General features: G+C 67.3%; 44 protein-coding genes and 2 pseudogenes. 19 read left to right on the forward strand and 27 right to left on the reverse strand.

Features of this window, described 5'->3' with window-relative positions:
• The 3 genes and pseudogenes from K8556_RS02330 to K8556_RS02340 all read left to right on the forward strand — a co-directional run.
• Nucleotides 1-646: pseudogene (locus K8556_RS02330) on the forward strand (ISNCY family transposase); the annotation flags it as partial.
• Between the two features lie 6 nt (nt 647-652).
• Nucleotides 653-1,330 carry an IS630 family transposase gene (locus K8556_RS02335; RefSeq protein WP_223738398.1) on the forward strand — a complete coding sequence of 226 codons (678 nt, stop codon included), beginning with the start codon at nt 653-655 and terminating at the stop codon, nt 1,328-1,330.
• A gap of 77 nt (nt 1,331-1,407) precedes the next feature.
• A pseudogene (locus K8556_RS02340) lies at nt 1,408-2,526 on the forward strand (IS701 family transposase); the annotation flags it as partial.
• A gap of 1,086 nt (nt 2,527-3,612) precedes the next feature.
• On the opposite strand, the gene K8556_RS02345 reads toward K8556_RS02340, so the two are convergent.
• The 13 genes from K8556_RS02345 to K8556_RS02405 all read right to left on the reverse strand — a co-directional run bounded on the left by K8556_RS02345 (nt 3,613) and on the right by K8556_RS02405 (nt 19,572).
• Entirely contained in the window at nt 3,613-6,774 is a 3,162-nt protein-coding gene (locus K8556_RS02345) for an efflux RND transporter permease subunit (RefSeq protein WP_223738399.1), read from the reverse strand.
• 9 nt (nt 6,775-6,783) lie between these two features.
• Nucleotides 6,784-8,082: an efflux RND transporter periplasmic adaptor subunit gene (locus K8556_RS02350; protein ID WP_223738400.1), complete on the reverse strand. Its 1,299-nt coding sequence runs from the start codon at nt 8,080-8,082 to the stop codon at nt 6,784-6,786.
• Entirely contained in the window at nt 8,079-9,215 is a 1,137-nt protein-coding gene (locus K8556_RS02355; RefSeq protein ID WP_370639877.1) for a TolC family protein, read from the reverse strand. Before K8556_RS02355 ends, K8556_RS02350 begins: the two co-directional genes overlap by 4 nt.
• Before the next feature lie 438 nt (nt 9,216-9,653).
• Entirely contained in the window at nt 9,654-9,983 is a 330-nt protein-coding gene (locus K8556_RS02360; RefSeq protein ID WP_223738401.1) for a hypothetical protein, read from the reverse strand.
• 79 nt (nt 9,984-10,062) lie between these two features.
• Nucleotides 10,063-10,446: a DUF3703 domain-containing protein gene (locus tag K8556_RS02365; protein ID WP_223738402.1), complete on the reverse strand. Its 384-nt coding sequence runs from the start codon at nt 10,444-10,446 to the stop codon at nt 10,063-10,065.
• A gap of 22 nt (nt 10,447-10,468) precedes the next feature.
• On the reverse strand, nt 10,469-11,119 hold the full coding sequence (locus K8556_RS02370) for a cation diffusion facilitator family transporter (protein ID WP_223738403.1): 651 nt from the start codon (nt 11,117-11,119) through the stop codon (nt 10,469-10,471).
• On the reverse strand, nt 11,112-12,047 hold the full coding sequence (locus tag K8556_RS02375; RefSeq protein WP_223738404.1) for a cation diffusion facilitator family transporter: 936 nt from the start codon (nt 12,045-12,047) through the stop codon (nt 11,112-11,114). Before K8556_RS02375 ends, K8556_RS02370 begins: the two co-directional genes overlap by 8 nt.
• Before the next feature lie 220 nt (nt 12,048-12,267).
• Nucleotides 12,268-13,083, reverse strand: a complete 816-nt coding sequence (locus K8556_RS02380; RefSeq protein WP_223738405.1) for a hypothetical protein — start codon at nt 13,081-13,083, stop codon at nt 12,268-12,270.
• A 51-nt stretch (nt 13,084-13,134) separates the two neighbouring features.
• Nucleotides 13,135-13,677, reverse strand: coding sequence for an RNA polymerase sigma factor (locus K8556_RS02385; protein ID WP_223738406.1), 543 nt, complete (start codon nt 13,675-13,677; stop codon nt 13,135-13,137).
• Nucleotides 13,678-13,689: 12 nt separating this feature from the next.
• Complete coding sequence (locus K8556_RS02390; RefSeq protein WP_223738407.1) at nt 13,690-16,827, reverse strand: efflux RND transporter permease subunit; 3,138 nt, start codon at nt 16,825-16,827, stop codon at nt 13,690-13,692.
• Nucleotides 16,828-16,831: 4 nt separating this feature from the next.
• Nucleotides 16,832-18,397, reverse strand: coding sequence for an efflux RND transporter periplasmic adaptor subunit (locus K8556_RS02395; RefSeq protein WP_223738805.1), 1,566 nt, complete (start codon nt 18,395-18,397; stop codon nt 16,832-16,834).
• A 3-nt stretch (nt 18,398-18,400) separates the two neighbouring features.
• Entirely contained in the window at nt 18,401-18,679 is a 279-nt protein-coding gene (locus tag K8556_RS02400) for a hypothetical protein (protein ID WP_223738408.1), read from the reverse strand.
• Nucleotides 18,680-19,173: 494 nt separating this feature from the next.
• On the reverse strand, nt 19,174-19,572 hold the full coding sequence (locus K8556_RS02405; protein WP_223738409.1) for a TlpA disulfide reductase family protein: 399 nt from the start codon (nt 19,570-19,572) through the stop codon (nt 19,174-19,176).
• A 482-nt stretch (nt 19,573-20,054) separates the two neighbouring features.
• On the opposite strand from K8556_RS02405, the gene K8556_RS02410 reads away from it, so the two are divergent.
• Genes K8556_RS02410 through arsN2 form a run of 5 tightly spaced genes read left to right on the forward strand, consistent with a single transcriptional unit; the run spans nt 20,055 to nt 22,996 of the window.
• Nucleotides 20,055-20,420, forward strand: a complete 366-nt coding sequence (locus tag K8556_RS02410) for a helix-turn-helix transcriptional regulator (protein WP_141642832.1) — start codon at nt 20,055-20,057, stop codon at nt 20,418-20,420.
• Nucleotides 20,421-20,436: 16 nt separating this feature from the next.
• Nucleotides 20,437-21,570 carry an ACR3 family arsenite efflux transporter gene (gene arsB, locus K8556_RS02415; protein ID WP_223738410.1) on the forward strand — a complete coding sequence of 378 codons (1,134 nt, stop codon included), beginning with the start codon at nt 20,437-20,439 and terminating at the stop codon, nt 21,568-21,570.
• Between the two features lie 50 nt (nt 21,571-21,620).
• Complete coding sequence (locus tag K8556_RS02420) at nt 21,621-22,106, forward strand: arsenate reductase ArsC (RefSeq protein WP_370639883.1); 486 nt, start codon at nt 21,621-21,623, stop codon at nt 22,104-22,106.
• A gap of 24 nt (nt 22,107-22,130) precedes the next feature.
• A complete protein-coding gene (locus K8556_RS02425; RefSeq protein WP_223738412.1) occupies nt 22,131-22,532 on the forward strand; it encodes a low molecular weight phosphatase family protein in 402 nt (133 codons plus the stop codon).
• Nucleotides 22,532-22,996 carry an arsenic resistance N-acetyltransferase ArsN2 gene (gene arsN2 / locus K8556_RS39665; RefSeq protein ID WP_223738806.1) on the forward strand — a complete coding sequence of 155 codons (465 nt, stop codon included), beginning with the start codon at nt 22,532-22,534 and terminating at the stop codon, nt 22,994-22,996. The genes K8556_RS02425 and arsN2 overlap by 1 nt, the downstream gene beginning before the upstream one ends.
• 137 nt (nt 22,997-23,133) lie before the next feature.
• On the opposite strand, the gene K8556_RS39670 is transcribed toward arsN2, so the two are convergent.
• Complete coding sequence (locus K8556_RS39670) at nt 23,134-24,195, reverse strand: DMT family transporter (RefSeq protein WP_223738413.1); 1,062 nt, start codon at nt 24,193-24,195, stop codon at nt 23,134-23,136.
• A 92-nt stretch (nt 24,196-24,287) separates the two neighbouring features.
• Between K8556_RS39670 and K8556_RS02440 the strand changes: the two genes are divergently transcribed.
• The 5 genes from K8556_RS02440 (at nt 24,288) to K8556_RS02460 (ending at nt 31,729) form a co-directional block, all read left to right on the forward strand.
• The gene (locus K8556_RS02440) at nt 24,288-24,680 is read left to right on the forward strand and encodes a BlaI/MecI/CopY family transcriptional regulator (protein WP_223738414.1); all 393 of its coding nucleotides are present in this window, start codon (nt 24,288-24,290) and stop codon (nt 24,678-24,680) included.
• A gap of 35 nt (nt 24,681-24,715) precedes the next feature.
• The gene (locus tag K8556_RS02445) at nt 24,716-25,663 is read left to right on the forward strand and encodes a M56 family metallopeptidase (protein ID WP_223738415.1); all 948 of its coding nucleotides are present in this window, start codon (nt 24,716-24,718) and stop codon (nt 25,661-25,663) included.
• A gap of 72 nt (nt 25,664-25,735) precedes the next feature.
• Nucleotides 25,736-26,962 carry a TolC family protein gene (locus K8556_RS02450; RefSeq protein ID WP_223738807.1) on the forward strand — a complete coding sequence of 409 codons (1,227 nt, stop codon included), beginning with the start codon at nt 25,736-25,738 and terminating at the stop codon, nt 26,960-26,962.
• Complete coding sequence (locus K8556_RS02455; RefSeq protein WP_223738416.1) at nt 26,959-28,569, forward strand: efflux RND transporter periplasmic adaptor subunit; 1,611 nt, start codon at nt 26,959-26,961, stop codon at nt 28,567-28,569. Before K8556_RS02450 ends, K8556_RS02455 begins: the two co-directional genes overlap by 4 nt.
• Nucleotides 28,570-28,582: 13 nt before the next feature.
• On the forward strand, nt 28,583-31,729 hold the full coding sequence (locus K8556_RS02460) for an efflux RND transporter permease subunit (RefSeq protein WP_223738417.1): 3,147 nt from the start codon (nt 28,583-28,585) through the stop codon (nt 31,727-31,729).
• Nucleotides 31,730-32,072: 343 nt separating this feature from the next.
• On the opposite strand, the gene K8556_RS02465 is transcribed toward K8556_RS02460, so the two are convergent.
• Genes K8556_RS02465 through K8556_RS02475 form a run of 3 tightly spaced genes read right to left on the reverse strand, consistent with a single transcriptional unit; the run spans nt 32,073 to nt 35,634 of the window.
• Nucleotides 32,073-32,498 carry a DUF5666 domain-containing protein gene (locus tag K8556_RS02465; protein ID WP_223738418.1) on the reverse strand — a complete coding sequence of 142 codons (426 nt, stop codon included), beginning with the start codon at nt 32,496-32,498 and terminating at the stop codon, nt 32,073-32,075.
• Nucleotides 32,499-32,526: 28 nt separating this feature from the next.
• A complete protein-coding gene (locus K8556_RS02470; RefSeq protein ID WP_223738808.1) occupies nt 32,527-33,123 on the reverse strand; it encodes a c-type cytochrome in 597 nt (198 codons plus the stop codon).
• 42 nt (nt 33,124-33,165) lie between these two features.
• Nucleotides 33,166-35,634 carry a heavy metal translocating P-type ATPase gene (locus tag K8556_RS02475; RefSeq protein ID WP_223738419.1) on the reverse strand — a complete coding sequence of 823 codons (2,469 nt, stop codon included), beginning with the start codon at nt 35,632-35,634 and terminating at the stop codon, nt 33,166-33,168.
• Nucleotides 35,635-35,921: 287 nt separating this feature from the next.
• Here K8556_RS02475 and K8556_RS02480 point away from each other — a divergent pair, with 287 nt between their 5' ends.
• Nucleotides 35,922-37,196 (forward strand): type II restriction endonuclease, encoded by a 1,275-nt coding sequence (locus K8556_RS02480; RefSeq protein WP_223738420.1) that lies wholly within the window; start codon nt 35,922-35,924, stop codon nt 37,194-37,196.
• A 58-nt stretch (nt 37,197-37,254) separates the two neighbouring features.
• Here the strand turns inward: K8556_RS02480 and K8556_RS02485 are convergent, their stop codons facing one another.
• The 9 genes from K8556_RS02485 to K8556_RS02525 form a co-directional block, all read right to left on the reverse strand.
• Nucleotides 37,255-37,488 (reverse strand): hypothetical protein, encoded by a 234-nt coding sequence (locus K8556_RS02485; protein ID WP_223738421.1) that lies wholly within the window; start codon nt 37,486-37,488, stop codon nt 37,255-37,257.
• A 294-nt stretch (nt 37,489-37,782) separates the two neighbouring features.
• Nucleotides 37,783-38,367 carry a DUF305 domain-containing protein gene (locus K8556_RS02490; protein WP_223738422.1) on the reverse strand — a complete coding sequence of 195 codons (585 nt, stop codon included), beginning with the start codon at nt 38,365-38,367 and terminating at the stop codon, nt 37,783-37,785.
• 218 nt (nt 38,368-38,585) lie between these two features.
• Nucleotides 38,586-39,620: a YncE family protein gene (locus tag K8556_RS02495; protein WP_223738423.1), complete on the reverse strand. Its 1,035-nt coding sequence runs from the start codon at nt 39,618-39,620 to the stop codon at nt 38,586-38,588.
• 150 nt (nt 39,621-39,770) lie between these two features.
• Nucleotides 39,771-41,171: a sigma-54 dependent transcriptional regulator gene (locus K8556_RS02500; protein WP_223738424.1), complete on the reverse strand. Its 1,401-nt coding sequence runs from the start codon at nt 41,169-41,171 to the stop codon at nt 39,771-39,773.
• Nucleotides 41,168-42,595 carry a HAMP domain-containing sensor histidine kinase gene (locus tag K8556_RS02505; RefSeq protein ID WP_223738425.1) on the reverse strand — a complete coding sequence of 476 codons (1,428 nt, stop codon included), beginning with the start codon at nt 42,593-42,595 and terminating at the stop codon, nt 41,168-41,170. Before K8556_RS02505 ends, K8556_RS02500 begins: the two co-directional genes overlap by 4 nt.
• A 157-nt stretch (nt 42,596-42,752) precedes the next feature.
• Nucleotides 42,753-46,052, reverse strand: coding sequence for an efflux RND transporter permease subunit (locus K8556_RS02510; protein ID WP_223738426.1), 3,300 nt, complete (start codon nt 46,050-46,052; stop codon nt 42,753-42,755).
• A gap of 3 nt (nt 46,053-46,055) precedes the next feature.
• Nucleotides 46,056-47,471: an efflux RND transporter periplasmic adaptor subunit gene (locus K8556_RS02515; protein WP_223738427.1), complete on the reverse strand. Its 1,416-nt coding sequence runs from the start codon at nt 47,469-47,471 to the stop codon at nt 46,056-46,058.
• A gap of 13 nt (nt 47,472-47,484) precedes the next feature.
• Entirely contained in the window at nt 47,485-48,903 is a 1,419-nt protein-coding gene (locus tag K8556_RS02520) for a TolC family protein (RefSeq protein WP_223738428.1), read from the reverse strand.
• A 343-nt stretch (nt 48,904-49,246) separates the two neighbouring features.
• Nucleotides 49,247-49,699, reverse strand: a complete 453-nt coding sequence (locus K8556_RS02525; protein WP_223784988.1) for a cupredoxin domain-containing protein — start codon at nt 49,697-49,699, stop codon at nt 49,247-49,249.
• Nucleotides 49,700-50,075: 376 nt separating this feature from the next.
• Here K8556_RS02525 and K8556_RS39675 point away from each other — a divergent pair, with 376 nt between their 5' ends.
• From K8556_RS39675 to K8556_RS02550, 5 genes are all read left to right on the forward strand, one after another.
• Nucleotides 50,076-50,414, forward strand: coding sequence for a heavy metal-binding domain-containing protein (locus tag K8556_RS39675; protein WP_370639878.1), 339 nt, complete (start codon nt 50,076-50,078; stop codon nt 50,412-50,414).
• A 29-nt stretch (nt 50,415-50,443) separates the two neighbouring features.
• Nucleotides 50,444-51,937 carry a TolC family protein gene (locus tag K8556_RS02535; protein WP_223738429.1) on the forward strand — a complete coding sequence of 498 codons (1,494 nt, stop codon included), beginning with the start codon at nt 50,444-50,446 and terminating at the stop codon, nt 51,935-51,937.
• A gap of 112 nt (nt 51,938-52,049) precedes the next feature.
• Nucleotides 52,050-53,420 (forward strand): multicopper oxidase domain-containing protein, encoded by a 1,371-nt coding sequence (locus K8556_RS02540; protein ID WP_141648416.1) that lies wholly within the window; start codon nt 52,050-52,052, stop codon nt 53,418-53,420.
• 508 nt (nt 53,421-53,928) lie between these two features.
• The gene (locus tag K8556_RS02545; protein ID WP_223738430.1) at nt 53,929-54,543 is read left to right on the forward strand and encodes an RDD family protein; all 615 of its coding nucleotides are present in this window, start codon (nt 53,929-53,931) and stop codon (nt 54,541-54,543) included.
• A gap of 52 nt (nt 54,544-54,595) precedes the next feature.
• Complete coding sequence (locus K8556_RS02550; protein WP_223738431.1) at nt 54,596-56,470, forward strand: HEAT repeat domain-containing protein; 1,875 nt, start codon at nt 54,596-54,598, stop codon at nt 56,468-56,470.
• 64 nt (nt 56,471-56,534) lie between these two features.
• On the opposite strand, the gene K8556_RS02555 is transcribed toward K8556_RS02550, so the two are convergent.
• Nucleotides 56,535-56,843: a cell wall protein gene (locus K8556_RS02555; RefSeq protein ID WP_223738432.1), complete on the reverse strand. Its 309-nt coding sequence runs from the start codon at nt 56,841-56,843 to the stop codon at nt 56,535-56,537.
• Nucleotides 56,844-57,671 lie beyond the last annotated feature (828 nt).

Below are 57,671 nucleotides of genomic sequence, written 5' to 3' on the forward strand. Positions count from 1 at the left end.
GCCTGGAGCGGGTGGAAAAAGGGGGGCCTGCGTCCCGGAGTTGAGCCGCCTGCGGGCGGTGCTGCGCAAAGCACGCCACGCCACCGCCTCCATGTGGCCCGCCCTCGCACGTGCCTACCGGTGGGTGGAGCGCACCGCGACCATTCTCCAGAATGAGCCTGGATTGGATGCCGCGGGCGTGCGCCGCCGCCTGTCGGCCCTGCTGGCCGCCCTGGTGCGCTGGACGCGCCGCCACCGGGGCCTGCTGCGCCAGGCCCTGGCCCATTTCCTCCTGGAAACGCGTCGCTACTGGAAGGGCCTCTTTCACTGCTACGACGTGTCAGACTTGCCCCGCACCGATAATGCCTTGGAGCACCTCTTCGGCACCTGCCGCTACCATGAGCGGCGGACCTCGGGCCGCGTGCGTGGCAGCGCGAGCCTCGTCGTGCGCGGTGCAGTCCGGCTGCCAGCCATCGCCGCGGCCCAACTGCTGCCTGAACTCGACGCCGCCCTCCTGGCGCCTGGGGACCTCGACGACTGGCGGCAGCTCCGTGCTCAACTCGAAGCCCGACGCGTCCCCCGCATCATGGGCCGACGCTTTCGCGACGACCCGGACGGCTACCTCCGAGGCGTCGAAGAGACGCTCAGGCCATATTTGCCGACGTAGAAAAAAATGTGGTGCGTGCCAAAGCTGGACGCCCAGTACGCCGAGCGAATGGAAGACGTGCTGGAGTTGTACCAGCAGCCCTTGTGCTCCACTGAACCCGTCGTATGCTTCGATGAGCGGCCCGTGCAGTTGCTGGAGTGGGTGCGCCCAGCATCACCCGCCTGCCCTGGGCGTGAGGCACGTAGGGACTACGCCTACTTACGCTGTGGCACGGCCAATCTCTTCTGTGAGGTGGAGCCCAAGGCGGGGTGGCATTTCGTGAAGGCCACGCCCAATAGAAAGAGTCCGGCGTTTGCCGAAGCCCTCCAGGGCATCGCCGAGAGATACCCGGAGGCGAGCACTATCCACCTGGTGCTGGACAATCTCAGTGCCCACAGCCGCCATGCGTTGGAGGTGCGGTACGGGGTACGTGCAGGGCGTCGGCTCTGGCGTCGATTCACTCCACACTACACGCCTGTCCACGGCAGTTGGCTCAATCAGGCGGAGGTGGAAATTTCCCTGCTCTCCCGTCAGTGTTTGGGGCGTCGGCGCACCCCCACGCTCGACAAGCTCCGCTGTGAAACGCAGGCATGGCAGGAGTGGGCCAACCGCCACCGGATCCAGATTCGCTGGCAATTCACCGTGCCGAAGGCCCGAGCGAAGTTCCATTACCAACCCACGGACTTCACCCGGCCAAAGGATTAGTCCTACAGCCGTAGTTCGGAAGTCTCTGCGGCCCTCCTCCTGTTGAAGAAACAAGAGGGGGAGGAGCGAGGCTTCCCATGCAGCAGCTATCGGCCACAGAAGCGCAGGCGCCGGAAGTCCGGTTGGTCGGCCGTCTCGCGACGGAACTGGAGGCGGTAGGTGCTTGGCTGCAGCCGCACTTCCGCAGGCGCGAGGCGCATGCCACCGCAGTCGAGTAAGTGAAGGCGCTGCTGGGGCGAGTGCAGCGCAAGAATGTGTAGGGCCTTTCGGAGGAGGCAGGGCATCGAGCGCCCTATGCCTTCCAGCACCTGCTGCTGCGTGCGAAGTGGGACGCGGATGCGGTGCGCGACGACGTGCTGGAATACGCACGCAGCGCGCTGGGCGAAGGCGGCATTCTCGCGGTGGACGAGACGGGCTTTTTGAAGAAGGGGGAGAAGTCCGTGGGCGTCGCGCGCCAGTACACGGGCACTGCGGGCAAGGTGGAGAACGCGCAAGTGGGCGTCTTCCTGTCGTACGTGACGCCTTTGGGGCATGCGCTGGTGGACCGAGAACTCTACCTGCCGGAGCCGTGGACGGAGGACGCGGCCCGCCGCCATGCGGGAGGGATTCCGGACGAGGTGGGCTTTGAATCCAAACCGGCCTTGGCGCAAGGCATGCTGCAGCGGGCGCTGGGCGCGGGACTGAAGCCCGCGTGGGTGGTGGGCGACGAAGTCTATGGCCGCGACAACACGCTTCGCCGCTTCCTCGAAGACTTGCACCAGCCCTACGTGCTGGCGGTGGCCTCCAACACGCACGTCTGGCGTGGCTTCTACCAAGTGAAGCCGGGCGACATGGTGCAAGAAGTCCCACCGGAGGTCTGGGTGCGTCTGTCGGCGGGCGCGGGTAGCAAAGGCCCACGTCTCTATGACTGGGCGCGCATGCGTCGCAACCAGCACCTGGGCCTGTCGCGGTGGCTGCTATTCCGCAGAAGCCTCGCGGACGGCAAGGTGGCCTTTTACGTCGCCCATGCCCGGCGCAACGCCTCGCTGGAGTCAATGGTGCAGGCAGCGGGCAGTCGGTGGGCCGTGGAGGAGGACTTCGAATCCGCCAAGAACGAGGTGGGCCTCGCCGACTATGAGGTGCGCGCCTGGACGGCCTGGCACCGGCATTTGACGCTGTGCCTGGTGGCACACGTCTTTCTCGCCGCCGCGCGTGCCGTGGCCAATCTGCAACTCCAGGAGGGCCTGCCCCCAAAGCGCTCGGCCTGCCGAGGCGCAGAAACCCCATGCGCACGTTTCTCGCCCGGCGCGGCCTTCACTGACAGGCTTCGTCCGCTAGTCCGTCCAGGAAGTGCGAGCACTTCTGGTAGCGCTTCTGCGGCGTGTGGCGGCTCCACTTGCGCATGTCCTGGCGTGGAGTCGCTGGAGACGCCACCACCAAGCCGTGGCCATGCAGTGTCACTTCCGGGCCCGAAGGGCGCGATTCAAACTGCAGCTGTAGGATTAACCGCTGCCCCAAAAGTGAACAGCACCTGTTAACCGCTCTCGGCCTGTCTCTCCCTAGAACGGGTGAAAGAGCGGTCCGGAGAGCCCAGCCGGTGGCGCAGAAGAGGGGTCATCTCGCTCTGCGGGGGGAGAGCCGAGAAGGCTCTCTTCAGCACCGCGAGCCAGACTCCCTTGGGATTCAGCGGCTCAAGCACGAAGGTTCCGCGACGTTCAGCGCGAGGCCACTGGACAAGTAAAAAGGCCCTGCCGGGTTAGGGCAGGGCCTTCTTTTTTGCTCCCCGAACGAAGCCCTGCGCGAACTCGTTCTCTGCGCCCTCTCCAGAGACTGCGACGGAAAACACGAGAAAAATCCTGGGGTTAGGCGAAGTCGGGAAAATTCGGGGGCCGATTGAGTCTCCGCAAACTTCCCTGCGGCTGTTTCCCCGAGTAGCGCGGATTGGGGATGGCGTCCAGCATCCTTCAGAAGGGGAGGGAGTAGGTATGCCTCGCACAGGTCTGGGCGGGACATGCGGGTCCTGGTGCTGCCCCATGCTCGACTACCACCTACGCCGGTACGGTTCGGTCCTGCCTGTGGCCCCCGGCGGAAGCCCTGCCGGCCGTGCATTCCGGTGGTGGGCGTCGCTCAAAGCCGCGCGCCGGTGGCCGTTCACGGGGAGGGCGCCCAGCCTGAAGCAGGGGGCAGGCTGGGCCGTGGTCTTGGCAGGCTGGGTTGATGACCTAGCCTGCCTTGTCGCACTGCCGGATGCTGAACAGATGCCCCCATGACGCAGCGACCGAGTTTTCGGTAGGCACAGCCCTTTATGCGGCCCCTCCTTCGGCGACCGGAGAGTGTCCCGTGGGTGCAGGGGACTGTTCTGGGGGGACGGGGACGACCTTGGGGCGGCCGCGGTCGAACCAGGTGTAGACGGTGGGCAGGACCAGCAGCGTGAGCAGCGTGGAGCTGAAGAGCCCGCCGATGACGACGGTGGCCAACGGCTTCTGCACCTCCGCGCCGGCCCCGGTGGAGAATGCCATGGGGAGAAAGCCCAGCGAGGCCACCAGCGCGGTGGTGAGGACCGGCCGAAGGCGCACGTGGGCCGCGTCGTGGGCGGCCTGGGCCGGCGACAGGCCGTCCTGACGCAGCTTTAGGATGTAGGCCACCAGGACCAGTCCGTTGAGCACCGCCACTCCGAAGAGGGCGATGAAGCCCACTGCCGCGGAGATGGACAGCGGCATTCCCCGCACCAAGAGCGCCAGCAGTCCACCTGTCACCGCGAAGGGGATGTTGAGGTAGATGAGGAGGGCCGGCCGCACCGCGTTGAACGTGGTGTAGAGCAACACGAAGATGAGGAAGAGGGTGAGGGGCACCACGATTGCGAGCCGGCTCGACGCGGACTGGAGGTTCTCGAACTGTCCGCCCCAGCTCACCCAGTAGCCCGTCGGCAGCTTGACCTCGCGCGCGATGACCGACTGGGCCTCCGTGACGAAGCTCTGGAGGTCTCGCCCGCGCACGTTGGCCTCGATGGTGAGTCGTCGCTGGATGTTCTCCCGGCTCACCTGGGCGGGGCCTTCCTCCACGACAATGCGCGCGAGCTGTGAGAGCGGGATGAGTTGTCCGGAAGGGCTGGCCACGCGGATTCCCTCGAGTTGCTCCACGCTCTGCCGAGCGCCTGGTGCGAAGCGCACCTGGAGCGCGAAGCGCCGCTGGCCCTCCAGCACCGTTCCCACCTCCTTGCCACCGATGGCCTCGATGGTGTCCAGCACCTGCCGGGCGTTGATGCCGTAGCGGGAGATGGCCTGCCGGTCTATCTGGATGCGCGCGACAGGGAGCCCCGCCACCTGCTCGGCCTTGACGTCTGCGGCGCCTGGGACCTTGGCCAGCGCGGCGGCGAGCTTGTCTCCCGTCTGTTTCAGCACGTCCAGGTCCTCGCCATAGAGCTTGAGTGCCACGTCCGAGCGCACGCCGGAGATGAGCTCGCTGACCCGAAGTTCGATGGGTTGCGAGTAGCTGAAGAGGGTGCCGGGCACCTCCTTCGTGAGCGCTTCGTTGAAGCGGGCGATGAGCCCCTCGCGGTCCTCCGCCGTCGTCCACTCCTCATGCGGTTTGAGCATGACGAAGATGTCGCTGATCTCCACGCCCATGGGGTCTGTCGCTATCTCCGCGCGCCCCGTACGGGAGATTACGGTGGTGACCTCGGGAAATCGCTTGAGCACCTTTTCGATGAGGCCCGTCTGTCGCACCGACTCCTCCAGCGAGACCGAGGGCACACGCCAAGCCTGCAGCGCGAGGGCTCCCTCATCCAGCCGGGGAATGAACTCCGCACCCAGGAAGGGCACCGTGGCCAGGCTCACCGCGAGCAGGCCTCCCGCGATGCCCACCACCACCCCGCGCCGCCGGAGGCACCAGGACAGCGCGGGCTCGTAGACACGGCGCGCCCCGCGGACGATGAAGCTCTCCTGCTCCTTCGCCCTTCGGGGAAGCAGGACGGAGGCGAGGGCCGGGATGAAGGTGAGTGACAGGACGAAGGCCCCCGCCAAGGCGCAGATGACCGTGATGGCCATGGGCTTGAACATCTTCCCCTCGATGCCGCTCAGGGCGAGGATGGGCAGATAGACCACGCCGATGATGACTTCACCGAACGCGGCCGCCTGTCTCACCTCCACCGCGCTGCGATAGACGACTTCGTCGCGCTCCTCACGCGTGAGGGCCCGGCCCAGCGTGTGGCTCTGCTCCGAAATGTGCCGCACCGCGTTCTCCACGATGATGAGCGCGCCGTCGACGATGAGGCCGAAGTCGATGGCTCCCAGGGACATCAGGTTTCCGGAGACGCCCAGCGCCCGCATCCCGATGAAGGCGCAGAGCATGGACAGGGGAATGGCCGCGGCGGCCAGGAGTCCCGCGCGCAGGTTTCTCAGCATGACGAAGAGCACGACGATGACGAGCAGACCGCCCTCGACGAGGTTCTTCGCCACCGTTTGGATGGTTTTCCGGACGAGGTCCGTGCGGTCGTAGAAGGTGTCGATGGTGACGCCAGGAGGCAGGGTGGGGCGGATCTTCTCCACCTCGGCCTTCACGTCGTTGACCACCTCGCGCGAGTTCTGCCCGATGAGCATCATCACGATGCCCGTGACGGCCTCGCCCCGGCCGTCACGCGTCACAGCGCCCTGGCGGACCTGTGGAGCGAACGCCACGTTGGCAACGTCTCGGACATAGACCGGGACTCCTTGTGGAGACGTGGAGAGGACGATGCTGCGGATATCATCCAGTGTCTCCACAAGGCCTTCGCCACGGATGAGCACCTGCTCCGGGCCGCGTGCGATGTACGCGCCTCCGGCGTTGGCGTTGTTCTCCTCCAGGGATTGGAACACCTGGCCCAGAGACAGGCCGTAGGCCGTGAGCTTGGAGGGGTCCACCTGCACCTCATAAGTCTTGAGCTCTCCGCCGAAGGCGTTGACCTCGACGACGCCGGGCACGGCACGTAGCCGCGGGGAAACCTGCCACTCCAGGATGCTGCGCAGCTCCATGGGGCCCTGACCCTCGCCCCGTACTTCGAACTGGTAGATTTCTCCCAGGCCCGAGGAGATGGGCCCCATCTCCGGAGAGCCGTAGCCTTCGGGGATGCTTTCGCGCGCCGCTGTCAGCCGCTCCTGGATGAGCTGCCGCGCGAAGTAGATGTTCACTTCGTCCTTGAAGACGACGGTGACGACGGACAGCCCGAACTTGGAGACGGAGCGAATTTCCTCGGTGTCCGGCAAGCCGCTCATCGCGGTCTCGACGGGCACGGTGATGAACCTCTCCACCTCTACGGGCCCAAGGCCCGGCGAGGATGTGAGGATTTGGACCTGCACGTTGGTGACGTCCGGTACCGCGTCGATGGGCAGTGAGCGCAGCGCGTTGAGGCCGAAGCCGACGAGCACCGCCGTCAGGATGAAGATGAGGATGCGGTTCTTGATGGAAAAGTGGATGAGCCTGTCGAACATGGCGCCCGCCTAGTGGGAGTGGCCCTCGCCCATGCTCTCCTTCGAGAGTTCGGACTTGAGGATGAAGGCTCCTTGCGTGACGAAGGAGGTACCGGGCTGAAGACCTGAGAGGATTTCCACGTCCTGGGCGGAACTGGCGCCAGTCTGGACCTCGACGGGGCGGAAGCGGTTCTCGCCGGCTGGGACGAAGACCACCTGCTCTTCGCCGACCTTTTGCACGGCCTCTCGTGGGACAACGATGCGTGTGGGCGAGGCGGAGCCAGAGTCTCGTGTCTCTCCCGAGGTGGTGGCGATTTCCGCCTGGGCGAACATGCCCGGCTTGAGCGCCCCATCGGTGTTGGACACCACGACTCGTACCGGAATGGTGCGAGTCTTCTCATCAACGACGTCTCCGATGTAGTCCACGCGGCCCGTGAAGCGCTGGCCCGCCCGTGCTTGGACGGTGATTTCCACCGGCTGACCGGCATGGACCTGCGGGAGCTGAGACTCCGTCAGGTCCAACTGCACCCAGAGTTCCGTGAGGTCCGCCACCGTGAAGAGGGACGTGGCCGCCTCCACCGCCTGGCCCACCGTGCCCGAAATCTCCACCACCGTGCCTGTCAGTGGGCTGATGGCCGGAAAGCGCGAGCTGTAGTGCTCGTTGCTACGCAGCGTGCTGATTTCTCCGTCGGAAAGGCCGAGCGCATGAAGCCGGCCGTCGGCGGCGTTGCGCTCCGCCTCGGCGGTGACGAAGGTGCTTTCCGCCTCGCGCATGTCCCGCTCGCTGGTGATTCCTTTAGCAAGCAGATCCTTCTCCCGGCGGAAGTTCTGCTCCGCCACGCGCGCCTTGGTCGCGGCGGAGAGGTAGTCCGCTCGCGCCTGGCCAAGCTCAGGGCTCTCGAGATGGCCCAGCACCTCCCCCTTTTTCACCTTCTGGCCGAGAGCTACCTGGATGGTGGCGAGTCGTCCTGGAACGCGGGAGGCCACTCTGGCTACGCCTTGCTGGGTGAAGGTGATACGCGCTGGCACGATGAGGCCGGTTACGAGGGGCTTTGCCTCTGCCTGGGCCAACTGGAGCTGCGCCGAGCGCAGCGCCTCTGGCGTGAGGGTGATGACCTCGTCATGTTTTTCTCCCCCCTCACCATGGGTTTCGCCTTCTTCCTTCTCGTGGTCGTGGCCCTCTTCTTCGGCGTGGGGCTTGCCCTTCGTCTCCTTGCCGGACGGGGCCGTCTTCGCTTCATCGGAGGGGGGGGCGGCCTTCTTGTCGGAGCAACTGGCCAGAAGAAGGGCCGCCGCCAGGACGATGGACAGATTCGTGTGAACGTTCATTGGATGTTCCCCACCACTTTCTTGAGTTGGGCCTCCGCGGCGTTGAGTTCCTCAAGGGCCTCGATGTAGCTACGGCTCGTATCGAGGGCCTCGCGCCGGATGATGAGCAGCTCCAGGAAGTCCACCTTCCCGGCCCGATAGGCCTCATTGATCAGCTTTAAGTTCTCTTGCACGGCCGCCATCACATCGCCGCCGAACACCTCCGCGGCTGACAGGGCAGTGCGGTAGCGCTCGAGGGCGAGCACCACCTCGGAACGCACGAAGCGTTCGGTGGCGGCGAGCGCCCGCTCCGCCTGGGCCGCCCGTGCCGTGCTAATCCCTCGCGCCGCTTGGTTGCGGTTGAAGAGGGGCAGGTCGATGCCGAGTGTGCCTTGGACGATTTGGGCGTCCTCCTCCTGGCTGTAGCTCACCCCCAATCGAGGGCGGGGTAGCGCCCCCCGGCTGGCGAGCCGGACCTCTGCCTGGGCTGCCTCCAACTCGGCCTTGGCTGCCTTGAGGTCCGCGCGTTGCGCCGCCGCTCGCTCCAGGAGGACGGAAAGGATTGGGGGCGCGGCCGCCTCCGCGCGCAGGTTCCCTTCGGGTGCGATGTCCTCAGTTGGTTCGATGCCCAGCAGCAGTCGCAGCTCTCCGAGGGCCTGCGTCCGGCGCTGGACGGCGCGAACACGGGCACGCTGGGTCTGGCCCAGCGCCACCCGCGCGGTGTTCACTTCGATGCGAGAGGCGGCTCCAGCCTGCAGTCGCTGCTCTGCGGCATCCCGGCCCTGCTCTGCGAGTACGAGTGCATCATTGGCCAGTTGCAGTTCCTGCTCGGCCGCGAGGGCCCTGCCGAAGGCTTGGCGCACTTCGGCCGCGAGCTCTACCTGAGAGACCGCGAGGCGCGACTCGCTCGCGGAAAGTGTCGCCGCTGCGGCGTCCCTGCGCGCTCCGCGCTGGCCGAAGAGTTCCAGTTGTTGGCTCACCCCGGCGCCCACGTCGACGTTGTTCCCACTCGCGCGAAAGCGTGGGCCGACGGCGACTTGTAGGTCCGGATTGGTCTGGAACAGGAGGGATGCTCCCGAAAGCTGAGCTCGAGCTGCGGCGGCATCGGCCTGGGTGGAAATGAGTCGGGGGCTGCGTTCGAGTGCGAGTGCCACAGCTTGCTCCATCGTGAGAGGGCGGGCCGCGAAGGCCGGCACCGCGACGAGCAGGAGCGGGAGCAGACTTATGAGACGGATTGATGGAGACACGACGCTCACCAAATTGAAAAGAGGTAGGGCCGCGCCTGGGCTGGAGGATGTGCGGAACCGGCGGAGTCAGACCGTCAGGACGCGAGCACACCTGCAGCGTCAGCCGCAGCTGATGAGTGGATGAGAGATGGCCCAAGGCCGGCGCCGCGCATGGCGGTACCGGGCACGCCTGAGCAGGCACATGCGTCCGGTCCGTTCGCGCGTCATCGGCGCGAAGGCGCGGCCTATCTCCCGGTCTCTCGAAGCGAGAGTCCCCGTAAGCGTGCGAGAATTGCCGCACGCGCATGGCCGCGGGACGTCACGGCCACAGCACGGCTGGAGGTGGAGGGGCGCACGAACCGGCCGTTAGGCCGATATAGGCGGACGCAGGAGGCGGGGACGCACTTCCTCGGCCGCCTCCTGGTTCTGCCCGACAATCTTCGGCGGTTTGACCGTGATGGCCCAACCCGGTGACGGCAGGGATTCAGGAATGACGGACTGGCTGGGGCAGCACCCGCAATGGTGCTCGGTTGGGCCACAGCCGTGCTCCCGGCTGGACTCTCCCAGGTCTGACTCGTCCGCAATGGAGTGCGCGAGATGCCCGGACGCCGCGTAGTGAACGGCCATCTCGACGGCCTCCCCGAAGGAAGGCACGAGGCCGTTGACCAGCACGATGAACATCAGAAGGCGCAGCACGGTGTCTTCGTAGTGACTTTAGTGGAAGAAGGCAATACGGCTGGTGGTCACGGTTTGCTGGCGCACGGATTCACCTCGTTCAGGGGGCCTGCCTGGGGGGCCCTTGCCCTTCCTGCCGGGCAGCTTCTTGGAAGATGGCCTGGAGGTCCCCTGGAATGGGCATGGGCGTGAAGATGCCCACGTTGGCGCCTCCGGTGTTGCCGAGGGGAGCGCGCCCGAGCCAGGAGCCAGGGGCGGCCAGCAGCAATCGGGGCAACTGTCCGGCCAGCTCGCTCAGGTTTCCTCTCCTCCATGCGAAGCAGAACATGGCTAGGTGGACCTGAAGATGAGGCCACGCGTGAGCCTGGCTCAGAATGTGAGCGCGTTCCAGCGAATGCCACGCCAGTTGGAGGTGGCCTTTGGCCTCGGCCTCGGAGGCTTGTCGCAGTTCCTTCTCGAAATGAATTCGCAACTTCGGTTCCATCAAGGCGCCTCCTTCTGATGCGTCAGTGACACGCAGCGCAGGTGTCCTCGCCCCGCCACGCTTCCCGGCCTTCCTTCACAAGGAAGAGCGTCATCCCAAGGGCGGCCACTGGGTCCGCCCACCACCAACCGAAAGCCGCGTTGAGGCCGATACCACCCAAGGTGATGAGGGACAGCCACCAGCACGCAGTGGTCTGGAGGGCATCGGCTTCCATGGCGCGGCTGCCCAGGGCCACGGCGGTCCGCTTTTTCGCGCGCGCGAGCCACATCATTACCGCCAGTGAGACAGTCGCAAGAATGAGGCCGACGAGGCTCGTCTTGGGCCGCTCGCTGTTCAGAAGCGATGTCGATGCTTCCCATGCCACGAATGCGGCCAGCGCGAAGAGTGACAGTCCGATGAGCCGGTGCGCGCGGCGGTCCAGTTGCTCCAGTTCCCCGGGAGTGCGCCGAGCTCGCCGCTCCGCCGAGAGGCGCCACAGCATGATGGCTGCGGAAGTGCTCTCCACGAAGCTGTCCACTCCGAAGCCGAGTAGCGCCACGCTGCCGGCAGCGAGGGCTGCGGCCACGGCGATGGTGCCCTCGATGAGGTTCCATCCCACGGTGACCAGCGTCAATGCCTTGGCCCGTTTGAGAATCGGCAGTCTTCCGTCGGGGAAGGTGGCCGTCTCAGACATGATTTTCCTCTCCAGGGTGCGCCACGACAGGCTCCTCGGCGGGCGCGATGTTGCAGCAGTTGGAAAGCTGCCCCGCCTCCACCTGGAGCGTGACGTGCTCGATGCCGAACTCATCGTGGAGTTGCCGCTTCATGCGGTCGAGGAGCGGGTCGTCCAGTTGTATCCCCCGAACGACGAGATGCGCGGTGAGGGCCGCCTCGGTAGTGCTTATGGCCCAGACGTGCAGGTCATGCACGTCGACGACGCCAGGTGCTCGGCTCAGCTGCTCCCGTACCAAGGTCATGTCGATGTTCTGCGGCACTGCATGCAAGGCGAGATTGACGGAGTCTTTGAGTAGTCCCCATGTCCCCCAGAAAATGAGGACTGCGATGAGGAGCGTCACCACGGGGTCGAGCCATGCCCATCCGGTGAAATGGATGAGGGCGCCGGCCAGGACGACACCGAGCGACACTCCTGCGTCCGCAGCCATGTGGAGGAATGCACCCCGGATGTTGAGGTCGTCCTTGCGGCCCTTCCAGAAGAGCATGGCCGTGGCGGTGTTGATGATGATGCCCACCCCGGCTACCGCCATGATGGTGACGCTGGAGACAGGAGCGGGCTCTCCGACGCGCTGCACAGCCTCCCATCCGATAGCGCCCACGGCGACGAGCAGGAGGAGGGCATTGAGGAGGGCTGCCAGGATGGACGAACTGCGCAGACCATAGGTGTGGCGGGCTGTCGGCTTTCGCCTAGCCAGGATGCTCGCCCCCCAGGCGAGCATCAACCCGAGGACGTCGCTCAGGTTATGGCCGGCATCCGCCACTAGCGCCAGAGAGTTGGAGATGACGCCGAAGGTGGCCTCGACAGCAACGAAGGCCAAATTGAGGGTTACACCGATGGCAAATGCCCGTCCGGGTGAATCGGGTGCGTGACTGTGGGAACCTGACATGGGCGTGGGTGCCTCCAGAGTGAAAACAGTTCCGCTGCACACTCCTTTTCCGGTGTGCCAGCAGGGACTTCCTGAAATCTACCTGGGCTGACGAACGGATTTGCCCAGGGTTACACCTCCACGTTTTTGTCGCGCGCGGACGCTGACGAAGCGGCCCCGCCAGCGCCCGATGGGAGTGCACGCCTTCCCCGACCTCCGAATTCTCATGGCTGCCTGGAGCTCAGCTCCGGTTTCTTCGCCGTCGAGCAGGCGAAGGGGACCGCGCCCGCAGTGCTTGGGACGCCAACCACCCTATGGGAGCGCCCACTGTGAATCCCAAGAAGAGGCAGGCCGCAGCGAACGTGATGTCGGCGCGGGGTTCGCCCCAGTTGTAGATGAACAGGCTCGTTCCGAGCGCAGTACCAGCCCAGAGCGCGTATCGGCGGAGCTGGAGGCGGGCTTGAAGCACCGAGGCTGTGAGCAGCACGAGGCCCGCAGCCCAGGATACAAGAAGGGGGGGCCACCGGTTGCGGTAGAACTCCACGCGCAAAGGGCCTTCAAGGCTCCCCTCCAACTGCTCCACCGTCAGCGCGTGTACGCCTCGCGGGATGGAGCCTCGCTGATGGAAGCTCAATCGGTTGCGCCAGACATGGGTGCGCCCGCGCTTCGCCCGGATGTAGGTACGCGACCGCTCCAGCGTCCCACGTATCATCTCCTCCATTCCCGCTATCGAAAACAGGATTTCGGTGTCGCCTGTTTGGGCGAGCCTGCCCCTCACCACGACGAGGACCCTTCCATTCACAGAAGGAGGGAGGGGGATGCTCTGTCCCTTCTCCGTCACTTCGACGGCAGCAAGTGGCTGCCCAGGCAGAACTGTTTCGAGGGCGGGTAGGGCAGCCAGCACGAGCACGAGGACCATCACGAATATGGACGCGGTGCGCGCCCAGCGCGCTTTAGTGCCTCGCCAGCCTTCGTGCAGCATCGCGCCGCAGAGGCCCAGCGCCGCAACGGCGATGAAGGCGGCTGCAGCGTCGCCATCCGCGAGGCGTTCCATCATAGGGGTGGGCATGTGCTGGTCCGGTCCCGGGTGCGATGCAGGGCTCTCATCTCAGGCTGGCTCACATGGACAGTCCACGCAGCCTCGCTCGCAGCAGGAGGGGCCGCAGGACTGCACCAGCCTCCTGCCCAGTGCCTGCCGGGCCCGGTGGAGGCGGACCTTGGCGTTGGTGGGGGTGATGCCAGCCGCTTCGGCGAGCGCCGCGAGGCTCTGACCTTCTAGATCCACCCTGCGCAGGGCCTCCGCGTACTCCGGCTTCAAAGTAGTGACGAGGGCAGAGATGCATGTGCAGACAGTCCTCTCCAGCTCGTTTGCATCCTCAGTGGACAGCAGGCTGTCACCGACCCATTCGCGCCGGGCGTGCTCCTCGCGCTTTTGGCGCCGGTGGCGGTCAATGAGTGCATTGCGCAGCAGCCGATAGAACCAGGCCACCGCGCTCTCCTCATGGCGCAGGGTGGCCCCACTCTCTACTCCCTTAAGGAGCGCGGACTGGAGGACCTCTTCGGCCCCCTCGGCACTGCCGATGCGTGGCGTCAGAAAGGCGAGGAATCGCTGCCGGTTTTGGAGCAGGAGCGTGAGTGTCTCTGGGCTCATGGGCTGGGCCTCTCAACTCGCCGCACGGGTTGACTCCCCCTCGGGTGCCTGCGTAACGCTTGCCCGAGCAGGGGGGCTCAGGAGGGGGGCTTGCCGCCCACCGCCGAACACGGAGTAGAGGACCGGAAGCACCACCAGGGTGAGCAGTGTGGAGGAGAGGATGCCGCCGATAACCACGGTGGCGAGAGGTCGCTGGACTTCCGCTCCCACGCCTGTGTTGAGCGCCATGGGCAGAAATCCGATGGCGGCTACGGCGGCCGTCATCAGCACGGGCCGCAGGCGTGAGAGGGCCGCTTCGCGGATAGCTTCGCTCAATGCGTGGCCTGCATCGAGGAGGGAGCGCACGCGTGAGACGAGCACCATGTCTCCCAGCACCGACACCCCGGAGAGGGCGATGAAGCCCACTGCGGCGGAGATGGAGAAGGGCAGTCCCCGCAGCAGGAGCGCGAGCACTCCGCCTACCAGTGCGAAGGGCACTCCCGCGAAGATACGCACGGAGTCGAGGACGCGCCGGTAGGTGAGGTAGAGCAGGAGGAAAATGAGGGCCAGGGCTAGCGGCACCACGATGAGCAGGCGCGCCTGGGCACGCTCCAGGTGCTCGAACTGTCCGCCGAAGCGGAGGTAGTAGCCCGCGGGCAGCTCCAGCTTCTCGTCCAGCGCGTGGCGCACCGCCTCGACAAAGCCGCCGAGGTCTCGGTCGCGCACGTTGGCCTGCACGACGATGCGGCGCTTGCCCCACTCTCGCTGGAGCGTGGTGGGCCCGGACACCTCGCGGATGCGGGCAAGCCGCCCCAGCGGCACGCGTGCATCCCCGGGCCCCGTCACCGGTATCGTGGCCAGCTTCGCCGGGTCATCCCGGTACTCCTCGGACAGACGCACGGCCAGGTCGAAGCGCCGCTCGCCCTCGCGCACCTCGCCCACGCTCCGGGTGCCCACCGCCTCGACGATGTCGAGCACCGCACGGGTGGAAATGCCGTGACGGGCCACGGCCTCTCGGTCCACTGTCACCTCGAGCACGGGCTGGCCCGTCAGCTGCTCCACGGTGACGTCGGCGGCGCCTGGGATGGCCTTGACCAGGCCCTCAATCTCACGGGCCTTGGCCTTCAGCACGTCCAGGTCGTCCCCGAAGAGCTTGATGCCCACGTCGCTGCGCACGCCCGCAATCATCTCGTTGACGCGCATCTCGATGGGCTGGAGGAATGCCATGCGCATCCCGGGCAGGTCCGCCAGCTCCGCCTTCATCTCCGCCACGAGTTCGTCCTGAGTGGCGGCCCGCTTCCAGGCCTCGCGCGGCTTGAGGGTGATGAAGGCGTCGGACAGCTCGATGCCCATGGGGTCCGTGGCCACCTCCGCCGTGCCAGTGCGCGTCCACACGCGTTGAACCTCGTCAGGGAACCGGGCGAGCAGCACCTTCTCAATCTCGGTGCCATAGCGGACGGACTCGGTGAGGGAGACCTCGGCTAGGCGCACGGTGTTGATGACGAGCGTGCCTTCGGACAAGCGTGGGACGAACTCGCTGCCGAGCTGCGTGGCGGCGATGAGTGCACCCACGACGAGGAGCCCCGCGCCGGCGAGGACGGCCCGAGTGTGAGTGAGGGCCCAGTCGAGGACCGGCTGGTAGCAGCGCTTGAGGAAGGTGACGAGGCGCGGCTCGCGGTGGTGCCCTCCGCCACGCTTCAAGGCGAAGGACGCCAGCACCGGCATCAACGTCATGGAGAGCAGCGCGCTGCCCAGCAGGGCGAAGATGACCGTGAGCGCCATGGGGCGGAACAGCTTTCCCTCCACGCCCTCCAACGCGAGAATGGGCAGGTACACCACCATGATGATGAGTTCACCGAAGAGGGTGGGCCCGCGCACCTCGACGGCGGCGTCGCGCACCACCTCGAGGATGGACCGACTCCCCCTGGCCTCGGCGAGCCGCCGCTCCGCGTTCTCCACGAGGATGACGGAGGAGTCGACGACGAGCCCGAAGTCGATGGCTCCCAACGACATGAGGGTGCCGGCGATGCCGAAGCGCAGCATCGCGTTGAAGGCGAACAGCAGGGACAGGGGAATGGCCGCCGCGACGATGAGCCCCGCGCGCCAGTTGCCCAGGAAGAGGAAGAGGACGGCGATGACGAGGAGCGCACCCTCAAGGAGGTTGGTTCGCACTGTGCGCAGCACGTGGTCCACCAACTCGGTGCGCTCGTAGACGGGCTCCACGGAGACGTCTTGGGGTAGGGTGCGCTTCACCTCCTCGAGCCGTTGCGCCAATGCCTTCGTCACTGTGTGGGAGTTCTCGCCCACCAGCATGAAGCCCAGGCCCAGGACGGCTTCGCCTTCACCATCCGCCGTGGTGGCGCCCCGGCGGATTTCGTGGCCCACCTCCACACGGGCCACATCCCGGATGCGCACGGGCACGCCGTTGTGCGCCGCGACGACGACGTCCTCGACGGCCTTGCCGTCCTCCAGGACACCCACGCCGAGGACGAGGCTCGCCGCGCCCCCGCGCTCCACCATGCCGCCCCCCACGTTCGCGTTGTTCTCCTCCAGCGCGCGGTAGACGTCCTGCAGCGAGAGATTGAATTGCTGTAAGCGGCGCGGCTCCACGACGACGTGCCACTGCTTCTCCTGGCCGCCCCAGGCATTCACCTCTGCCACGCCGGACACGCTGCGCAACTGTGGAGCGATGACCCAGTCATGCAGCGTGCGCAGCTCCTCGAGGCTCTTCGTCCGGCTCTTGACGAGGTAGTGGAAGACCTCGCCCAGGCCTGTGGCCACCGGCCCCATCGTCGGGCGCTCGATGCCCGCGGGGACAGAGACCTGGCCGAGCCGCTCGGAAACCTGTTGCCTCGCGAACCACAGGTCCGTGCCGTCGCTGAATTGGAGCGTCACCTGGGACAGGCCGAACTTGGAAATGGAACGCAGCTCGCTGACGTGGGGCAGGCCCGCCAGCGCCTGCTCGATGGGGATGGTGAGCTGCCGCTCCACCTCGATAGGGGTGAGGGCCGGGGCCATGGTGTTCACCTGCACCTGCGTGGGCGTGGTGTCAGGGATGGCGTCGATGGGAAGTGCCCGGAAGGCCAGCAGGCCCGAAATGACGAGGGCCAGGGTGCCAAGGAGGACGGCCCAGCGGTGTGCTAGGGACCAGTCGATGACTCGGGTCAGCATGGGACTATTCGCCTCCCTCTGTCTCGCAGCAGCCCGCACCGATGGACTCCTTGAGGATTTCCGTCTTGAGGAGGAACGCGCCAGTGGTGACGACTTCCGCACCAGCCGAGAGTCCCTTCACCACGGCGACTTCTTCACGGGTGCCGGCACCCAGCTCCACCACGACGGGCTCATAGAGGCCCGCGCCCTTCTTCACGAAGACGAGCGCGCGGCCCTCGGCGCGTTGGATGGCCTCGCGGGGGACCAGCACGGACTCCTGCTCGGCGGTCACCTGCACCCTGGCGCGGAGGAAGAGCCCCGCCTTGAGGGCGCCGTCCGGGTTGGGCAGCTCCACGCGGGCGCGCACGGTGCGGGTGGCCGGGTCCACGGAGGCGCCCACGCGGGTGAGGGTTGCCTCACGCGTCTCGCCGGGCATGCTCTCGAATGAGAGCGTGACGCGCTGGCCCGCGCGCACCATTCCCGCGTCGGCTTCGGGCACCTCTAGGAGGGCCCACATGGTGTCCAGGTCAGCGATTTGGAGGAGCGTCTGCCCCGCACCCACCTGCCTGCCGGGGACGGCGTCACGTGCCACCACGGTGCCGGAGAAAGGCGCCGTCATCACGTAGGTCCCCTGCTGGCTGCGGACGGAGGCCCCTGCGGCGGTCAGGGATGCGCGGGCCGCGTCGCGCTCGGCCTCGGCCTCGGCCACCTCCGCCTGGGCTTGCTCCAGGTCCTTGCGTGCGCTGATGCCCCGCTCGACGAGCGACTGCTCGCGTGTGAGCGCGGCGCGCGCGACTCCAAGCCGTGCCTGGGCCGATGAGAGGCGCCCCTGGTCTGTGCCTACGGCGCCGGAGGTCATCACCACGAGGGGTTGCCCGGCCTTCACCTCGTCGCCGACGTCCACACGGACTTCCAGAACCAGCGCCTCGCTTCGGGCCGACATCTGAGCCAGCCGGTTGTTGTTGAAGGCGAGCTGACCAACAACGTCCAGGGTGCGAGAAAAGGGCCGCTTCTCCACGCGACGTGTCTGGATGCCGGCCTCTCGAGCGGTTTCGGCGGAGGCGAGCCGAACGCGCGTTCCTGGCTCGGGGAAGGTGGGCGGCTCCGCGCCCGCCGCCTTCACCAGCTCAGGGTGACAGTACGGACAGACGGATTCCGGAAAGCCGTGCTCCCGGCAGTAGTCGCCCGCCTCGATGAACTTCGCGACGAGCGCCGGGTTGCACTTGGTGCACTTCGACTCGGGGACCGAGTGCTCCTTGCACCAGTCCTTTGGCGCGGTGGCCTGTGCGGTGAAGGCGAGGTTCGGGTTGCACTGGAGGCACTGGGACTCTGGCACTCCGTGCTCCTCGCACCAGTCGTCTTGCGCCTTGAAGACGTCGATGAGGTCCGGATTGCACCGGGTGCACAGCTCCGCCGGCACCTTGTGTTCGCACAGATGTAGGGACTGGGAGGGGCCGGAAGCGCCTCCCGCGGCGGCCGGAGGCGCGGAGGACTTCTCCGCCACGGCGGGCTTCGACCCCTTCGAGCAGTTGGCTGTGCCCAGGGCGAGCAGGGCCAACAGCATCACCGGACCGACGCGGGAGGCTGGCATCATCTACTTCACGCCCTTCTTGGAGAGTTCTGGGTTGCAGATAGAGCACTGGGACTCAGGTCGCTCGTGCTCCGCGCACCAGTCGCCCTTGGCCTTGAAGACGGCCGCGAGCTTCGGGTTGCAGCGAGTGCACAGGGACTTTTGGATGCCGTGCTCACACTTGGGCTTCTCGGCCTCGGCGGCCTGGGCCTTCTCGGTGGGCTTGGTCTCCTCGGCCAGCGCGGGGATGACGGGAAGGGTGAGAAGCGAGACGACGATGGACAGGGTGCGCAACGAACGCATGAGGAAACTCCAGCCGGGGCAGTCGCCCATGGCGGTGAATTCCCGCGCGAGAGTGCGCGGGGAGGATGGACAGGGCTTCAGGCGAAGAGGACGCGCATGCGCACGCACGGACCCGGCAGGGCTCGCGCACGGCACACGTCTCCCGTGAAGGGAGGCGTCAGGCTCTAGGCGGTTGGAAGATGTCGGTAGCGGTCCCGGAGAGGACCGGCTCGTCCACGTGGCTGGGCACCAGCGGCGGTGTGGGCGCGGCCGCGAGGTCCCCCATGACGGGAACCGGAGCGGGGGCTGCTCTCAGCGGGCAGCATGGGCACAGGACGCAGCTGGGGGCGCAGTCCGTGCAGTCATCGCCTTCATCCTCCATGCAGTCGGCGTGCGTGTCCGAAGCGAAGGCCAGCGTCTGGAAGACGCCGCCCGTCGTCAGGACGAGGAGCACGACCATGAGTCGCAAGAGGAGCTGCATCCAGTAGGTGGCTTACAAAGGCCCAGGGGAAGAGTCAATCCGCCGAGCCGGTCGCCCGGGTGGCACGCTCGCGGGTCAACCTTTCCAGGAGGCGTCGCATGGCTCTGGAGTCCCAGTCCCGTGGGCCAGGGAAGCGGGCGACCAGCTGCCCTTCGACGACGAGGATGCTCGTTGGGAGCTGCTCCACCCCATACTCGCGGGCGACCTTCTCGCCCACATCCAGGCGCAGGCGGAGTTCCGGCGGGGGAGGGCCCTCGAAGAATGACTCCACTGCCTTGAGGTCCGCATCGTGGCTGAAGACGACGACCCGAAGTCCCTCGGGAGGCGACTCGGCCAGGGAGAGGAGATGGGGCGTCTCCTCCCGGCATGGAGGGCACCAGGAAGCCCAGAAGACTACCAGCAGTGCGAGTGGGCCCGGTGCATCTGCGAGCATCGGTGCAGGTCCATCAATCCGGATGTAGCTGGGCGGAGGTTCGTTCCGGCAGGCACAGGTCATTGCCAGAAGAATGAGCGCCAGCAGACATGGGGGACGATGGATGCGCATCACTCCAGACGCTATCTCACGGTCCGACGTTAGGGCGCCACGATGTGTGCGGCTCAGCAGCCAAATCGACGACCCGCTCACGGAACCCCGGCGGGTATGGAGGGCGTGACTTCGGCATCGTGGGACCCTTTTCGCACAGCGGGTGGGACTCCACGAAACCGGGGCAACTTCCCCCCTTTCTAGTCAGCCCAGGCAAAGCGATGACCGTGCGCGCCTCGCCCACCCGCCTTGACGCGCTGAGGTCTGTTCCCAGGCCTGCGCTCGCCGCCCTGCCACCCTCCTCCTGGTCATCGCTTCTGGGGTGTCACAGGAAGTTTGCAGAGGCCGATGTTGTGGTGGGCCATAGGATATTCGAATATCGTAATATCCTCATGGCACCTGCCGCCGCCTCTTTAGATGTTCGGTCCGCCTCCCGCCTCTTTAAGGCGTTGGGAGACGAGACTCGCCTACGCATCGTCGCGCTCCTCAGTCATGGGGAGCTGTGCGTCTGCCACTTCGAGTCAGCCCTGGACCTGACCCAGTCCAACACCTCCCGGCAGCTCGGCGTGCTGAAGAACGCAGGCATCGTCGAGGCCCGCCGAGACGGAAGCTGGGTGTACTACCGACTGGCTCCGCAACTGGACGAGGTGTGCAAGGCCCAGCTCAAGGCGCTCGTGTCCGCCTTCACCAAGAGGGATGTCCTCCGGGAAGACGTCGCGCGCCTCCTCAAGTCCCGCGGCCCCAACGCCTGCAAGTAGACCCAAGAGCCTTCTCATGACCGCAACCACTGCTCCAGACAGCATCGTCAAGAAGCTCTCCGTCATCGACCGGTTCCTGCCGGTGTGGATCTTCGCCGCCATGGGCCTGGGCATCGGCCTGGGCAGAGCTTTCCCGGACCTGGGCGCTAGGCTGGACACGGTGAGGCTGGACACCGTGTCCCTGCCCATCGCCATTGGCCTCTTGTGGATGATGTACCCGGTGCTAGCGAAGGTGCGTTACGGCGAACTGGGCCGGTTGCGCGCGCGGGGCAAGCTCTTCACCACGTCCCTGGTGCTGAACTGGGTTGTGGGGCCGGTGTTGATGTTCGCCCTGGCTTGGCTCTTCCTTCCGGACCTTCCGCACTACCGCAACGGTCTGGTTCTCATCGGCCTGGCCCGTTGCATCGCCATGGTCCTCATCTGGAACATGCTCGCGTGCGGGAGCAATGAGGTGGCCGCCGTGCTGGTGGCGCTCAACTCGGTCTTCCAGATTCTCTTCTACTCGGTGCTCGGCTGGCTCTTCCTCACCGTCATTCCTGGCTGGCTCGGCGCGGATGTGGCGGCGTTCGACGTATCCATGTGGAGCATCGCCAAGAGCGTGCTCATCTTCCTGGGCGTGCCCCTGGTGGCTGGCGCGCTGACGCGCATCGGCCTCACTCGGCTCAAGGGAGAGGCATGGTACGAGCAGCGCTTCCTGCCGCGCTTGGGGCCTACCGCGCTCATTGGCTTGCTCTACACCATCGTCCTCATGTTCGCGATGCAGGGGGAGAAGATTACCCGCCTCCCGCTGGACGTGGTGCGCATCTCCCTCCCGCTGATTGTCTACTTCGTCATCATGTTCACCAGTGCCTTCTTCCTCTCCAGGAAGCTGGGCTTCTCCTATGAGGAAACGGCGTCGTTGTCGTTCACCGCCGCGGGCAACAACTTCGAGTTGGCCATCGCCGTGGCGGTGGGCGTGTTCGGTATGGCCTCGGGAGAGGCGCTGGCGGGCGTAGTGGGGCCGCTCATCGAGGTTCCCGCCCTCATCGCCTTGGTCTACCTGTCGCTTTGGCTCAGGCGTCGGCTTTTCCCCGGAGCCGGTGAAGCTGTGCTGCCTCGTCGTTTCGAGGGGAAGGCGCCTGCGTCCGGGCCTGGCGAAGCGCACCCGTAGGACCCGGCTGCCGACGTCGTCCCCTAGGTGCTCCTTCTCGAGGCCCCGTGATTCCTCCAACGCCCTTCAAAGTGCTCTTCCTCTGCACGGGCAACACTGCCCGTAGCATCCTGGCCGAGTTCCTGCTCAAGCGCTTGGGGGGCGAGCGCTTCGAGGTGCACAGCGCGGGTGCTGCGCCGAAAGGTGACGTCCATCCCCTCGTCCTCCGGCTGCTTCGAGAGCGCTTCCGCATTCCCGCTGCCGACGCGCGCAGCAAGTCCTGGGAGGAGTTCCGGGACGTGCGCTTCGACTTCGTCATCACCCTTTGCGACAAGGCGCGTGAGTCCTGCCCGGTGTGGCCGTATCAGCCCGTCATCGCTCACTGGGGAAGTGCGGACCCGGCGGCAGTAGAGGGTGGCGAGGCGGAGAAGGAGTCGGCCTTCCTCAAGGTGTCCATGGAGATCTCCCGCAGGCTGGAGCTATTCCTCGCACTACCCATCGAGAAGCTAGACCGGCTGCGCCTGACGGCGCTCACCCGCGGCATTGGTGAGCAGTAGCCGGCTTTCCAAGGAGTCGTCACGATGAAGACGGTCATCTTCGCTTGCGTACACAACGCCGGCCGCTCGCAGATGGCGGCGGCCTTCTTCAACGCCCTGTCGGACCCAGCCAAGGCGCGCGCCGTGTCTGCTGGTACCCAGCCGGGAGAGCGCGTTCACCCCGAAGTGCAGGCTGCCATGACGGAGGTGGGCATCGACCTGTCGGGCGCCAAGCCTCAGCGCCTCACCGATGAGCTGGCCCAGGGCGCTCAGTGGCTCATCACCATGGGCTGTGGCGATGCCTGCCCGTACGTGCCGGGGCTGAAGCGCGGCGACTGGCCTCTGGAAGACCCGAAGGGCAAGTCGGTGGAGCGCGTGCGCGAGATTCGCGACGACGTGCGCGCCCGGGTGGTTGAACTCCTGACCAGCGAAGGGTGGACGCGATGATGCCCACCCTTCGGCCCGCCCGCCCCGCCGACCTCGGCGCAGTTGAAGCACTCCTCGCTGGCGCAGACCTGCCCCGACAAGGAGTGGCCGACCACCTGCCTTACTTCCTCGTGGCAGAGAGCGAAGGCACGCTCGTGGCTGCAGCAGGGTTGGAGCTGTACGGGACGTGCGCCCTCCTTCGCTCCGTTGTCGTGAACGAGAACCAGAAGGGGAAGGGCGTGGGGGCAGAGTTGGTCCAACGGCTCGTTGAGCGAGCCGGCGCAGATGGGCTCGAGGCCTTGTTCCTCCTCACCACCACTGCTGCGGACTACTTCCCGCGCTTCGGCTTTGTCCGCATCGACCGCGCTGCCCTCCCCCCAGAGTTGCATGCCTCCGAGGAACTCCGTGGAGCATGCCCTGCGAGCGCGGTCGTGATGTGCCGCGTCATGGGGCGCCAGCCTTCGCCCTTTGTATCAGGGAAGTAGTCGGCTCGGCGGACGCACCGAGCTGACGATGCCCTGCGCGCGCATCGCTCGCTCGCCTTGACGCACTGCTTGGCGTGGCTTTGACGCACCGATGATGCAGCGGGCGAATTTCGGGTGGGCACAACGAGCCGAGGCAGTCAGTGCTTGTGGCGGTGGTGCTGGTCCGACACGTGCGGATGGTCGTGCGTGAGCGGCACATGCCGGTGGGGATGGCTGTGTGGTTCGGTCACATCAACGCCAGGGGGATGCGAGTGCTGGTGGTGCGTGCCATGGGTGTGCAGGTGCTCGTGCTCCAGTGCAGCGTGCGTGTGCACATGGCCGTGCCGCTCGCGCAGCAGAAGGAAGACGCCCGCGCCCATCAGTGCGCCCGCCAGCAGGTCCAGTGGCTGCATCCGCTCGCCAAGCAGGGGCACCGCTACGAGGGCTCCCACGAACGGAGCCGTAGCGAAGTAGGCGGCTTCGCGGGCCGCGCCCAGCAGGCGGAGGGCATAGGCATCCAGGACGATGGACAGCCCGTAGCTGGCGAAGCCGAGCAGCAGGGCCGCGCTCAAGATGTGCAAGGAGGGGAAGGGCTGCCCGGTGAGCCAGGCCAGTACGAGGGTGCACGTGCCGGAGCCGAGCGCTTTGATGCGCACAAGTGCGAGCGGGTCCTTGAGGGAGAGTCGCTGCGTGAGGTTGTTGTCCACGGCCCACGCCAGGCACGCGCCGGCCAGGGCCAGCACGCCGAGCACGTCCCCGTGCAACTCGCCCTGCTGGAAGCCGAGAACCGCGGCGCCCGCCATGATGAACCCAGCGGCGAAGGCGCCCGCCCGGCCCAGATGTTCGCCGAACACGAGCAGCGCCAGGAGGATGGTGAAGGGGCCCTCCAGGTTGAGGAGCAGTGAGGCTGCCACTCCGGAGAGCCGCTGCAGGCCCATCAGCATCAGCACCGGGCCAAGCACCCCGCCGCAGAGAATGACCCCCAGCAGCGGGGCGCCGTCGTTGCGCCCCAGGCGTGCCTCGCGGCTGGGGGCTCCCACCGGACGCAGTCGGCGCAGCGCTTCCAGACAGGCCATCCCCAGCCCGCCTCCCAGGTAGAGGAGCGAGGCCAACACCAGAGGAGTGCTGGAGGGCAGCAGCAGCTTCGCCACGGGCGCGCTGACCCCGAAGAGGGCCGCGGCGGACAGTCCAAGCACCGCGCCCTTCACACGTGGAGACACCGTCACGCTTCCTCCTCTCGAATCATGCCTGCGCCTGGACTGTTGGTAGGTACTATTGACGATAGTAGATGGCTGAGGATAGAACCGTCTTCGTGAAGAAGCGCACCTGGGAGCCGCTGGGCACGTTGGAAGCGGCCGTGATGAAGGTCGTCTGGACGCAGGCGCCCGTTACAGCCCGAGAGGTTTGCGACCGGATGACTGGCCGCGAGGAGCGGGCATACACGACCATCATGACGACGATGGACCGGTTGCACCGCAAGAGCCTGCTGGTGCGCGAGAAGGACGGCCTAGCCTGGCGCTACAACCCGGCCCTCTCCCAGCCTGAGTTTGAGAAGGCGCTGGCGGACGGGCTCGCGGCCGACATTCTCCAGTCGCATGGCGATGCGGCGCTGGCCGCGTTCGTGGACGCCGCGGCTGAGGTGGACGAATCGCTGCTCGACAGGCTCTCTCAGCTCATCGCCGAGCGGCGCAGAGGGCACAAGTGATAGCGGCCCTGGCGTTCCTCCTGGAGTGTGCAGCCGTGGCCGCTGCCACCGGAGTGCTGGCCTCGCTTCTGGTGGGAGTCGCCACCCTGTTGCCGTGGCCCGCGTCACGGATGCGCCCGGCGCTCCGTGCAGATGCGGCCTTTGTCGTGGGCACCCTCCCCGCAGTGGTGGCGCTGGCGGTGGTGTCCGCCGCTGCCGCGCCGTCCCTGTCCGCAATGCTGGGCTGGAGCCATGACCATTGTGGCAGTCATGGGCACCATCTCCATCTGTGCATCCTGCACTCGTCGGGGTTGAGGCCGGTGCTCGCGGTGGTGGGGGCGTTGGCGCTCGCCGTGTTCGTCTTCCGCGCGGGTGCGCTGCTGTGGCGCGTGCGGCATACGAGGGCCCGGCTGGCCGCGCTGGAAACGTTGGGCTCCGCTCGCCCAGGTGTGTTCCCAGTGGTGGCCGTTCCGGGAGCGCCGCGGCTTTGCCATGCCGCTGGGGTGTTCCACCGGCGAATCCTCCTGTCCGCCAGCTTGGAAGGAGCCCTGGACCCTCAGGAGCTGCGCGGAGCGCTAGCCCATGAGGAGGCGCACCTGCGACGCAGAGACCCCCTGGCGGCATTGCTGCTCGCTGTCTCGGGCCTCTTTGTGCCTCCGCCCTTGGCGCGCGTCTTCCTCTCTGCCTACCAGACGGCGGCCGAGGAGGCCTGCGACGCGGAAGCGGTGCGCATCGTCGGTGACGGGACGGTGGTGGCGGGGGCGCTGGTGAAGATGGCGGCTCTGCAGCGGAGGGCGCGCGACGTGGCTGGCGTGCCTGCTTTCGGCAAACTGGCGCTCGAGCAGCGGGTGCGACGCCTCTTGGACGAGGACGCACCGCCCTCGCTCCCCTCGCGCGCGCTCCTGTTCGCGGTGGGCGCTGCGTCTGGGGTGCTGACTCTCGCGCTGCTCCACGCGGCCTTCCTCCACCATGCGGTAGAGACCGCCCTTCACATCCTCTCCTGAACGATGGCCATGCTCATGCGCGCGCCTTGCTGTTCTTCGTCCTCACCTACTATCGCAAGTAGTATCTTGCTGGTGCTGATGGCCGGTGGTGCGGCGGCCCAGTCGCCGCTCACTGAGTCGCGGTACGTGGAGCAGGTGGTCGCCGCGAGCCTGGAGGCGCGTGTCGCCGACGCGGAGGCAGCGGTAGGACGGGCTGCGGCTGTGGGGGCCGGACGTTGGCCCAATCCGACACTGGAGTGGCAGCGTGAGAAGGCCACCTCCGGCGTGGCGGATGGGGCGAGCCAGGACATCGTGGGCGTTTCCATTCCCCTGGTGCTCTCTGGCCGTCTGGCCCTGGAGTCAGAGGCCGCTGGGCGCAGTGCCCAGGCCGTGGAGGCAAACCTTGCGCGGGCTCGGGGAGAACTGCGCCACGAGGCAGCCCGTTCCTTCGCCACGGCCCTGGCTGCACAGGAGCGACGGGCCATTTTCGAGGAGTCCTTGTCCGCCTTGCGGCGCCTGGCGGAAGCCATCGCTACGAGAGAGCGCGCGGGCGACGCCGCGGGCTATGACCGACTGCGCATCGACACGGAGACCGCCGCAGTGGAGGACGGGTTGAGTGGCGCTGTTCTCGAAGAGCGTCGGGCGCGGGCCGAGGTGCTGCGCTTGTTGGGGCCCGGGGTGAGTGTGCTGCCTCCGCTCGAGGGTCCCCTGGCTCCGGAACGCTCGCTGCCCGCCTCGAGCCAACTGCAGGCTGAATTGGAGGCCCGCCGTGCAGATGCGCGTGCGCTGGAGCTGGAGGCGCAAGGCGCGAAGTTGGCCCGCCAGGCGGCATCGCGTGGGTGGATTCCGGACCCTACGGTGAACGCTGGCATTCAACTCCTCGACGTGGGCCTGCCCGGGGCAGGAGGAGGGTACGTGGTGGGGCTCGCCATCCCGCTGCCCTTCTTCGAGCGGAGACAGGGGCAGGAGGCCCAAGCAGAAGCACGACAGCGGCTCTCCGAGGCCCGCCGCGCCGCGCTGCTGCACACCGCGCATTCCCGCCTCACCACGGTGTTGGAGGAGGTGGCGAGCCGGCGGGAGCGGCGCGTGAGGCAGCGCCAGGGCGTGCTCACCCGCGCGGAGGAACTGCGCCGCATCGCCCAGGTGGCCTACCGGGGTGGAAGCGCGGACCTCCTTGTCCTGGTGGATGCCGAGCGGACTGCCCGCGAGGCGCAGCTGACGGCAGTGGACCTGTCCCTCGGCGTCGCTGAGGGCGAAGCAGACCTCTTCCTTCTCTTGGGTGCCTGGGACGGCGCCGAACTTCGGAGTGTCCAGCCATGAGTCGCCTGCATCTTCTCTCCCTGGTCCTCGCGTCTGTCCTCGCGGTGTCCTGCAAGGAGCACGGTCATGACCACGAGGGGGAGGCCGCCCACGGCCACGACGAGGGTGGCGCGCATGGTGCCGCGGAGGCGGAGCGTCCGGACCTCTCCGTGACTGCCTATCAGGACGGCCTGGAGCTGTTCATGGAATACCCGGCGCTGGTGGTGGGGCAGCCTTCCGCGCTGGTGGCTCACTTCACAGACGCACGCGCCCCTGACGGCTTCAAGGTGGTGACGAAGGGGAAGGTGACGGCCGCCCTCCGCTACGCCGATGGCACCGAGGAGCGCTTCGTTGCCGAGAAGCTGTTGCGTGACGGCATCTTCAAGCCAGAGGTGCGTCCCACGAAATCAGGCCAAGCCACGCTCACCCTGCGGCTGGAGGGAGAGCAAGTCGCCGGGACGGTGGGGGCAGGCAAGGTGACGGTGTACCCCACCGTGGCCGCAGCCGTGTCTGCCGCTCCTCCCGAAGCGGTTGGTGAGTCTTCGGTTCCATTCCTCAAAGAGCAGCAGTGGAAGACGCAATATGCCACGGCGCCCGCTGAGGTGCGCGTCCTCCAGGGAGGCGTGCGCGCAAACGGCGAGTTGAAGCCGGTGGCGGGCCAGGCCGCGGAGCTGTCCGCGCCTGTAGCCGGGCGCATCCCCGTGGGCGGGCCGGTGCCGCACCTGGGGCAGGTGGTGAAGAAGGGCGAGGTGCTGGTGCGGGTGGTCCCCACCACGGTGGCAGGAGCGATGGACCTGGCTACCGTGGAGATGGAGGCCGCGCGGGCCCGGGCCGAGCAGGGGTTGGCGGAGCGCGAGGTGGCTCGGGCCGAGGAGATGTTCTCGGCGAAGGCGATCCCCGAGAAGCAGCTCGATGCTGCCCGGGTGGCGCGGGAAATGGCGATTGCGCGGGTGTCCGCGACAGAGCGCCAGCTCACCCTGTACCGCAGCACGCAGAGCGGGTCGGGCGGTGGGGTGGGCGGAGCCGCCTTCGAGTTGCGCTCTCCGTTGGACGGAGTGGTGTCCTTCGCGGAGGTGATGCCAGGCGCGGTGGTGGTCGCGGGGACGCGGCTCGTGTCCGTCATCAACCCCTCGCGACTGTGGCTGGAGGCGAAGGTGTACGAGGCGGACGCGCCGAAGGTGGAGCGCTCGCCCGGCGCGGCCTTCACGGTGGCGGGCTTCACGCGCGAGTTCACCGTGGATGAGAAGTCAGGCCGCCGCGTGGCGGTGGGTAGCGTCGTGGACTCGGCTACGCGCACAGTGCCCGTGCTCTTCGAGCTGCCCAACCCGGATGGCGCCCTCAAGCCGGGCATGTTCGCCAAGGTGACGCTCTTCACGGGCGAGACGGTGCGCGCGCTGGCCGTGCCGGAGGCAGCGGTGGTGGACGACAACGGGCGTCCCACTGTCTTCGTCATGGAGGGTGGTGAGTCCTTCTTCAAGCGCGTCATCCGCCCTGGAGTGCGCTCCGGCGGTTGGGTGCAGGTGCTGGACGGAGTCAAAGAGGGCGAGCGCGTCGTCTCGCGTGGCGCCTACGAGCTCAAGCTGTCTACCGCCACCGGGGCCATCCCGGAGCATGGCCACCAGCACTAAAGGCACGACGACGATGAATCGCCTCATTCGCTGGGCCATCGACAATCGATTGCTGGTGGTTGCCGCTTCCGTACTGCTGCTGGTGCTGGGCTTTCAGGTAGCCCGGAGCATGCCGGTGGACGTCTTCCCAGACCTCACTGCACCTACCGTGACTGTCCTCACCGAGGCCCATGGCCTGGCGCCCGAGGAGGTGGAGACGCTCGTCACGTTCCCCATCGAGACGGCCGTCAACGGCGCCACGGGTGTGCGCCGGGTGCGCTCGGCCTCGGGCGTGGGCATCTCCATCGTCTGGGTGGAGTTCGAGTGGGGGACGGACATCTACACGGCCCGGCAGGTGGTGAACGAGAAGCTCCAACTCGTCGCCGCGCAGCTCCCGCCGGACGTGCCCCCGCCCTCCATGGCGCCCATCTCCTCCGTCATGGGGGAAATCCTCTTCCTCTCCGTCTCCTGGCAGAAGGACGCGCTGGCGGCGGACGCGGCGGGCCGCGAGGCGCAGATGATGGAAGCGCGAGGGGCGGCGGATTGGGTGCTGCGCAAGCGCCTGCTGTCCGTTCCGGGCGTCTCCCAGGTGGTGCCGATTGGTGGGGTGGTGAAGCAGTACCAGGTCCTGCTGCGCCCGGAGGCATTGCAATCGCTCAATGTCTCCTTCGAGCAGGTGGCCACCGCCCTGCGCACGACGAACCACAACGCCTCCGGCGGCTTCTACGTGCAAGGCGGGCAGGAATACCTGCTGCGAGCCGTGGGGCGCGCCAAGGGTGTCGAGGACCTGGCGGGCACGGTTGTCACCGTCCGTGGGGGTGTGCCTATCACCGTGGGGCAGGTTGCCAACGTTCAAGTAGGGCCTCGCCTCAAGCGCGGGGAGGGCAGTGCCAACGCAGAGCCCGCCGTCATCCTCGCGGTGATGAAGCAGCCGGATGCCAATACGCTGGAGCTGACGGAGCGGCTGGACGCGGCGTTGGACGAGGTGCAGGCCACGTTGCCGCAGGGCATGGTGGTGGGCCGCAACATCTTCCGCCAGTCGGACTTCATCTCCGTTGCGGTGCGCAATGTGTCCGTGGCGCTGCGAGACGGGGCCATTCTCGTCGCGCTCATCCTGCTCGTCTTCCTGATGAACGCGCGGGCGACGTTCATCTCCCTCACCGCCATCCCCCTGTCACTGGTCGCCGCGGTGCTGGCGCTCAAGGTCATGGGTGTGACGCTCAACACCATGACGATTGGCGGCCTCACCATCGCCATCGGCGCTTTGGTGGACGACGCCATCATCGACGTGGAGAACGTCTTCCGGCGCCTGCGGGAGAATGCTCACCTGCCAGAAGGTCAGCGCCGTCCCGCCCTGGAGGTCATCTATCGGGCCTCGGTGGAAGTACGCCAGGCCATCGTCTTCGCCACCCTCATCATCATCCTCGTCTTCCTGCCGCTCTTCTTCCTGTCGGGACTCGAGGGGCGGATGCTGGCGCCGCTGGGCCTGGCGTACATCGTGGCCATCGCCGCTTCGCTGGTGGTGGCGGTAACGCTGACGCCCGCGCTGTGTGCGTACCTGCTGCCCAAGGCCAAGGCACTGGGCGCGGATGAGGGGCCGGTTCTGCGCTGGCTGAAGGAGCGCTATCGGCCGGTGCTGCTGTGGGCACTCTCACGGCCTCGCGCCATCCTCGCCGGGGCAGCGCTGGCGCTGCTTGCCACGCTGGCCGTTGTCCCGTTCCTCGGACGCTCCTTCCTCCCCGAGTTCAACGAGGGCACCCTCACGCTGAATGTCGTCACGCTGCCGGGTACGTCGCTGGAGGAGTCGGACAAACTGGGCCGACGGGTGGAGGAAGTGCTGCTGTCCTTTCCCGAGGTGGCATCTACCTCCAGGCGTACCGGCCGCGCTGAGCTGGACGAGCACGCGCAGGACGTCAACGCCGCTGAACTGGACGTAGGGCTGGACCTCTCGAAGGGAGAGCGGAGCAAGGAAGCGGTGCTGGAGGCGATGCGCAAGGCCCTGGCCCAGGTGCCCGGTGTCATCGTCACCATCGGCCAGCCACTGAGCCACCGCATCGACCACATGCTGTCGGGCACGCGGGCCAACATCGCATTGAAAATCTATGGCGATGACTTGGACCGACTGCGCACGCTGGCGGAGCAGGTGAAGAAGGTGGCCGAGGGCACCCCTGGCGCGGTGGACGTGGCGATTGAGCAGCAGGTGGACATCCCCGAGCTGGAGATTCGCATGGACCGGGATGCGGTCGCTCGCTACGGGCTCACCGCGGGCGAGGTGGCCGAGTCGGTGGAGCGGACCTTTGCCGGGGAGACAGTGGGCACCGTGCTGGAGGGACAGCGGGTGGTGGAAATCGCCGTGCGTTTGGATGACGCCTCGCGTGCGGACCTGGACGCTATCTCCTCCACGCTCATTGACACACCCAGCGGCCAACGCATCCCGTTGAAGATGCTGGCGAGCCTCACGCGCGAGTCAGGTCCCAACACCATCAGCCGCGAAGCCGTGCAGCGGAAGATGGTAGTGCAGGCCAACGTTGCGGGCCGAGACTTGACCTCGGTGGTGGACGAATTGCGGTCCCGCCTCACCCGCGAAGTGCCCATGCCGACTGGCTACTACGTGGACTACGGCGGCCAGTTCGAGAGCGCCGAGGAGGCCTCGCGGACCATTGGTTGGCTGAGCGTAGGGGTGGTGGTTGGCATATTCCTGCTGCTGGTGGTGGCCTTCGGCTCAGTGCGCAACTCGCTGCTCACGCTCATCAACCTCCCGCTGGCGCTCATCGGTGGTGTGGTGGCGGTGGCGCTCACCTCCGGCGTGGTGAGCGTGGCGTCGCTGGTGGGATTCATCACCTTATTTGGCATCGCCACGCGCAACGGCATCCTCATGGTGAGCCACTACGAGCACCTGATGAAGGAGGAAGGGAAGACGCTCGCCGAGGCCGTGGTGCAGGGCTCGCTGGAGCGGCTGGCGCCCGTGGTGATGACGGCACTGTGCGCGGGGCTGGCCCTGGTGCCGCTCGTCATCGCGGGTAACGAGCCGGGCAATGAGATTCAGGCGCCCATGGGCGTGGTCATCCTCGGGGGACTGCTGTCCTCCACCTTCCTCAACATGCTGGTGGTGCCAGTCCTCTTCCGGCGCTTCGGCCGGCCGCCCGCGCTCCCTGCCGCCTCAGAGCCCGTGGGGGGGTGAGCGGGTGCGGTTCGGTTGGCAGGCTTGGGGCTGTGGCCTGGTCCCATGGGCGAGGACGCGGACTTCAACGCTGCTTCGAATTCGCTCGGGCGGGGTGAGGGCCGGTGCCCCACCCTCAAGGCTGTTTGCAGTGCGCTTGGTGATTCCGGCGCCACCGCGCTTGCAGAGGAACTCGCTGGCCCCTTGCGCGCCTCGCTCACTCGCATTGACGCGGTGCCGAAGGTGGCTATGCCGCGCTCTTGACGCAGCGATTGAATGGGGGGAGGGACGGTCGGCCCCCTCATGGTCTGTTGCGAGGTTCGGCCCAGGTTTCGAAGTCGCGAGCGCCAGATAGACGCAGGCCTCAGTGTCCTGAGTGCTCGTGGCTTTCACCTTGCGCCGGCGGAGTGGGGGCTGGCTCGGCTCTCTTGGTATCGCCCTTCTGCTTTTCAGGGCCATTGGCGTGCGGCTTGCCGAACTTCACCAACTGCGCATGCACCTGTCCGTTGTTCATCTTCATGCCGTGGACGACGACGCGCTCACCTGCCTTGAGGTCGGCAGCGGTGACTGCCACGCCGCTCTTCTCGTAACGAGTGTTGGGGTCCGTCATCACCTCCTGCTGCTTCCCGTCGCTCGTTTCCACTACGAGAGTGTTCTGCTTCACCTCCTTCACTGTTCCCATGACGTGCGCCCCGTCCTTGCCGTGGGCGAGTGCTATGGCCGGCATCAGCAGGGCGAGGCTCAGTACGGTGAGGACGGTGAGGGGAGGACGATGGAGTTTAGTTCTCATGGCATTGCTCTCCTTGCGTAGTTGGGCGCTACTCCGCGTCGAGGAACTCGTCCTCCATGCGCTTCTCGTTGAACTCGTGCTGGGACTGGGGCATGGCGGCCTTTATTTCGTCGAACTCTTCCGGGCTGAGGCGCGGCAACGTGCGGATGAGCCCGACGAGAGCCCAGCTGTCGTTGTTGCCCACTTCGTCGTGGGCTTGCCCCCAGGCGGGCATACCCGTCAGGCGGATGCCGTTTTGGATGATCCAGTACAACTCGCCATCGCTCAGGTCTTGGGTCGGGGCCGCGCGCATGTCGGGGGCGCGTGGATAGAGCCCCTGCCCGATGGGGGTCTGTCCGCTGCCGTCCGCCGCGTGGCAGATGGCGCAGTGGTCACCCCAATGAGCACGTGCGTCGGCGAGCGCCTGCCACGGGACGGGAACGAGTGGATTGTTCACCTCCCGTGCGCCGGCAGGCATGCTGAGGCTCCGTGCCGCACGTGCCACCTTTGTTTCGAGCGCCGAGGGTTCGTCTCGGGCCGAGAAGCCGCGTCGCGCCATGGCCAGCCCATACACCCCGCCACCCACGCCCAGGGCGAGCGCCAGAGCGCCTATCACGGCCAGTCCTCCCACCACGTTGCGGCGCATGCTCACGGTAGCTTCTCCTCCTGAAGCTGGCGGGGGCGGTGGTCAGAGGTCGAGCCGCCTGAGCCGCAGGGCATTGGTGATGACGGAGACGGACGAGATGCTCATCGCCGCGCTGGCAATCATGGGGCTCAGCAGCAGACCGAAGAACGGGTAGAGGACCCCAGCGGCGATGGGGACGCCGAGCACGTTGTAGATGAACGCGAAGAAGAGGTTCTGGCGGATGTTGTGCACGGTACCGCGGCTGAGGTGCCGGGCGCGGACGATGCCGCGGAGGTCACCCTTCACCAGCGTGACAGCAGCGCTCTCCATCGCGATATCGGTGCCCGTGCCCATCGCGATGCCCACGTTGGCCTGGGCGAGCGCGGGCGCGTCATTTACGCCGTCTCCGGCCATGGCCACCACCTGCCCCTCGGCCTGCAGGCGCTTCACCAACGCGTTCTTTTCCTCGGGGCGCACCTCGGCATGAACTTCGTCAATGCCCAGGCGGTGGGCCACCGCTTCCGCCGTCGTCCGGCTGTCGCCGGTAAGCATCACGAGGCGCAGCCCGTCGGCCCGCAGCTGCTGTATGGCCTCGGGCGTGGTGGCCTTCACCGGGTCGGTCACGCCCAATAGCCCCGCAGGCTTGCCATCCACGGCGACGAACATCACCGTCTGGCCCTCCCGCCGCATGGACTCCGCCTTCTGCACGAGTCGCTCGGCGTCGATGCCGAGCCCCGCGAGGAGCCTGGCATTCCCCAGCGCCACCTGTGCACCGCCCACGTGGCCTGTCACTCCTTGGCCCGTCACGGACTTGAAGCCGGTGGCCTCCGTGAGGACGGCACCGCGCTCCTGTGCGCCTTTCACGATGGCGGACGCGAGCGGGTGCTCGCTCCCGCGCTCGATGCTGCCGGCCACGTGAAGCAGCCGCGCCTCGTCGAAGCCGGGGGCCGGCACCACCGTGGCGAGGCTTGGCCTGCCCTCCGTGAGCGTGCCCGTCTTGTCGACGATGAGAGTGTCCACCTTCGCCAACTCCTCGAGTGCCGACGCGTCTCGGATGAGGACGCCGACCTGCGCGCCGCGACCCATGCCCACCACAATGGAGATGGGCGTGGCCAGGCCCAGGGCGCACGGGCACGCGATGATGAGGACGGCCACCGCGTTGACCAGCGCGTGGGCGAGGCGGGGCTCCGGCCCCCACAGCCCCCAGACGAACGCCGTCAGGACGGCGATTCCCACCACTGCGGGCACGAACCAGCCGGAGACGGTGTCTGCGATGCGCTGGATAGGGGCCCGGCTGCGCTGGGCTTCGGCCACCCGCTGCACGATTTGTGAGAGGAGGGTGTCGCGGCCGACGCGCTCCGCCCGCATCACGAAGCTGCCCGTGCCATTGACAGTCGAGCCCGTCACCCGGCTATTGGGCGCCTTCTCGGAGGGAATGGGCTCACCCGTCACCATGGACTCGTCCACGGCGCTCTCGCCCTCCAGGACGATGCCATCCACGGGCACCTTCTCACCAGGGCGGACCCGGAGGCGGTCACCCACGTGGACCCGCTCCAGCGGCACGTCCTCTTCGCGCCCGTCCTCGCGCAGCAGCCGTGCCGTCTTCGGAGCCAGCCCGAGGAGCGCCTTCAAGGCTCCCGAGGTGGCATGACGAGCCCGGAGTTCCAGCACTTGGCCCAGCAGCACCAGAGTGGTGATGACCGCTGCGGCTTCAAAGTACACGGGCACGTGGCCCCCGTGGCCGATGAAGGAATGGGGCAGGAGGCCGGGGAAGAGGGTGGCGAAGACGCTGAAGCCGTAGGCCGCGCCCGTTCCCAGTGCAATCAGCGTGAACATGTTGAGGTGCCGGTTGCGTACCGACGCCCAACCCCGCTGAAAGAAGGGGAAGCCGCCCCACAGCACAACGGGCGTCGCCAGGGCGAGCTGCACCCAGGCCATGAGCGGCCCTGGAACGAGGCGCTGCACGGGCTGCCCGGGAATCATCTCGGACATACCCAGCACGAACAGGGGGAGCGAGAGGGCAAGGCTCACCCAGAAGCGCCGCCGCATATCGAGGTACTCCGGGTCCGGCGCTTCCTCAAGGGTGACAGTCCGTGGCTCAAGCGCCATGCCGCAAATGGGACACGTCCCGGGCTCGGGCCGAACAATCTCAGGGTGCATCGGGCAGACGTACTCGGTGCGTGTCTGGACGGCTGGCTGCTCGGGCTCCAGGGCCATTCCACACTTCGGACAGGTGCCCGGGTGGTCCTGCCGCACCTCCGGGTCCATCGGGCAGATGTACGCGGTGCCAGCAGGGGCAGGTGCCGGTGGCGGCTGGGTCTCGGGGGAGAGGTACTTCTGCGGCTCCGCCTTGAACTTCTCGCGGCACTTCGGGTTGCAGAAGAAGTAGGTGTGCCCCTCGTGCACGTGGCTACCGCCCTTCGCGGCATGGGGGTCCACGAACATCCCGCAGACGGGGTCCTTCACTTTGTCCTCCGGCAGGTGCGGAGGGTGGTGCCCGGCGTGGACATCTGGGGGGTGATGCGTCGTCATCGTCGCGCTTCCTTTCACCGGTGCTCACGAAGCACCCCATCCCCTCTTACAGTTCCGGGTGAATCTGGAGGCGGCCCACGGCTGCCCGCCCGCTTCGGAGGGATGCTCTCGATGAGGAGGCCTCCCCATCCCGGTAACAAGCAACCCGGAGGCCAGCCATGCCTGAGAGGTAAGTCCGCAATTCTGCTCAGGCGTACGCTTTCGCGGCGTAACCGGTGCTGTTACACCCTGATGAGGTCGGTCACACCCGGTTTGCGAACCCCGCGGGCGCGCTGGAACATGAGGGCATGTCCGAACCGCTCCGTTCCCTCATCTCTCGGTGGCGCGAAGACCCGGGCGGAACCTACCGCTCCTGGTTCCTCTGGGAGGAGCGCCTGAAGAACTTCCGCTCCATCCGCCGCGGCCTGGCCACGGTGGTGGAGGAGATCGAGAAGGGCACCTTCGGCAACGTGTACAAGGGCTCGTCCCTGGAGACCGTGGTGGGCTCGGTGTCCGAGCAGCGGCAGATCTTCAAGGGCGCGGACCACGCCTTTCTGTGGAAGCCCAAGCTGCGCATCCCGGACATCTACGAGTCCCCGGAGAACCAGCGCGCCTTCGGCCGCTTCCTGTCCGCGTGTGCCTGCTGTGGTGACGGTGAGGGGCTCGTGGCGGCCATCCGCGCCCTCGATGAGCGGAAAATCAAGGGGCTCGGGCCCGCCGCGGCGAACCTGCTCTACTTCCTGCATCCCACGCTGATGCCGCCGTTCAACACGGCCATCGTGAACGGCTACAACGCGCTCACCGGTGCGAAGGTGAAGCTGGGCAAGTGGGAGGAGTACCTCGCCATGCGCGAGGGCGTCCTCCGGCTCAATGCGACCCACCGCGAGTTGCTCTCCAATGACCTGGGCGCCGTGGGCGGGCTGCTCTTCGACATCGGCAGTGGCCGGTATGCGCCACCGCCCGGGGAGGAGGACGTCGAGGCGCGAGCTGCCTGGGAGGCGGACCTGGCCAAGGTGCGGACCGAGGCAGCGGGGGCACGCAAGGCCCGCGAGGCTGCCGAGGCCGAGGACCTCACCCACACCGAGGTCCAGGGCTGGCTGAGAGACCTGGGCGCCGCACTCGGTTACGACGTGTGGGTGGCCGCCAATGACCGCGGACGCCGCTGCGGCACGGGCCTGCTCGGAGATGGGTGCCTCGCGGAGCTGCCGTCAGTCGTGGCGACGGCACCAGGGGGCGAAGCGGTCCGTCTCATCGACGTGCTCTGGCTGGAGAAGGGACGCGCCGCGGTGGCCGCGGCGTTCGAGGTGGAGCACACGACGTCCATCTACTCCGGCATCGTGCGGCTGCTAGACTTGGCGCTGGGGGCCCCGGGCTCCGCCACGAGGGGCCTGTTCCTCGTCGCGCCAGACGGCCGCGAGGAGGATGTCCGGCAGCAACTCGCGCGCCCAGCCTTCCGCCGAGTCGCGGACCTCGACGTGCGCTACCTTCCCTACGGTGAGCTGGAGCGCCACCGCGAGGCGATGGGCCGCTTCGGGCAGGGGCTCAAGGCCGTGCAGGCGGTGGCTCGCCGCCTCCATCCGTGAGCGTGCCTCTCAGGAACACTACATTCCAGACCGAGACAGCACGCTGTCGTCAGCGCTGCTACTGACCGGGCGAGGCCGGTTGGCCCTGCTGCTGGGTGCCGCTTCCGCTCATGCAGCGCTGCATCCCCTGCGCCATGCGCTGAACTTCCTCGACTTGGCCGGCGTTCTTTGCGGTGAGCCGCAGAATGGCCCCTGTCGGCGTCTGCTCCACCTTCACGTCCGCCATTCCGCGCATGGAGCAGTTCATTCCCGCGCCGCCCATGCCCTGGCCCATCATGCCGCCACCCATCATTCCGCCGCCCATCATTTCGCAGGGACAGCCGGATTGCTGCTGCGCGGATGCGTCCGTCTGGCGCTCCGCCTTCGGCGCCTGACTGGTGCCTTGGGCTCCAGCGAGTGGTCCGAAGAGCAGTCCCGTGGTGATGAGCAGGCTGTACCCAAAATTCCTCATGGCATTTCCTCCCTGACTCGAGCTTCCCCAAAGAAAAGCTGCTGCCGGAGCTGGAGGATGGCTTGGCCGAGCCAAAGTGGGATGGCGGTGTAAGCGGTGGCTTGCCGCCTACAACCCTGAGCACGCCCGGCTCTCCTATGGCTGACTGCCGTACCACGCCTTACGCCACTCAATCAGCTGGCCGACCTCCTCCGCCTGCGCGTCGATGATTCTCCGGGACATGGCGCGGATCTCCGCGATGCTGCTCCGCTGGAGCGCGACAGTCGCCATCTGAATGGCGCCCGCGTGGTGAGGCATCATCGAGTCGATGAACGCCTTGTCGACGTCCGGCTTCTGCGCAAGCTCGTCGGGCATCAGCATGCCGCTGTTCTGCATCTCGGACTCGCTCATCATGGTCGGCACGTCCGAGGAGCCGAAATGGGCCTGCTTGAGGGCCTTCAGTTCGTCAATCTCCTGCCGCTGATCCTGGATCATCTTCGTCGCCAGTGCCCGAAGCTCCTGGCGCGTCCCGCGCTGCTCCTCGACCATGGCCATCTCGGTGGCCATCTGGTGGTGCGCGGCCATCATGTCGATGAACCGCTCGTCGGAGTAGTTGCCGTCCACGACGAGCTGTTCGGGGGCGACGTCATCGCCCATGGACATGCCATGGGAACTCGACTCGTCGTCTCCGCAGCCTGCCACCACCATGAGCAATACGACCGTCAGTGCGCGGCACAGCATAGGGGAACTCATATGTTCGCAACCTCCACGCTCGACGCCCTGTACGCCTCGCCGAGCCGAGGCACTAGGAACGCTCGCAGGACCAGAAACTGAGCACGGAGCAGTTCCTTGTCAGCTGTGAGCGGCGAGGTTACAGGCTTGGCCCGCGAGGCTTACTTGTGCGGTTTGGCGAGCCAACGCGCACTGCGACTTCAGGCCAGGGCTGCTGTTGGAAGAAATCAGTTCTTGCGGAAGACGAGACCGTTGGGCTTGGTGCCCACAGTGAGCGTCTTCCGAATGGTACGGGTCGCAACCTCCACGACGCTCAGCGTCCCCGCTGCCTGGTTGGTGACGAAGGCGGTGGCACCGTCGGCGGAGAAGGTGATGCCATGAGCGCCGGCACCTGTGGCGAGTTCCCCCTGGCGCGTCGTGGTTCCCGCCGCGAAGAAGATGAGCTTGCCATTGTCAGTGTCCGTCACCCAGAGGTCGCCGTTGGGGGCCGTGGCGGCCATGGCCGGCGTGAAGCCCAATCCGTAGGTGCGCGCGACCTCCAGCGTCCCGGAGTTGATAGCGGTCAGGCTCTTCCCGTCCTCGTTGTCCACGTACATGAGGCCGTCGTTCCCCGGCCAGGCCCCCACGGGGTTGGCACCGACGGGCACTGTCTTCTCCACCGCTTTGGTCACAACGTTGATGACAGTGACGCTGTTGGAGTCACCGTTGGCAACGAAGGCATATCGGCCATCCTGTGAGAACGTCACCTCCGCGGACATGTCCCCCACGGTGACCGTCTGCCTTGGTTCCAGCGTCCGGCTGTCGAGTACGAGGACCGTGCCCGGCTCCGACATCAACGCCGTCCAGACTTCGGTGCCATCTGGCGAGAAGGCGCCGTTGTGGGGCATCGCGTCGAACTGCCGTATGGCCCGGGTCTCGCCCGTCTTCGCGTCCAGGAGGAGGACTTTGCCCGGCATGGTGTGGCCCGCGTGGCCGCCGCCGTGCCCTCCACTCAGGTCCATGCCAGGGACGGCCACCACGAGCGAGGTTCCATCCGGGCTCAGGTTGACGTGGTGCGGATAACTCACATCTTCCAGTTGGAGGGTGCTCGCCACCTCCAACTGCTCCACGTCGATGACGCTGAGAGAGTGGCTCCCGCCATTCACAACGAACACGACGTCCTTCTCGGCGGAGGGGAAGGTGTCCGAGTCGTCGTCACAGCCGATTATGGTCAGTAACGCCAGGGAAGGGAGTGCCCACAGCGTCCGCTTGAGGAGTTCCATCAGTCGAGCCTTTCGGAATGTCCGCGTGAAGAGTCAGACCAGGGGGGACCTAATAGACGTGCTTGCGTGTTTGTGCAACTCGGTTGCATTTAATTTCTGCTGTGGCGTTGCTGGAGGCGAAGCGTTCCTTGGCGTGCGTGAGCTGGACGTTCAATCTGGCTCCTTGAAGTCATCGGAACGCAGGCCATAGCGCTTGAGGAGTCGATGGAGGCTCTCGCGCTCCATGCCCGCCCGTTCCGCGGCTCGAGTCACGTTGCCCCCGAACTCCCTCAGCAGGGCGATGAGATAGTCCCGGGACGCGTGGTCCCGCGCCAGGTCCACCGCCTCACGGAAGGGCATCTTTACCAGCTGGCTCGCGGGCAGTGCCCCCTGGGGCGCCCCCGCGACTTCCGGTGGAAGGTCGCCCTGGCCCAGGCGGGAGCCCGTGGCGATGGCAACCGCGCGTTCGATGGCATTCTCCAACTGGCGCACGTTGCCGGGCCAGCTGTACCCGGTCAGCGCGCGTAGCGCGTCCGGCTCCAAGCCGTCCACCGACTGGTGGTAGGTCTTCGCCGCCTTCTGCACAAAGTGTATCGCCAGCAACGGGATGTCCTCGCGCCGCTCGCGCAGGGGCGGCAGATGTACTGGGAAGACATTGAGCCGGTAGTACAGGTCCTCGCGGAATCGGCCTGCGGCGGCGTCGGCCTTGAGGTCGCGGTGGGTGGCGGTGATGACGCGTGCGTCGATGCGGCGCGCCACCGAGTCACCGACACGTCGGACCTCTTTATCCTGGAGAGTTCGGTTGAGCTTTACTTGGACAGCCAGGGGCAGCTCGCCAATCTCGTCCAGGAAAATGGTCCCCCCCGACGCGGATTCGAAAAGGCCGGGTTTGGTCTCCACCGCGCCGGTGAATGCCCCCCGGGCGTGACCGAACAGCTCGCTCTCGATGAGCTCCGAGGGCAGCGCGCCGCAGTTGACGGCGACGAAGGGCCGGTCTTTCCGCGGGCCGTGGTGGTGGATGGCCCGGGCCACCAACTCCTTGCCCGTTCCCGTCTCTCCGGTGATGAGCACCGTGATGTCCAACTCGGCGGCGCGCTCCAGCAGGCCGTAGAGCGTGCGCATTGGTGGGCTCCTGCCAATGATGTTCTGGAAGCTGTAGATGCCCTCCAACTCGCGCCGCAATGTGGCCGCCTGCTCCTTGAGCCGCTTGCGCTCAAGAGCGCGAGCCACGACCAGGGATGCCTCGTCCGGGTCGAAGGGCTTCGGCAGGTAGTCGTAGGCCCCCTCCTTGATGGCCTCCACTGCCTTGGGGACGGAGGCATACGCCGTCATCATGATGACCTCGGTGGCCGGCGAGTGCTGCTTGACGGCCCTTAGCACCTCGAAGCCGTCTGCCCCCGGCATGCGGATGTCCGTCACTACGAGGTCGAACTCCTGGGTCTGGATGAGAGTGAGCGCACGGCCGCCGTCTTCAGCCGTCCTCACTTGGTAGGCGTCACCCAGAATCCGGGTGAAGAGGTGACGCATGTTCTCTTTGTCGTCGACGACGAGAACGCTCGGTCTGTTCGTCACGGCGTACTCCGGGGGAGATGCAGGGTGAACTCCGCGCCATGTCCGGGGAGATTGCGTGGCTGGATGTGGCCTCCATGGGCCTGGGCGATGGCCTGTGACACGGCCAGCCCCAGCCCGGTGCCTTGAGGTTTGGTGGTGAAGAAGGGCTCGAAGAGCCGCTCGTGCGCTTCGGGAGCAAGGCCTGGTCCGGTGTCGCGGACCGTGAGCGCCACCTCACCTTCGCGCGCATGAATGGCCACCGTCACCTGTCCCGAAGGCCCTGCGGCCTCCACGGCGTTCTTGAGCAGGTTGGTGACCACCTGGCGAAGCCGCTGCGGGTGGCCGGCCACCTGGGCTTCGCCTTCCACCGTCAAGGAGACGTCGGAGAGTTGGGCGGACTCTCGCAGCCGGGAGATGACCTCCTCCACCAGCTCTCGCAGCTCCAGCGTTTCACCCGGAACCTGGAGCGGTCGCGACAGGTCGAGCAGCCCCTCCACGATGTCACGGCAGCGCAGCGTCTCCTCTTCGATGATGCGCAGGTCATCGGCCAGCGCGCCTTCCGCCTTGCGCTGAAGCAGGCGCACGTAGCCCAGGATAACACCCAGGGGGTTGTTGATTTCATGCGCCACGCCCGCTGCCAGGCGGCCAATGCCCGCCAGCCGCTCGCTCTGCACCAGACGCTCCTGGTGCTCACGAAGCGCGGCGGTCATCCGGTTGAATTGCTGTGCCAGTCTTCCGAACTCGTCCGGGCGGTTCAGCGCGATGCGGGTGGTGAGGTCGCCCGCAGCGATGCGGGCCGCGCCGGCCTCCAATAGGGAGACAGGACGGGCTACCGAACGGCCGATATAGAGGCCCACACCCGCCGCAAGGAGGGCCGCGGCGGCCAGGATCACGACGGTCCATTGGAAGCTGCCGTGTTGGACTGTGCTCGCGTGCTCCTCATAATTCCCGATGGCGCGCTCGTAGTGCGAAGCCAGGGTGTCCGCGCTCTCCTGGATGACGCCGACGAGCTCCAGTGCCCGGGAGTGCTCACGGACCGCTGTGGTGCGGTCCCCTTTCAGGACGGCCGGGACGAGTGCCTCCCGGAAGAGCAGGTCCAGTTCCGCAGTGGTGCGACGCATCGTGTCTACCTGGGCTCGCTCCTCGGGGGTGATCGCCTGCGCCTGGACCTGCTCAAGGAGCGCCAGAGCGCGGCGGTGGGCACCGTCGTAGAGCGGCAGGTGGCTGGCATTGCCGAGGATGAGGGTATGGGCCAGGTGAGCGTAGAGGTCTCGCACTGCGGTCGCGAGCGACAACGTGGTGCGCACGGCGGTCTCCTGCCTCCGCACGCTGTGCAGGGCCTCGTGGATCTCCGCCATGCCTTCGAGCGCGGCATAGGCCGCTGCGCCGAAGGCCAGGACGAGGAGCGAGAAGGCGTATAGGAGCCTGCGAGCAGTTCCGGACACAGCGTCCCCCAGCGAACGAAGATGAAAGTTTAGCAATGCGCAGGCCAACACCGCGCTCGCAGCAAGTGCCTGAATTCGTTCCTGACACAGGCCCCGGCCCTGTGGAGAGGGATGTGGGGAGCGTAACTGGGATGGTCACACTGTGACGGGTACAGCGTCAGGCCGCGACCGCTGCGGTTCCAGGGACCTCCGGCTCGGAAGTTGCCGGCCCTGGAACCACCTCGCGGCGCTTCCACAGGAAGTAGACGGCCGGGTAGACGAGCAGTTCCAGCAGGAAGCTGGTGACGAGGCCGCCTACCATGGGCGCTGCGATGCGCTTCATCACGTCCGCGCCCGTGCCAGTGGACCACATGATGGGCAGCAGGCCGAGCATCGCCGCCATGACTGTCATCGCCTTGGGCCGCACGCGCTTCACGGCCCCGTGAATGATGGCCTCCACCAGGTCGCCCTCGGTGCGAAGCATCCCGCGCTTCTTCGCCTCGTCATGTGAGAGGTCGAGGAAGAGGAGCATGAAGGCGCCGGTCTCCGCGTCCAGTCCCATCAGGGCAATCATGCCCACCCACACCGCGATGGAGACGTTGTAGTCGAGCGCCCAGAGCAGCCACACCGCGCCGATGGCCGAGAAGGGCACCGCCAGCATCACCAGGCCCGCCTTGAAGGCTGACTTCGTGTTCATGTACAGCAGCCCGAAAATCAGCACGAGCGTCAGCGGGATGACGAGCTGGAGCCGCTCGCGGACGCGCAGCATGTTCTCGTACTGCCCGCTCCACGTCATGGAGTAGCCCGGGGGCACCTTCACGCTGGCCACCGCCTCCTTGGCGCGCTCCACGAAGCCGCCCACGTCGTACTTGGAGGTATCGAAGTCCACGTAGACGTAGCCGGTGAGCATGCCGTTCTCGTTGCGGATCATCGACGGGCCATGGGCGAGCACCACGTCCGCGATGGCCTCCATGGGGATCTGGCCCTGGCCGCCGGGGAGGGGCAGCAGCACGCGCTTCAATGCCTGGAGGTCCTCGCGGTAGTCCCGCGCGTAGCGCACGTTGATGCCGTAGCGCTCCCGACCCTCCACGGTGGTGGACTGGTTGTCGCCCCCCACCGCGGTCATCACCATCATGTTCGCGTCGTCCACGCTCAGGCCGTAGCGAGCCAGCTCGTCGCGCTTGAGGACGAAGTCCAGGAAGTAGCCGCCCGCCACGCGCTCGGCGAACGCGCTGCGGGTGCCCTCCACCTTCGCTACCGCGGCCTCCGTCTCGCGAGCGATGCGCTCCACGGTGGCCAGGTCGGCGCCCATGATCTTGATGCCCACGGGGGTGCGGATGCCGGTGGTCAGCATGTCCAGCCGGCCCTTGATGGGCATGGTCCACGCGTTGGAGATGCCCGGTAGTTGGAGCGCGGCGTTCATCTCCGACTCCAACTGCGCCTGGGTGATGCGGTCACGCCAGAAGGGACGCAGGACGCTCTTCAGCCACTCGGGAGCCCAATTGCTGTACCAGCGTGGCACCTCGCGCCACTGGGACTCGGGGCGCAGCAGCACCGTCGTCTCCATCATGGTGAAGGGGGCGGGGTCGGTGGAGGTGTTGGCGCGGCCGGCCTTGCCGAAGACGCGCTCCACCTCGGGGAAGCGCATGAGCAGCTTGTCCTGGACTTGCAGCACGCGCTGCGCCTCGGCGACGGACATGCCGGGCTCCACCGCCGAGGGCATGTAGAGGATGGTGCCCTCGTTGAGCGGCGGCATGAACTCGCTGCCCAGGTGCAGGTACACGGGGATGGTGGTGGCGACCAGCAGCACGCTCACGGCGATGGTGGCCTTGGCGTGGCGCACCACGAAGCGGCAGGGGCCCTCGTAGAGCCGGTGCATCAGCCGGCTGATGGGGTGCCGCTCCTCGGAGTAGTACTTGCCCACCAGGGCCGTGGTGGCCACCGACGCCAGGAGCCTCGGGCGGAAGCGGAAGGGCTCCACGCGGGCGAAGAGCATCCGCATCGCGGGGTCGAGCGTAATCGCCAACAGCGCGGCGATGGCCATGGCCAGGTTCTTCGAGTACGCCAGCGGGCGGAAGAGGCGGCCCTCCTGGTCCACCAGCGTGAAGATGGGCATGAAGGCCACGGCGATGACGAGCAGGCTGAAGAAGACGCCCGGCCCCACCTCCATCAGCGCTTCCAGGCGCACCTGGTGAAAGTCGCCCTTTTTCCCGTCCTTAATCCAGTGGTGGATTTTGTTGTACGCGTTCTCCACCTCGACGATGGCGCCGTCCACGAGCACGCCGATGGAGATGGCGATGCCGGCCAGCGACATGAGGTTGGCGTTCTGCCCCATCGCGTACATGGGGATGAACGCCAGCGCTACCGACACGGGAATCGTGACGATGGGTACGAGGGCCGAAGGCGCGTGCCACAGGAAGATGAGGATGATGATGGAGACGATGATGATCTCCTCCACCATCTTGTGCGTCACCGTGTCGATGGCGCGCTCGATGAGGTCCGAGCGGTCATAGGTGGTGACGACCTCCACGCCCTCGGGCAGCGAAGGCTTGAGCTCCTCGAGCTTCGCCTTGATGCGCTCGATGACGTTGAGGGCGTTCTCTCCCTGGCGCATCACCACGATGCCGCCCACTGCATCCCCCTCACCGTCCAGGTCGGCCACGCCACGGCGCAGCTCGGGGCCCAACGCCACGCTGGCCACGTCCTTGATGGTGACGGTGGTGCCGCCCTGGGCCTTGAGGACGAGCTTCTCGATGTCCTCCACGTTCTTCACATAGCCACGGCCCCGGACCATGTACTCGCGCCCGGCCACCTCCACGAGCCGTCCACCCACGTCGTTGTTGCCCTGACGGACGGCGCGCACCACCGCGTCTAGCGACAGCCCGTAACTGGCAAGGGTGTTGGGGTTGACCGTCACCTGGTACTGGCGCACCTGGCCGCCCACGGTGGCCACCTCGGAGACGCCGGGTACGCTTTGAATCTGATACCGCAGGAACCAGTCCTGGTAGGAGCGCAGCTCGTCCAGCCGGTGCTTGCCGCTCTTGTCCACGAGCGCGTACTGGAACACCCAGCCCACGCTGGTGGCGTCCGGGCCCAGCTCCACCTTCACGTCCTGCGGAAGCTGGGGCGTTATCTTCGACAGGTACTCAAGCACCCGCGTGCGTGCCCAGTACATGTCCGTGCCGTCCTCGAAGATGACGTACACGTAGCTGAAGCCGAAGTCGCTGAAGCCGCGCACCGCCTTCACCTTGGGGGCGCCCAGCAGCGCGGTGGTGATGGGGTAGGTGACTTGGTCCTCGATGATGTCGGGGCTGCGGTCCCACCGGCCGTAGACGATGACCTGGGTGTCGGACAGGTCGGGCAGCGCGTCCAGCGGCATGTTCCGCATGGTCCACCAAGCGCCGATGAGCGCCACCACGGTGGCTGCGATGACCAGGTACTTGTTCTCCGCCGAGAAGCGGATGATGGCGCGAATCATGGCTCAGTGACCTTCGTGGCCGGAGGGGGCCGGGGGAGCATTCGCCGGAGGCGAGGAGGGGGGAGGCTCTGCCGTGGCGCTGCCGGATGAAGAGGAGGCCAGCACGGCCAGCGACGCGCGCAGGCGCGACTCGGAGTCGACGAGGAAGTTGGCGCCGGTGACGACCTGGTCGCCGGCCTTCAGGCCCGACGTCACCTCCACGCTCTTTCCATCCGACTCGCCCAGGCGGACCTCGCGGGGCTGAAAGCGCCCGTCGCCGAGCGCCAGGAAGACGACCTGGGTGGTGCCGGTGGGAACGACGGCGTCGGACGGAATCTTCAGCGCGTCCCGCGTCATGCCGCGGAGCACCACTTCACCGAACATCTCGGGGCGCAGGTCGCCGTCAGGGTTGGGGAACTCCAGGCGCACCTTGACGGTGCGCGTGGCCGGCTCCAGCACAGGGTCCAGGAAGGCCACCTTCCCGGCGAATACCCGGTTGGGGAAGGCCTTGAGCTGGAGGTTGGCGGGCATGCCCACCTTTACGTGGCGCAGCTCGCTCTCGTACACGTCCGCGAGGACCCACACGCGCGACAGGTCGACGACCTCATAGGGCGTGGCACCCATCTCCAGGCGCGCTCCCTCCACGACATCCTTCTTGGTGATGACGCCCGAGATGGGCGACACCAGGGTGAGGGTGCGGGTGGCCTCGCCCGCGCGGGCGAGCCGCTCCAGGGCGGCCGGCGGCACGTCCCACAGCAGCAGCTTGCGTCGGGCCGCCGCGACCAGCGTGTCGCCGTCCGTGGCCATTCCCTCGGCTTCGCCCAGGGCCTGGCGGGTGCGCAGGGCCAGCAGGTACTCCTCCTGCGCGGCGAGCAACTCGGGACTGTAGAGGGAGAGGAGCGGCTCACCCTGGCGCACGGGCTTGCCGGTGAAGTCCGCGTGCACGCGCTCGACGAAGCCGGCGACCTTCATGTTGACGCGGCGCACGCGGGTTTCGTCCACGGCCACGCGGCCGTTGGTCCGCCAGGTGCCCCCGACCTTGCCCTCCGTCACCGGAGCGGTGCGCAGGCCGATGAGCTGCTGGCGCGAGGCGTCGATGGTGACGGGGGCCAGCCCCTGCACCATTGCGGCTCCCTCGCCTCCGGGAGCAGCCGGCGAAAGCGCCACCAGATCCATGCCGCAGATGGGGCACTTGCCCGGGTGGTCCTGCACGATGCTCGGGTGCATCGGGCACTGGTAGCGAGTGGCGGCTGGCTCGGAGGCGGATGGGGTGGAGCTGGCCGAGGGAGCCGGCGCGAGGGCTTCATGCGCCTCATCCTGGTGGGACAGCAGGTGCACGGCGCCTCCGCCCAGGACGGCGCTGGCCAGCGCCGCGGCGGCGAGCGCGGCGGCTCCGAAGCGGCGGCGCGCGGGGGACGGCGAAGGGTTCTCAAGAGACATGGGTTCTCCAGAACTACATTCCGGACATGGAAGACGAGGAGGCGGCGGCGGGAGCGGCGCCGGCAGTGCCACCAGACGAGGCGGCGGGGGCGGGGCCCGACGGGGTGCTGCCCGCTCCGGGCATGCCGCCCGAGCCGAGGCCGCCCGCAGCGATGGAGCCGACGGGCTCCAGGCTCACCTCGGCCTGGGCGATGGCGAGGCGCTGCGCATCCACGAGCGTCCGCAGGTACTCCTCCTCGTCGCGGATGATGCCGGTGTTGGCCTCCAGCACCGAGGCGAACGAGGCGCGTCCGACGCGGTACTGCGTCAGGGTGCTCTCGGCGGTCGCTGACGACTGCATCAAGATGCCACTGCGGAAGAGGGTCACCGTGTCGCGCAGCGCGGCCAGGGCGGTAAGGCGCTCCAGCACCCGCAGCCGCAGCACCTGCTCCACTGCCTCCGTGGCCTGAGTGGTGGCCTCGGCATTGGCGCGGCTCTCCGCTACCGCGCGGTTTTGCTTCCTCCCGGAGAAGATGGGCAGGGTGACGCCGACATTGGCCTGCCACATGGGTGGGAAGTCGCCGCCACGGGGCATGACTCCCGCGCTCACGGTGAAGTCGGGCAGGCGCTCACGTCGCGCCAGCGCCACCTGCTGGCTGGCCTGCTCCACCGTTGCGCGCGCCTGGGCTAGCTCGGGGCTGCGGGCGAGCGCGTCCTTCGTCGCTGATTCGGCGTCACCGAACTCCGGCACCCCCAGGTCGCGCACGCGCAGAGTGGTGGGCAGGGGCGCATCAAGAGGCCGGCCACTCAGCCGGTTCAGGGTCTGCACCCGGGTGCGCTCGTCGGCGTTCAGTGCCACCCGGCGCTGACGCAGCCGGTTGAGTTCGAGTTGGGAGCGCAGCAGGTCGGATTGGGCGCCCTCACCGGTTTCGTAGCGGATGCGGACTGTCTCGGCGGATTGCTTCCAGAGCGCCTCAAGCCGGTCCAACAGCCTGAGCCGCTCGCGCGTCAGCACCAGGTCGAGGTAGCCACGGCACACCTCAGCCTCGATAGACAGCCGCGCTCGCAGGACTTGCGTTGACGCGGCCTTGGCCCCCAGGCGTGCGACCTCGGTACGCAGCGAACGCTTGCCAGGGAAGGGCACGGCCTGTGAGGCCATGATGCTGTAGTAGCTGCCCTCCATCTCGCCGATCATCAGCTCGCCAAAGCCGTCGTTCTGGATGCCCAGTTGCAGGACCGGGTCCGGAAGGGCACCCGCCTGAGGAACGCGCTCCTGTGCCGCCTGGACCTGTGCCTTGGCCTGACGCAGCTCAGGGCGCGCCTCAAGGGCTTCCGTGAGGAGCTGCGCAAGCGTTGGGTCAGTCAACAGCGCCGGCATGGAGGTGGCCTGCATGGCTGGCGCGCGGGCGTCCTCCTGGGCCAGCGCCGCCACCGGAGAGAGCAGCGCCAGCATGAGAGCCACGTGCCTCATCGAGCCGCATCGCCACACAGGGGAGAGGGCTGGCTGGGACATGTCGAGAGTTGATTGCACGATAGAGAGGGCTGCAGGGCCTGTGCCATGGGTAGGCCCTCGTGGGTGAGACGGAGCGCCAGGGGAGATTCGCGTGCGGGCCCGAGGAAGTCGGAGCCCGTGGAGTCACGGTGTAACTCCGGGAATCACACCGCGAGCTGCGTGCTGAACCGGCGCGGGGACGCTGTCTGGAGACCATGTTCTCCCGGCGCAACGTCGTCCCGGAACGGCTGGATGCCTAGCTGCGGCGCGGCCCTACGCGAGGCCCGCGCCACGGCGCGGCGGACTACTGGATGGTGACGAGCCCGCTGATGTGGTCCATCGCGCAGGCGTAGCGCAGCGTGCCCGACTCGCTGGGGGTAAACTCCACGGTCACTGGCGTGTCCAGGGGGAGCGGCTGGTTGATGCCCAGGTTGGCCACGACGATCTCCGTGGCGCATGTCTTGTCCGTCTTGCGGGTGACCACGAGGCGGACTGGCTGGCCGGCCTTCACCTTCACGTTCGCGGGCTCGAAGCCCTTGGAGGTCACCGTGAGAGCCACGGTCTGGAGGCCGTTCTTGGCGGCAGGGGCCGAGGTGGGCTTCTGCGTAGACGCTGCGGCCTTGGCCGTGCCTCCGTGTGCGGAATGCTCGCCGTGCTTGGCGTGCTCGCTCTGCTTGGCGTGCTCCTCACACGCGACCGCAGGGGCCGCGGCGAACAGGGGGAGGGCAGCAAGGACTCCCATCAGGCTCTTCTTCATCGGTTGGTTGCTCCGGAGTGAGGATGCCTTCGGGGACGTCCGGCATCCTGTGGGTACGGCTCGCTAGAGCACAACGCGTGCCGGCAGCTGAACGCGCCCGTTCAGGCGGAGTTGTCTTGGCGAGGCCCCTGTCCGGAGTGCCCAGACGGGTTTCGCTGTAACCGGCTCGGTCACAGGTGGAACGTGAAGCGGCCTCGTTGCACGGAGCCGTGAGGTTGTGAACCCCATGAACCACTGGGCCATCGACATTGGGCCTCTTCCTAGATGCCATGGCTGCATGTCCCCGAGGTCTCCCATGCGCCGAACCCTTGTTGTGCTGGCGAGCATCCTTTCCTTCGCGGCCTGCGTCTCCGAGCAGAAGAGGCCTCCCGCTGCGATGGACCCCTCGAATCCGGATGCGCCCGAGGCCCCACCTGCTGCCCAGCCGACCGCATTCGCGGCCCCCACTCCGGAAGTGCCCGCGCCCGCCAAGGCGCCAGAAGGCGCGGGGCACGCCGGGCACGGGGCCGTCTCTCCAGCCTCTGCCTCGGATGCTGGGACTACCGTCTACACGTGTCCGATGCACCCGGAGGTGCGGTCCAGCAAGCCAGGCACTTGCCCGAAGTGCGGCATGAAGCTGGTGCCGGAGAAGCCCTCGGGCGCGGAGGCCACCGATGCGGGGCAGCCAGGCTCAGCGCCTGCGGGCCATGAGCATGGACACGGAGGGCATCCGTGAGGCTGGCCGTACTCGCTGGCGCGGCGCTGATGGCGGGCGGCTGCGCGTCCATCCAGAAGGAGCGTGGCCACGCGGAGGTGGCGGCTCTCGTCGAGGAGCGGCTGGGCAGGAAGACGCGCTGGAACCAGGGCACCCCGGAGGATGCCGAGGTCGCCCGCCATCTCGATGCGCTCCTGAAGGAAGACCTCACCTCGGACCATGCGGTGGAGGTGGCCCTGCTCAACAATCCGGCGCTCCAGGGCACCTACGAGGAACTGGGTGTCTCGCAGGCCGACATGGTGCAGGCCGGGCTGCTCTCCAACCCGACGTTGGACGGGAGCTTCGGTTTTCCCATCTCCGGAGTTGGCTCCAAAGAGTACGAGGTCTCGCTGGTGCAGGACTTCGTGAACCTCTTCACGCTTCCCCTGCGCAAGCGCGTCGCCCGGGAACAATTCATGGCCGACACGTTGCGCGTGGCGCATGAAGCGCTGGCCACCGCGGCCGAGGTGCGGAAGGCTTACAGTGAGGTGCAGGCCCTCAAGCAGCTCGTGGAACTGCGACGCATGGCGCTTCAGGCGGCTGAAGCGGCGGCGGACCTCGCTGTGCGGCTGCGCTCCGCAGGTAACATCACCGAACTGGACCTTGCCAGTGAGCAGGCTGCTGCCGAGGAAGCCCGGCTCGAGCTGTCGGAGGGTGAGGTCGCGTGGGTGGAGGCCCGGGAGCACCTTAACCGCCTCATGGGACTGTGGGGCCCACGCACGCAGTGGACCGTGTCCGAGAAGCTCCCGCCGCTGCCCGAGCAGGAAGCCCCACTGGAACACCTGGAGTCGCTTGCCATCCGCCAGCGGCTGGACATCGACGCAGCCCGGAAGCAGGCCGCGCTGCTCTGGAACGCGCTGGAGTTAGCGCGGAGTACGCGCTTTTTCGGCCGGGTGGAAGTGGGCGTCCACACGCACCAGGACGCGGACGGCCCGAGGCTCTTCGGCCCAACCTTGTCCCTGGAGTTGCCCATCTTCGACCAGCGCCAAGCCCTCATTGCCCGCCTGGAGGCCCAGCACCGCCAGGGCGAGCGGCGGCTCACGGAGCTGTCCGTCAACACCCGCTCGGAGGTCCGCGCCGCCTGCGCCCGGCTGCTGGCGCTCCGCGGGGTGGCGGACCGCTACCGGCGGGTGGTCCTGCCGCTGCGCGAGAAGGTCGTCGAGCAGTCGCAACTCCAGTACAACGCCATGCAGATTGGCCTCTTCCAGTTGCTCTCCGCCAAGCGCGAGCAGGTGGAGGCGTACCGAGGCTACATCGAGGCCGTCCGCGACTACTGGATGGCGCGGGCCGAACTCGAGCGGCTCGTAGGCGGCCGGCTTCGGGAGGGTCGTGCGACATCCACGCCATCACCCACGCAGCCGGTGCAGCCCGCCCCACCAGCGCAGCCCGGGCCGCCTATCCAGCCCGCGCAACCCTCGCAGCCAGCACAGCCTGGGACGCACACCGGGCATGGACAGGACACCGCCAACGGCACGGAGACTCCCCATGAGAACCCGCACGATTGAGACCGAGCACGCACCGGGCCGCGAGGATGACGCTCCTCGGACTCCGGAGCGCAGGGGCCCCCCTGGAAACCTTCCCGAGACTGGAGCCGAGGGAACGCTGACGCGGCGGAGCATGCTGGCCACGGCCGGCGTCACGCTCACGGGAGGCGCGCTGCTGCTGAGCGGCTCTGCGGCTCGCGCTCAGTCAGACGTCCCAAGGGCCCAGGGGCCCCGCGAGGGCTCCGCCGCAGACATCGGCCAGCGCCATACGCGGCAGGACTGGCTGCGCCCCGGAATGCCCAACCGGGACTACCGACCCGTGGTGGTGCCCAATGGCTCCAAGCTGCCATGGAGGGTCGTGGACAGCGTGAAGGTCTTCCACTTGGTGGCCGAGGAGGTGGAGCACGAGTTTGCTCCGGGACTGAAAGCCTTTTGCTGGGGCTACAACGGCCGGGTCCACGGACCCACCATCGAAGCGGTGGAGGGTGACCGAGTGCGCATCTACGTCACGAACCGGCTACCAGCGGCCACCACCATCCATTGGCACGGCATCCTGCTTCCAAGCGGCATGGACGGCGTGGGGGGCCTCAGCCAGAAGTCCATCCCCCCGGGTGAGACGTTCCGGTACGAATTCACCCTGCGCCAAGCGAGTACGAACATGTACCACTCGCATCATGACGAGATGACGCAGATTGGCCTCGGCCTGACGGGGATGTTCATTATCCATCCTCGCCAGCCTGCGGGGCCCCGCGTCGACCGGGACTTCGCAATCCTGTTGCATGAATGGCGCATCGACGTCGGCACGGGGCGGCCCAATCCGAACGAGATGACGGACTTCAACGTGCTCACCATGAACGCGAAGGCGTTTCCAGGCACGGAGCCGCTCGTGGTGCGCCAGGGCGAGCGGGTGCGCATCCGGTTGGGCAACCTGAGCCCGCAGAACCACCATCCCATCCACCTTCACGGCCACCACTTCCGAATCACCGAAACGGACGCCGGACGCGTCCCCGAGTCTGCGCGGCAGCCGGAGGGGACGGTGCTTGTCCCCGTGGGCAGCACACGTGTCATCGAGTTCGTGGCGGACGCGCCCGGTGACTGGGCCCTGCACTGCCACATGACCCACCACATGATGAACCAGATGGGCCATGAGTTCCCCAACATGATTGGCGTGAATCCGGGGACTCTGGACGCGAAGGTACGCTCGCTGCTGCCGGGCTACATGACGATGGGACAGACGGGCATGGCGGAGATGGCCGAAATGGGGATGCCCGTTCCACCCAACTCCATTCCCATGCTGGGGGCCCGGGGCAAGCACGACTACATAACCGCAGGTGGTATGTTCACCGTGCTCAAGGTTCGCGAAAGGTTGGAGAGCTACGCGGACCCGGGCTGGTACGACAACCCGCCCGGTACACTGGCGATTGCGGCCGGCACGGACGAGCTTCGCCGGGACGGAATCGACGTGAATGCACCGGCACCGGTCGAGCCCGGCTCATCCTCGTAACGCCATTGACACCGGCTTGCGGGACACGTCGGTCTATAACGTGTCCCTCTCCGTGGCGTAGAATTTGACTCTTTACCCCGAGACTCCTGCACCGAGGCCTTGCGAGTGCCAACGAGTGGCCCTTTGGGGCAGGAATGTTGTCGCCCCCGTGGACGCGCCAAGCCGACAATGCTCTCCACGCGCCTCGCTGGACCATGATGATACAGGTCCTCGCGTAGCCTTGACGCTATCGAGGCGCAGCAATCGAGGTTGGTCGCTCCGCCCGCCAAATATAGGGTCCCTCCGCCGTGGATCTTCCCTGGAGCAGTGCGCTTCAAGGGTTCATTTCTTGAGCGGGACGCTCCCCCAATCAGTGGAAACAGGCGTCGCGGTAACCCGTGGGTGGCAAGGAGAATGTTGGGAAGGTCGAGTGGACTAAACCTGTTGGGTTGCATTTGTGGGTGCAAGGGGAACTTCTCGTTGAAGGAACTTGCCGTCTTGGGGCGGGGTAGCTGTGCTGCGGCTCCCCATGTCCGACTTCCGCGAGGCCGCTGAATCGATTTCGGAAGCCCAATGCTCCGAGCACCCAGGCTTCTCCGTTGCCGGTGCCTGTACCCGTTGCGGCACCTTCGTCTGTGCCTTCTGTGCCTTGTCCTGGGCGGGCCGGTGCTTCGGGTGCCTTCACGCCGCTCCTGAGTTGGCGACGCGCAGGGCCCGGCTCGCGGCAAGCCTCGTCGATGGTTTCGCGCTCCTCTTGCCGTCCCTGCTCCTGGGCGTCCTTCGGTGTCTGGCCATTCCGGACGAGGCGGCGATGAAGGCTCCGGTCGTCTACGCCCCGGCGCTCCTCGTGTTGTTCGTGCAGGCGAGCCTGATTCGAGGGACGGGGGCGAGTCTCGGCAAGAGGCTCCTGGGAATCCGCGTCGTCCGAAGAGATGGCCGTCCAGCGGAGGTGTGGAGGATCGCCCTGCTGAGGAACGCGCTCCCGATTGCGCTCTGCGGCTACTGCGGGTGGTTCGGCCTCGTGGACGCGCTCTTCTGCGTTGGAGAGGACCGGCGGTGTCTTCACGACTGGATGGCCGGCACCCGCGTCGTGAAGGCCCCTCGCGCACAGCGCTCCTTCGCTGCGCGGCTCGTGACTGGCTGAAGCGCTGGGTTCGGAGTCCCTTCACCGCGAAGGGAGAATGAGAGGCGATGACATGGAGGGAGAGGTGAGGTCCGGGCGCCCCCGCTGGCTGGCTGGGCTCGTGTGCGCGGTGGTGGCGCTGTCGCTGGGGTGTGCCCGGCAGGCGTGGAGGCGGGACGACGTCATGACGTGGGAGGGCTGCTGCAAGGGGGCCGACGCGTGCCTTGCGCTCCTGCAGGAAGTCCACGGCCCAGACAGTGGGGAGCGATGGCTGCCGCCGGAGCAGCAGTGTGCTGCGTGGAAGCTGGGGCGAGAGGGGGAGGACGTCGTCCCCCGGCTGATTCCGCTTCTTTGCCATGGGGAGCGTCGGGTCCGCGGAGGTGCAGCACTCGCGCTGGCGTCGATGGAAGAGAAGGCCAGGCAGGCTGTGCCTGCGCTCCTCGAAGCCTATGAACGCGAGCCCGGTGGAATGGCTCTGCACGCGCTCTCCTCACTCGATGACGCGCGAGCAGCTCCAGCCATGGTGCGACACCTCATGGAGTCGCCCACGTCGACACTGGAGCACCTCGGGCCGAAATTGGTTCCGGTGCTGCTGGACGTGCTGGAGAACCCGGAATCGAGCTGGGAGGCGCTGGTGCGGGTGCGCTACGTGCTCGCCCGGCGCGCCTCCATGCTCACTGAGAATTTCGTCCCGCGCCTACGGACGCTCCTTGCGCGAGAGCTGGCGGAGCCCACTCTCCGGCGCCCGCCAGGGATGTCCTGCCCGGCAGCTCCAGCGCCAAGTTGCGAGGCCATCTTCGACGGGTGTACCCCGCGAGCGGCCTACGTGGCGTCGGTGTTGGCGGCCTACGAGCGCCAGGGGGCGAAGGCCGAGCCCGAGGTACTCCAGGGGCTACAACGGGCGGACGTGCGCCTCACGCCCGTGGCGCTGCAGGCGCTGGTGGCCTTCAACAGCCCTGCTGCGGTGCCCGAGGTCCTCCAGCAGCTCGCCGTGCTTGAATGCCGCGCCCGGGCCCTCGCGAGCCTCGCGTCCCTGGGGCCGGTGGCGCGGCCAGTCGCGACGGGGCCGCTGCTGCGCCTGCTGGCCACGGGGGAGGAGGGGTGGGAGCGCGCGCGGGCGGCGGAGACTCTTGGACGCGTGGGAGACCCAGCCGCTCTCGATGCGTTGCGCCAGGCGGTGTATGCGCCGCACAGCGAAGTTCAGGCCGCTGCTGTCCGGGCGCTGGGCAGCTCCACCTTCCGGGCCCATAGGGAAGAGTTGGAGCCGCTGTTCCATCAGGTGCTGACGACGCATGCCTCTCCTGTGGCGCGGAGCCACGCGAGGTGGGCCCTGCAGGCTCTCTCCGGTGATGAGGTGCAGCCGGCGTCGCCTTCTGAGCCCCCCAGTGTGCTTCCAGGGCGCGGCCCGGATTGGCAGATGTGCCAGAGCCCCACGTCCATCCATTTGCACTGGGACAAGCCGAAGGCGCCGTCACGAGAGGGGCCATGCGCGCACGTACCTGGAGCGGACTTCGCGTCCGTCCTCGAAGCCATGGGGGAGGCCTGCCTCGTCGGCCGGGACTCCGGGGAGTTTGGCGGCACGCTGGAAGTGCACGAGGCAGGGCGGGTGACGGTGCTGGAGGAACCACATGCCAACCCCCTGCTGGCCGTGCGGGTGCACGGCACCCTCGTGGTGGTGGAGGGACTCGCGCACCTGTTTGGTGGAGACGGGCGTCTGGTGCGTGTCGACGCGTCCGAGGGACGGTGGCGCGCCACGCCTTGGGTGGAACTCCCAGGCGCGCCGCTGGCACACGCGCTGGATGAGGCGGGGAGCCTCGTGGTGGGGACGACGAATCAGCGACTCGACGAAGTCTTCTGCGGCCGGGCTGGTGTGTCCGCGCCCGCCCACGTGCTGCGCGTCACGATGGACGGGCGCCTGACCCCCGTCGAACCGGACGGGCGGCCCTGACGTCACCGCGCAGGAAGGGCGCCCCTCCTGGGGCAGGAGGGGGCCTGGCGCGGACGGGGCCGCTTCAGGCGCGCCGCTTCCCCGAGCGGAACTCGCTGGCCCAGCGCTGGACGGTGGCCTTGGCGCGCTCCTGCTCCGAACTCGCGTTGGGTTGCCCGGCTGGCGTGGGCGCCCCAGGGCCGGCGGCGCCGTCCGCCCCCGTTGCCCCCTTCTTGCGCACCCACATGCGAGGGGCAGGGGTGACGGCGGGAGCCGGCGTAGCAGGCGCGGCGTCAGCCCTGGGCCTGCGCCCGCGCGGCAGGATGACTTCGGGGATGCTGTGGGGCGCGGCGTCCTCCACCCATGCGGCGTGCAGGCGCCCCGTGGCCAACATGAGGCGCCGCTTCTGGTAGTGCGCCCCGCAGTAGCCCTGGCTGCGGTGGGGGCGCTTGCAGCCGATGACGGCGCATGCCCTGGCTGTAGGCGTGGGAGGCGGGAGCGGAGGCCGGTGCTGTTGTTGCGCGGGAGGCGGGAGCGGGGGCCGGCGCTGCTGTTGCGTAGGGGGAGGACGCCTCGCGTCGGGGCCTGGGCGCTGGCTCGACACTTCCTGCTGGGGCTCCGGGGCGAGGCGCCTCGCCACCCCGGCCAGTCTCGCGACGAGGCTGGCGAGTGGGCGCGCCAACTCCTCATCAAGGGCGGAGCGGAAGGCCGACTCAAGAGAGCCCGTGGGCTTCGGAGCGGACGAGCGGAGCGGCTCCCTCGTGGAAGAGGATGTGCCGTGAGCCTTCGAAGCAGGAGTGCGTGGGATTTTGGGCATGTGTGGCTTTGCTCGCATTGCTGTGTATTCGGGGCGAATGCGCGTTGGGACGGCGGGTAATGATTACCATCCTCTGGGCATGTGTCGTAGTCGAGCAGTGCTTGAGTGGAGGAAGGGAGCGCCCGCCTCTGGTGACAATACGAAGCGACCTCACGGAAATGGTTGTTGGCATGCGTCGCCCGTCGAACTGGCACGTCGCGTGCTATGGGGAGTGCGGATGACGATGAGCGAGCGGGAGGCCCTCGCAGAAGCACTGCGGCGGGTGGAGGTGGCGTTGCAGCGAGCGTACGCGACAATGGACGGGAGTGCCGAATCGCGGACGCGGATGGCCAGGGCGAAGGCGGAGTACCGAACGGCAGAGGCCGCGGCGCTGCACGCGCTGGGCGCCGAGGATGCGTTGAGGCT

The organism is Corallococcus sp. AS-1-12, from assembly GCF_020036995.1.
Lineage (GTDB): Bacteria > Myxococcota > Myxococcia > Myxococcales > Myxococcaceae > Corallococcus.

What these genes read in the sequence shown, in the direction of transcription:
- K8556_RS02350 (WP_223738400.1), bottom strand. Translation starts at nt 8,082, where the DNA reads ATGAACGTTCACACGAATCTGTCCATCGTCCTGGCGGCGGCCCTTCTT.
- K8556_RS02490 (WP_223738422.1), bottom strand. Translation starts at nt 38,367, where the DNA reads ATGCTGTGCCGCGCACTGACGGTCGTATTGCTCATGGTGGTGGCAGGC.
- K8556_RS02370 (WP_223738403.1), bottom strand. Translation starts at nt 11,119, where the DNA reads ATGTCTGAGACGGCCACCTTCCCCGACGGAAGACTGCCGATTCTCAAA.
- K8556_RS02510 (WP_223738426.1), bottom strand. Translation starts at nt 46,052, where the DNA reads ATGATTCGCGCCATCATCCGCTTCTCGGCGGAGAACAAGTACCTGGTC.
- K8556_RS02345 (WP_223738399.1), bottom strand. Translation starts at nt 6,774, where the DNA reads ATGTTCGACAGGCTCATCCACTTTTCCATCAAGAACCGCATCCTCATC.
- K8556_RS02495 (WP_223738423.1), bottom strand. Translation starts at nt 39,620, where the DNA reads ATGGAACTCCTCAAGCGGACGCTGTGGGCACTCCCTTCCCTGGCGTTA.
- K8556_RS02485 (WP_223738421.1), bottom strand. Translation starts at nt 37,488, where the DNA reads ATGATGGGTGGCGGCATGATGGGCCAGGGCATGGGCGGCGCGGGAATG.
- arsN2 (WP_223738806.1), top strand. Translation starts at nt 22,532, where the DNA reads ATGCCCACCCTTCGGCCCGCCCGCCCCGCCGACCTCGGCGCAGTTGAA.
- K8556_RS02395 (WP_223738805.1), bottom strand. Translation starts at nt 18,397, where the DNA reads ATGCCAGCCTCCCGCGTCGGTCCGGTGATGCTGTTGGCCCTGCTCGCC.
- K8556_RS02425 (WP_223738412.1), top strand. Translation starts at nt 22,131, where the DNA reads ATGAAGACGGTCATCTTCGCTTGCGTACACAACGCCGGCCGCTCGCAG.
- K8556_RS02365 (WP_223738402.1), bottom strand. Translation starts at nt 10,446, where the DNA reads ATGGAACCGAAGTTGCGAATTCATTTCGAGAAGGAACTGCGACAAGCC.
- K8556_RS02410 (WP_141642832.1), top strand. Translation starts at nt 20,055, where the DNA reads ATGGCACCTGCCGCCGCCTCTTTAGATGTTCGGTCCGCCTCCCGCCTC.
- K8556_RS02460 (WP_223738417.1), top strand. Translation starts at nt 28,583, where the DNA reads ATGAATCGCCTCATTCGCTGGGCCATCGACAATCGATTGCTGGTGGTT.
- K8556_RS02390 (WP_223738407.1), bottom strand. Translation starts at nt 16,827, where the DNA reads ATGCTGACCCGAGTCATCGACTGGTCCCTAGCACACCGCTGGGCCGTC.
- K8556_RS02520 (WP_223738428.1), bottom strand. Translation starts at nt 48,903, where the DNA reads ATGCTGGCGCTGCTCTCTCCGGTGGCGGCGCTGGCCCAGGAGGACGCC.
- K8556_RS02540 (WP_141648416.1), top strand. Translation starts at nt 52,050, where the DNA reads ATGCTGGCCACGGCCGGCGTCACGCTCACGGGAGGCGCGCTGCTGCTG.
- K8556_RS02475 (WP_223738419.1), bottom strand. Translation starts at nt 35,634, where the DNA reads ATGACGACGCATCACCCCCCAGATGTCCACGCCGGGCACCACCCTCCG.
- K8556_RS02400 (WP_223738408.1), bottom strand. Translation starts at nt 18,679, where the DNA reads ATGCGTTCGTTGCGCACCCTGTCCATCGTCGTCTCGCTTCTCACCCTT.
- K8556_RS02480 (WP_223738420.1), top strand. Translation starts at nt 35,922, where the DNA reads ATGTCCGAACCGCTCCGTTCCCTCATCTCTCGGTGGCGCGAAGACCCG.
- K8556_RS02535 (WP_223738429.1), top strand. Translation starts at nt 50,444, where the DNA reads ATGGCGGGCGGCTGCGCGTCCATCCAGAAGGAGCGTGGCCACGCGGAG.
- K8556_RS02380 (WP_223738405.1), bottom strand. Translation starts at nt 13,083, where the DNA reads ATGATGGAACGCCTCGCGGATGGCGACGCTGCAGCCGCCTTCATCGCC.
- K8556_RS02515 (WP_223738427.1), bottom strand. Translation starts at nt 47,471, where the DNA reads ATGTCTCTTGAGAACCCTTCGCCGTCCCCCGCGCGCCGCCGCTTCGGA.
- arsB (WP_223738410.1), top strand. Translation starts at nt 20,437, where the DNA reads ATGACCGCAACCACTGCTCCAGACAGCATCGTCAAGAAGCTCTCCGTC.
- K8556_RS02465 (WP_223738418.1), bottom strand. Translation starts at nt 32,498, where the DNA reads ATGAGAACTAAACTCCATCGTCCTCCCCTCACCGTCCTCACCGTACTG.
- K8556_RS39675 (WP_370639878.1), top strand. Translation starts at nt 50,076, where the DNA reads ATGGACCCCTCGAATCCGGATGCGCCCGAGGCCCCACCTGCTGCCCAG.
- K8556_RS02455 (WP_223738416.1), top strand. Translation starts at nt 26,959, where the DNA reads ATGAGTCGCCTGCATCTTCTCTCCCTGGTCCTCGCGTCTGTCCTCGCG.
- K8556_RS02335 (WP_223738398.1), top strand. Translation starts at nt 653, where the DNA reads ATGTGGTGCGTGCCAAAGCTGGACGCCCAGTACGCCGAGCGAATGGAA.
- K8556_RS02525 (WP_223784988.1), bottom strand. Translation starts at nt 49,699, where the DNA reads ATGAAGAAGAGCCTGATGGGAGTCCTTGCTGCCCTCCCCCTGTTCGCC.
- K8556_RS02385 (WP_223738406.1), bottom strand. Translation starts at nt 13,677, where the DNA reads ATGAGCCCAGAGACACTCACGCTCCTGCTCCAAAACCGGCAGCGATTC.
- K8556_RS02470 (WP_223738808.1), bottom strand. Translation starts at nt 33,123, where the DNA reads ATGCGCCGCAACGTGGTGGGAGGACTGGCCGTGATAGGCGCTCTGGCG.
- K8556_RS02375 (WP_223738404.1), bottom strand. Translation starts at nt 12,047, where the DNA reads ATGTCAGGTTCCCACAGTCACGCACCCGATTCACCCGGACGGGCATTT.
- K8556_RS02550 (WP_223738431.1), top strand. Translation starts at nt 54,596, where the DNA reads ATGGAGGGAGAGGTGAGGTCCGGGCGCCCCCGCTGGCTGGCTGGGCTC.
- K8556_RS02405 (WP_223738409.1), bottom strand. Translation starts at nt 19,572, where the DNA reads ATGCTCGCAGATGCACCGGGCCCACTCGCACTGCTGGTAGTCTTCTGG.
- K8556_RS02555 (WP_223738432.1), bottom strand. Translation starts at nt 56,843, where the DNA reads ATGTTGGCCACGGGGCGCCTGCACGCCGCATGGGTGGAGGACGCCGCG.
- K8556_RS02545 (WP_223738430.1), top strand. Translation starts at nt 53,929, where the DNA reads ATGTCCGACTTCCGCGAGGCCGCTGAATCGATTTCGGAAGCCCAATGC.